Here is a 57,671-nt window from a genome sequence, read left to right as displayed (position 1 = left end):
AAGTTTACGCTACCTGCAAACGATTCACCAAGACATTCATATTCTTGAAGGCGGCGAGCTGGACTATGAGATGACGGTGAAAGGGCATGATGAATTAGCGATGATTGCCAAAAGTATTGAGGAACTTCGTAAAGCTTTTCTGGACAAGCTCCAAGCCATTGACGAGCTACAAGAAGAGAGTCACAGCTTGGTTACTGAAATGTCACACGATATGAGAACACCGCTGACATCGCTAATGATGAATTTAGAGTTTGCGAAAAAAGAGGCGGATGGGGCGGATACACGTAAAGATCAATATATAGCAAGTGCTTATGAAAAAGCACTGCAATTGAAAAATCTGTCCGATAATCTGTTTGCCTATTTTCTACTTGATAAAGAACATGAACCTGAGCTTGAGACCGTTGCAGTCAAAGAGGTCATTTACGATCTCCTATCAGATCAGGTGGCGATCTTGCAGCAAGAGACATTCAAGGTTCATCTTTTAGGAGAGCTACCTGACAGCTATATCAACGTGAATGTCGAGGAGCTAGGCAGAGTGTTTGATAATCTGATGTCGAACATACTGAAATACGCCGATCCGAAAAAAGACATCAATCTCACGTTTCTATCCGATCAAGAAATCTTTGAGATCCATGTGAGCAATGCGATAAAAGAGACAAATGACACGCAGGAAAGCACTGGACTTGGTGAACGAAGCATTAAACGAATGATGTCCCGCATGCACGGGCAGTTTGAAAAGATGGAAAAAAGTGGTGTTCACTACATCGTGCTGCGATTCTGGCACTTCAAAATATAGATGACAAATGAATAACATGGAATGGAGAGACAATCTAATGAAACGATTCAACAACTTCCAAAAGGTACCCGATCTCTTGCAAGGTCTTCTGAATATCTGTCTATTCTTTCTAGCCCTTGCTTTAAGCGTCCTCTTAATTAGTGAAACTTGGTATATTGTCCAATTTGTCTACAAGAATGTGGTCAACAAAGGAGAAAGCTATTATGAAATGCTTGGTGAGCTGCTGATCTTCTTTATGTACTTTGAGTTTATTGCCTTAATTATTAAGTACTTTAAATCAAACTTTCATTTTCCGCTTCGCTATTTTATTTATATTGGCATCACAGCCGTCATCCGTTTGATTATCATCGATCATAAAGAGGCTGTATCGACCTTCTGGTGGGCGCTGACCATTCTAGCCATGACCGTTGCACTCTTTATTGCCAGTAAACGACATGCTGTTCAGGAGCATGAAGAAGTGAAGTGAGGGAAGAAGACGAACGGTTGCCGTTCGTCTTTTTTTTGTTTGATCAAGGTGGCTCACTCATCGTATTGCACACCTCTATAAACATCACGCTAACGCTTGCTTACAGGATTTTTTGAGAGCTCTGAAAAAGTGCTTAGCATGAAAGAAAATTTAAATCTAATCTTGAAATAATACTCAATGTTGAGTATTGTGTAAATAGATATTGAATAGGAGGAATCTGATGACGGACTTATATATATTAGGATTAATATCAATGAAACCGATGTCAGGGTATGATGTTGAGCAGAATTTAAAAAATACAATGGTCGATAGATGGGGAGGAATTCTAGTTGGCTCAATCTATTATGCGCTAAATAAATTAGAAAAAGGAAACTATATAAAAGTTTGTGAAACTAGGACGGTAGGGAAAAAGAGTACTAAAATTTACAAAATTACAGAACTTGGAAAAGAACACAAGAAAGAATGTGTGATGAAATGTCTTGTAGAATCTCAAAATACTTATCCAACTCAACTTTTTGCTGGACTAATGTTTGCTGACGAAATTGAAAAACAAGAAGCTGTTAAATCATTAAATATTCAAATTGAAGCGCAAAAAAGACATTTAGCAGAAATAGAAAAGGGTGAAGAAGAAAAAGAGAAACAAATGAATCTACCTCCATTAACAAGACTAACGTTTGATTACATTTATGAAATGGAAGAAATGAAAATGAAGTATCTTTATGAAGCTATTCATTTAATTAAGACGAGGGAGTTAACCGATGAATAAAATCGATCATATTGTTATCAATGTTGATGAGAAATATCAAAAAGACAAAAAAATGATAGATATGATACAACAAAATGGTTTTCCGTATGCACCTAAAAAAGGTAAAAGAACAAAAGGCTTTAAAATAAGCAATCTTTGGATTGGAAAGGAGTATCTTGAATTAGTGAATATAACACAGAAGGATGGCGGTGGCTGGAAAAAAGATTGGACAGAGTTGTATAATCGAGGCACAAGAGGAGCAATATGCTTAATGATTGATGTATCAGATATTGATTATTTACATCAATCGCTTTTAGACAAAGCATTTGATGTACAAACGCCAGAAAGAATCGAATATAAATTATTTGGACTACTTAAAATTTCATCACGATGGAGAAACATGTACTTACCTTATTTTGAAAAAGAGGCCTTTCAAATTGGATTTCAGCAATTAGATAACGAAGATATTTCTGAAAAATTTCAAAAGAAAATGATCCCCAATAGTATCAGTCATAAGATAATGGGGATGACCAAAATGATCATCAATGGCAAGTGGACTGAATTAGACTACAATATGATTGAGAATACCTTTCGTAATACTCAAAAAGAAGGCAATGCATTAAAAATAAAACTTAATAATGGAAGCGATATAATTTTTGTTAAAAACAATGATTTTTCCCTTTACGTAGAAATGGATAATCACAGTTTGCAATCTAAGTCTATAACAAAAATAGAAAATGTATATTTAGTAAACAATTAGATTCAATACATATAGATAATCATAAAAAAATGATTGTTTTTCTGAAATTCATCAGCATATGGCTTATTGTTGTGACCGCCGGGTGAAATGAACATCATTAACTGGAAAAAAGCATGTCATCATAACTAGAAAAAAAGTATCTCATTCCGCTCAGCGGTCACAATAATATGTATAAAGAGAATGGTGATATTTTTCTTTATTGAAATGCTAAAAAGCCATAGTGGGTAATAATAAATTCATTACTTGTTACTTAAAAGTTGGTATACAATAGGACAATAAATAAGAACGATATCAATGGATTTGTTCATGAAGAATTATCGTTAAATGCGGACTTAGAAATTGATGCTGAAAATTAAAAAAGCTTTATAGAAATATTGTCATTGCACTGCCCAAAAAAGCATGAAAAGCTATGAAATAAATTACGTCTTTCCTATACCCGAAGCATAAAAAGCGTTAAAACAAATTGTTGCCATTACTCAAAGCAAGACCTTTCCTTTGCGGGATATTACTTAATAGAATGTAGTCATGAGAATGGCCAGTATCGCTTGCCATTCTCGTTTCTGTTTGAAGGAGCGAAAAAATTGACAGACACGAAGACAGAACCATTTTCATTTACAAGTATGCAGCAGGCAGCTCCTGTTCATATTCCAGAAAGACAATTCATGCCATCACACGACGGCACAAGCCTTGCGTATTATCCGTTTTTAGCAGAAAAAAAGAACGTGGCAAATGTCATCTTGATCCATGGTGGAGGCGCTCACAGCCTAGCTGGTTACGAGCATATCGCCTATACGCTGCAAAATGATTTTCATGTGAATACGTTTTTAATCGATTTAAGAGGTCACGGCTATTCTGATGGAAAAAAGGGTGATACACCTAGTGTCACAGATGTGTGGCACGATATTTCGCAGTTTGTGAATATGGTCAAACAGCAGCATAAAGGAGCTGTTTATCTAAGCGGGCATTCATCTGGAGCGGGATTACTGCTAAACTACCTATCTTGGCCGAAAAAAAGAGAAGTAGACGGTTACTTTTTTATTGCCCCTGAATTTGGCTATAAATCAGGCACTGCGAGCCCTAATCAAATCCCATTTGCAACCGTTCAAGTATGGAAATTCGTTCTGTCTGCCATGACAAAAGGATTGCTGATGAGTCATTCTGAAGCCGTTCGTTTTCACTATCCAATATGGGCAGTCGAGCAGGATCCGCTTTTGTTGACAGCCATCACCGTCAATCTAGCACTTGCCTTAACCCCATCTGCACCTAAAAAACAATTTGCGATGATGGATCGGCCATATGCGATGTTAGTAGGAAGTGAGGATGAGCTGTATGATATAGAAAAATTTCCTGCCTATCATGAGCTGCCCGATGAAACGATCAGAAAACAATCAGTCTATGAAGTGATGGATGGACATACCCATTTGTCGGTGTTACTAGAAGCGGGAAAACAGATTGGAAGGACCATCCAAATGTGGAATCGTTCTATTTAGTATGAACAACTAGTCAACACTCTCCCTTTTTCTTAAAAATTTACATTGACACCATCCTTTTCTATGATAAAATCATAGTGTGATAATGAGAATCGTTATCAAACGATATGACTACATATAGAATGGATAGGTGAGGTACATGTTCAAAAAATCTTTTTGGTCGCTATTAGTTGTGCTCTCCATCGTTTTACTTGCAGCTTGCGGCAGCAATAGCAGTGAAGGCAAGTCAAACAGTAAAGAAAAAGCAAGAACTGTTGAAAGCGCTATCGGTTCAACTGAAATTAAAGGATCGCCTAAACGTGTGGTGACGCTGTACCAAGGAGCAACAGATGCAGCAGTCGCGATGGGCATTAAACCAGTGGGTGTTGTAGAATCTTGGCTTGAAGCACCTACGTATAAATATTTAAGAGATGATTTAAAGGGTGTCAAAATTGTTGGACAGGAAATACAGCCAAACTTAGAGGAAATTGAAAAGCTTAACCCAGATTTGATCATTGCATCAAAAGTCCGCCATGAGCAAATTTTTGATCAGCTGAAAGAAATCGCTCCAACTGTTGCAACAGAAACAGTGTTCACATTTAAAGATACAGTAAAATTAATGGGTGAAGCGTTAAACCAGCAAGACAAGTCAAAAGAATTGCTAACGAAGTGGGATGACCGCGTCGCTGACTTCAAAGAAAAAGCGAAAAAAGACATCAAAAACTGGCCAATGAGTGTGTCTGTAGTGAACTTCCGTGCAGATCATGCTAGAATCTATCAAACTGGATTCGCAGGGTCAATTTTAACAGAGCTAGGCTTTGAAGGACCTAAGAATGTCAAAGATAAAAAGCAAGACATCATTACACTGACAGACAAAGAGAGCATTCCGCAAATGGATGCAGATGTGATCTATTACTTCATGGATGATCAGGATAAAGCCGTTGAAAAAGCATATAAAGAGTGGACGAGTCATCCTTTATGGAAGCAGCTTGACGCAGTGAAAGCGAAACAAGTGCATAAAGTGGATGAAATCACTTGGAACATGGGCGGCGGTATTATCGCTGCAAACATGATGCTTGATGATATTGATGATCGTCTCGGAATTGATAAATAAGGATAACAGAGGAGAAAATGTGAAAAACCATTTTCTCCTTTTTCCATAACAGATTGAAAGCGGGAATCAGATGAGAAGTTTATTAAAAAAGGATTCGAGCAAGGCGCTGCTGTTTGCTGGATTCGTCGTATTGATGGTGGTCTTTTTTATACTCAGCATTTCTCTTGGGCAAACCTCGATTTCCCTCAAAGCCACCATCCATGCGTTTCTTCATTTTGATGAATCGGATCCAAACAGTGTCATTGTCATGACATCCAGATTATCAAGAGCTTTAATTGCAACAGTTGTTGGATCAAGTCTAGCGATTTCAGGTGCACTGATGCAGGCATTAACAAGAAATCCGCTTGCAGCGCCAGATTTGTTAGGAATTAATGCAGGTGGACTATTTTTTATCGTCATTTCAATTGTTTTCTTTTCAACAGAGTCATTAACAGGCTATATGTGGACAGCCTTTCTAGGTGCGGCAATTGCAGGGATGCTCGTTTTTCTCTTGGGCTCTATTGGAAGAGATGGATTGACACCGGTCAAAATTGTCCTTGCAGGTGCGGCGATATCTGCACTGTTTGCGTCCTTTACACAAGGTCTTTTAATCGTGAATGAACAGTCGATTCAAAGCATCCTGTTTTGGATGGCGGGTTCAGTTTCTGGAAGAAGCATTGATATGCTGCTGCCTGTTTTGCCTTATATTTTAGGTGCGACAGTTGTGGCGCTGCTTCTTGGACGTTCCATCAATGTCCTTTTGTCAGGAGATGATATTGCGAAGGGACTTGGTCAACGTACGCTGGCGCTGAAAATCACGATGGGAGTTCTCGTCGTCTTTTTAGCGGGTGGTTCCGTCGCTGTCGCAGGATCGATTGGATTTGTTGGTTTTCTAGTGCCGCATATTGTGAAAAAGCTTGTCGGACCTGACCACCGCTGGGTACTGCCGTATTGTGCCGTAGTGGGGGCGTCGCTTTTACTTGTCGCAGACCTTGCGGCTCGTTTTCTGATCATGCCGCAGGAAGTACCGATTGGTGTCATGACGGCGGTAGCAGGAGCGCCTCTATTTGTTTATCTCGTGCGCAAGGGGTTGAAGACAGGTGGCTAAAACATATACAGTGCGTTCAAAGGGCGGGCGCATTTCATTTCAATTTTCAAAGCGGACGTTTTTGATTTTACTTTTATTGACGGCCATTGCTTTTGGGTTGTTTATTCTCAGTCTCTGTATGGGCAGCCGATTTATTTCGCCTGTGGATGTGCTTCTTCATATAATCGGTCAGGGAGAGGGAAATACCTTTGTGCTCAATACACTGAGGATTCCAAGAACATTGCTGGCTGTCTTAGTGGGAGCCGCACTTGCGGTATCAGGGCTTATTTTGCAAGGGTTAATTCGCAATCCGCTTGCATCGCCTGACATCATCGGGATTACGAGTGGTGCTTCGTTCGGTGCGATTATGTTTATTGTTTTTTGGATGGGCACTGTGCCTATTGCGTATCAATCGTTATGGGCGATTGCAGGTGCGTTTGCTGTCTCGTGTCTGATTTATTTGCTTTCATGGAAAAAAGGGGTCAAGCCGATCACACTTGTCCTAATGGGCATTGGGATTTCTGCCATTATGAAGGCGTGTGTGACGTTTACTCTTGTTCTTAGTGATACGATGACAACGACAAAATCATATATCTGGCTGACAGGCAGTTTATATGGTTCTACGATGAAGGACGTCACGTCGATGCTTCCTTGGATCATGATCATTTTACCGATTGTCATGGTGTTAGCAAGAACGATGAATGTGAAGGAGCTTGGAGATGATCTTGCAACAGGTCTCGGGGTAAAAGTGCAGGCAAAACGGTTATTCTTTCTGCTGATGAGTGTGACATTGGCAGGGATTGCTGTTGCCTTTGCTGGCGGTATTGAATTTGTTGGACTGATGGCGCCGCATGTTGCACGGATGATCATCGGCCGTTCCTTCATTGCGCTGGTCCCGGCATCTGCGCTTGTTGGAAGTATTCTCGTGATGCTCGCAGATTTAGTCGCTAGAACGGCTTTTCTACCGTTAGATGTACCAGCAGGTGTATTCACAGCTGCAATTGGGGCACCGTTCTTTATTTATTTGTTATACCAGCAGAGAAATCGATAAACGAAAGATGGAGGTTTTGATATGAGGCCAGAGTGGGTTGAGAGAGAATTACTTGATTTCGGGGTACACATCACAAATGGACCAATGACATCTGATCGCACACTTGCTGCGCTTTTTTCAGAAGCATCTGTCCTGCGTTTATTAGAGGCTGAAAAGGAAGCTATGCATGCACCGAATGTGGCGGTAGCAGCGTCGATGTTTTCAAAGCGTTATGCCTACTTATCGGTCAGTTCCTCTTTGTACATGCTGACGCTGTATGACGGTGTTTATCAGTTTCCACCAGAGGCATCTGTCTTTAGAGAGGATCGGAAAATCGAAATTGATGAGTCATTGTGTTCGTTTGTTCCATTAGAAGGAGATCGGAATGAATGGAGAGAGCAGGTTGTGCATGCGCTGTTTACGGAGTGTGTCACACCTCTTTTAGATGTACTGAAGCGTACGTCAAGACTTCCGTATACCATTTTGTGGGAAAATATAGCAGTTCGCATCAATTCTCTTTATCGCAGCATGATGCGAGAGGCTGAAGACCCTGCGGTGAAGCAGCGCGTGCGAGAGGATTATCTGTATCTGAAGCAAGCAGCTGGTGATGTATTTGGAGCAAAACAAAATCCATTTCATCACAGCTTAAACTTAGATGACAGTTTACTAGAAACATCCAACCGAAAGACTTGCTGTATGTATTATAAGCTCGAGAAAAAATCTGAGAGTCTCGATTATTGTCTTGTCTGTCCGCTAAAATAAAAAAACACCTTATACTGAAGGTGTTTTTTTATTGGTTTAAATAGTTAGGTGTAAAATTAAATAAAGTTTTTTTGTTATTTCATCATCTCATATTTTTATGGAAGGAACTCATATGAAAAAAATTATAATATGTATCATTTTTATGATGACAATCATCGTGGGCTTGTTTTTTATTCAACCACTTAAAAACCAAATTTCTTTTCTTACAGTAAAAAATACAAATCTGACTGAATTAAAGGTAGGACATTTGAAGTTGGGATTGAAAAAGGAAAAAAGCAGTGAAAATGAATGGATGAAAACTTCAAATTCAAATTATTTTAAAGTGAATAGAAGAAAAGAAATAGTGGCAATTTCTTTAGAAAATAATCAAAGTAATATAAACAACACAATAAATATTCATTCAACTAAGAAAGATATATATGATTATTTTGGTGAAAATACATACGGTAGAGACGATGACCAAGGATATAACATAATAGGTTATAAGGATTCGGAGCATGATATCAAAATAGAATTTTTCTACTTAGATAAAAATTTAGAGAGAATAATCATTAGTGAATTTAAGGAATAACGGAATATCCAGAATGTGTATGAGCGGTGAAGTCATTTTATTTTAAAAGGCACTGCTTGTTCGTAGCAGTGCCTTTCTTTTTTATTCCCAAATCGCACTTGCCCATTCTGGGTGATCGATAAAGGGATTGCGGTTGTTCTGATACGTTTCATAAATGATCTCGTTGCGGTTTCGTTCGATTTGATCGACAGGATCTTGTTTGTGCCACTTGAGAAGTACGGACATTTTGCCGTGAAGAGGGGCGCTACCATTATTCACTTTGTCGTTTAATTCTAAATCTGGAAAGCGGTCATCGCCCTCGTACCGCACCGCCATATAAAAGAGCATTCTTGCCACATCCCCTTTCACCCGGCTGTGAGGTTCGAATGAGTCGCTATCGTAAAAATTGCCCGGCGCTCCCTTGTATTCATTTCCGCCCAGATCAAAATCTAAATTTCCACGAGTACTATTCGTTTGCACGTCTGTTGCTCGCAGATGATGGAGATCTGTACCAGGGCCCTGGCTTGTCCCAAAATTGCCGTGTGACTTAGCCCACACATGCTCCCGGTTCCACTGGCCAACATTTCCGCCATTCGATTGCTTTGAGCGGGAGACACCGCTATAGAGCAAGAGCACGTTGTTTGGATTTTTTGGATCTTCATCTGTTTTCTTTAAGGCATCCCAAACTTGGCTGTAGGATAGCTGCTTATGATCATCAATAATATCGTGTAAAGCTTTTTTTAAAGCGGTTCCTGATTTGCCATTAGCAGATTGATAATAGGAATCGATTTGACTTGTAGCGGTTGTTTTCGCTTGTTGTGTAGATGTTTCGTTTTGAAGCTGTAACGGGGAAAATGTGATGGTTTGACTCGGTTCATTCAAAGTAAAGCTTTGAGCATTCGCAGTTTGCGGCAGCGGGGCGGCTAACGTACCGAATATCATGATTCCGGCAGCCACAGTTCCAAATAAGGTTCTCTTCATTCGATTTCCTCCTCGATAGGGAATGTATTCTCTTTATTTCTATCATAATGTCAGAAAGAAATAAATGGATTTCTCGTAAATTTTATGTAATGAGTTCATAGGAAAAGAGATTGCTATTTTATCAGCATTACTGTATAAGTGGGCATATAGGATGACAGCAAGGGAAAGGATGGATAACGTGAAAGAACTGCAAATACCTTCAAGAACGATTATGACACCAGGACCTGTTGAAGTAGATCCCAGGGTGCTCCGTGTAATGAGTACGCCAATTCTCGGTCAATTTGATCCAGCATTTACACATATCATGAATGAGACGATGACCTTATTGCGGTCCCTTTTCCAAACAGAAAATGAATGGGCTTTTCCAATTGACGGCACGTCTCGTTCAGGGCTTGAAGCTGTGCTTGCCAGTGTCATTGAGCCGGGAGATTCGATGCTTGTGCCTGTCTTTGGCCGGTTCGGTCATCTTCTCATTGAAATAGGACAGCGCTATGGTGCTGAGGTACATACAATGGAATGTGAATGGGGAACCGTTTTTGACCCAAGTGATATCATTCAGAAAATGAAGCAGGTCAAGCCTAAAATCGTTGCGATGGTCCATGGTGAAACATCCACCGGGCGGTTGCAGCCACTTGAGCAAATTGGTGAAGCGTGCCGGGCACTGGATGCATTGTTCATTGTAGACGCTGTAGCAACCATTGGCGGGGTTCAGGTGAAAGTGGATGAATGGAAGATTGATGCGGCGATTGGCGGTACGCAGAAGTGCTTGTCTGTTCCATCAGGCATGTCCCCTATCACGTATAATGACCGGGTGGCAGCTGTCGTTGAATCGAGAAAGAAAGTGGAAAAGGGAATTGCGACACAGGATGAATTGCAGGAGCAAATGGATATTTCTCCAATTAAAAGCAATTACTTTGATCTCAGCCAGCTTCAGGATTATTGGAGCCCTAGGCGATTAAATCATCATACAGAAGCGACAACGATGCTCTATGCACTTCGAGAAGGGGTTCGTGTTGTGCTGGAAGAAGGTCTGTCTGAGCGTTTCCAAAGGCACGCATATCACGAGAAGGCCTTGATGAAAGGACTTGAAGCGATGGGACTTGAATTGTTCGGTGATCCACATTGTAAAATGCCGGTTGTGACATGTATTGAGATTCCAAGTGGTATGGATGGAGAAGCGGTACGTGCCGATCTGCTTAAGCATTTTGGTATCGAAATTGCCAGCTCCTTTGGACCGCTAGCCGGACGTATATGGAGAATTGGCACAATGGGCTATAGCTGCCGAAAAGAAAATGTGCTGTTTGTGTTAGCAGGGCTGGAAGCAATTTTAATCAAGCATGGTGCATCTATCCATTGCGGCGCAGGGCTTCAGGCGGCTCTTTCTATCTATGAACAAGGTGAATAAAGTCATACGGATACTCGCTATTTGCGGGTATTTTTTATTTGGAAAAGAAAACTAAATTTTGAAAAACTAGACTTATAGACAGTGATATCGCTATACTGAAGAAGTTCTGATCATTTTTGTCATCATTTTCATTTATTTTGCAGAAAGAGGTTTTTTGATATGAAGAAAATGGGCAGATTATACATTTTGATGCTCAATATTTTTATTGCCATGCTTGGCTTTGGCCTCATTGTCCCTGTCATGCCAAGTTACATTGAAGCCTTTGGAGCAACAGGAAAAACACTCGGTTTTCTTGTCGCTGCAACAGGTCTTACACAGTTTGCTTTATCGCCGGTTGCAGGCGCACTGACCGATCGATTTGGACGTAGAAAATTGATCATTGCGGGGATTGCCGGCTTTACGATTGCCCAGTTTATTTTTGCATTTGCTGATCAGCTTTGGATGCTGTTTGTGTCTCGGTTTTTAGGTGGTGCTGCCGGGGCTTTACTCATGCCAGCCATGTTTGCATACATCGCTGATATCACAAGTGAGAAGGATCGAGGGAAAGGAATGGGGCTATTTAGTGCTGCAATGACGTTAGGCTTTGTCATTGGACCAGGCGTAGGCGGCTATTTGGTCGAGTACGGAATCGCTTTTCCTTTTCTCATCGCAGGTTCCTTTGCAGCTCTTTCTACCCTATTGTCCATACTGTTTTTACCTGAAACATTAACAAAGGAAAAGCAGGAAGAAGCGAGGTTAAACAAAGACATTCATTTCAACCCGTTTGTACAAATGCTGCAAGCTTTAAAGACATCCTACGGTTTTTTGTTTATATTGGCGTTTGTCCTCAATTTTGGCATCATTCATTTTGAATCGATTTTCGGCTTATATGTAGACCAAAAACATGGATTTACACCGAAGGATATTGCGTTTGTGATTACGGTTGCGGGTCTTGCAGGCGTGCTTGTCCAAGGTGCGTTGGTGAATGCCTCTGTGAAACGATTTGGTGAAATGCGCGTCGTGCGTTATGCACTGCTAGGAGCGGCTTTGATGCTCATCGTCTGCCGTGTTGCGCCGTCCTTTTGGCTAATCTTTGCAGGCTCTATTTTATTTTTGTCGGCTACATCATTTGTTCGTCCAGCCCTCAATACATTGCTGTCCAAAATGGCAGGTAATCAGCAAGGAGTAGCGGGCGGCCTCAATACATCCTTTATGAGCCTTGCCAATATTGTCGGACCGAGCCTTGCGGGCATTTTATTTGATGTGAATATTGAGTTTCCTTTTATGCTCGGAACACTGGTGCTTTGCATAAGCTTCATTGCATCCATCGTGTGGGGGAAAAAAGTGCAGCATCCTTCGACAGTTTCTTAAAATTTGTTTATAAAAAACCGATCAGTACGGCTTGATCGGTTTTTTGATGCGCATCATCTCTTATATTTCACGACAGGTGATTTTTCTTTATGAAGCGCACGAATCATGGCATCATCTACATGCAAATGCTCTTTCACTAATTGAGGAGGTGTTAAGGCCATCCACTGATTCAACGAAATATCTGCAAAGCGATCACTTTTAAACATTTCTAAAAACCAAAGGCTCGTTTGGCCGATATTTTGGATGTAATGTCCCATACCAAAAGGAACATATCCGACATCACCTGCTCTGTAATTAAAGGTGCGGGCAGTGCCCCCGGCTCCAAAGACCGTCATTTTGGCTGTACCGGTTAAATAGTATTGCCACTCATCGTTATTAGGGTGCCAGTGCATTTCTCTCATGCCGCCAGGCTTTACTTCAACAAGCGCAGCTGCAATGGTTTTTGAAACAGGGAAGTTTCGTGAATCGACGATGCGGACAGTTCCACCAGAGGTCGTCAGCGGTTTTTGGCGAAGCAGCTGGTACGTAAATGGCGGCTCGATGCTTCCGTATGGATCAGATACCGTTTGGCTTTCTATTGATGCTGGCGGAGAGCCTTGAAACATGTAGCGCTGCTTATTCGGAATATGGTCAAACAGCTTCTTAGGAACGCCAAAATTGTCGGAGAGAATGTTTTTCGGTGTATGGGCAAACCAGTCTGTGATGGTGAACGTATCAAATTCAGAAAAAGCGCCATCATCAAAGACTAAAAGAAATTCACACCCGTCCTCAAGTCCTTGAATGGAGTGCGGAATACCTGGGGGGAAATACCATAAATCTCCTTCTGCTACATCAGCGATCATATTTCGCCCTTCTGCATCTACAGAGGTGATGCGGGCTTTTCCTAAAATCATATACGCCCATTCAGCCTGCTTATGCCAATGGAGCTCTCGCACTCCGCCTCGAGTCAGCCGCATGTTGACACCCGCAATCGTTGTGGAAACAGGCAGCTCTCGCTTCGTAATTTCTCTCGACCAGCCGCCATGATTTAAATGCATATGTGTATCGGAATATGAAAATTTTAAATTAGGAATGATTCCGGCATCGGTTTTAGGTGGAACAAGCATATCTGGGTTCTCGATATCTCGAAGGACGTCCCGCGGGCCTAGATCGGTGGCACCAGCACCATCCTCTCGAATTGGCTGCGGGATGTGACGCAGCTCATCATCCATTTATCATCCCTCCTCTTGTATCATTTTTCTCCTCCAAACTATATGAAACTTCGGAAGAAAACATTCACTCAGGATGGGGTGAAAGAAGCATGTGAATACGTAATGCTAAGCGCAGCCTTAGTGTGGTTTCAGGGTCTTTTAAGCTGATCCGCAGCAGCTCCTCACACTTCTCCAATCGATAAATGACCGTGTTGCGATGAATAGACAAACGTTTCGCTGTTTCTGAAATGTGGCAATGCGTTTCTAAATAGACAGATAAGGTGTGGAGGAGATTTTGACCGGCTTCATATAACGGGTGAAGGTGCATCTGGTGAAACGTGACTAAATCCTTTCTTGGAATAAGCTTTAATAAATCTGGCACATCCTTTGCCTGATAGAAGTGTATATATTCCGACTGCGCCGAGAGATGTCCGGCTTGAAGCGCTTCTAATGCTTCTCTGTACCCCTCAGACAGGTAATTGATGCGACAACTAGTCAAGCTCGCGCCAAAGGAAATGGTGTGATTCACTTGAATGCTAACGAGCATCTGCAGCTGTTTCAAAAAAGAAAGGAGTCTTTCACTCATCTCTGACCAACTGCCCGTCTCTTCCATTAATACAATGCCCATATCACCTTTGACAAATAAAAAGGAAGGGAAAGGAGAGCTTGGAAGTGCGCTGTCGAGCAGATCAACGACTTGTTCTAACATCAGTTGCTGCTTCAAAAAATGAGTGGTCTCATGACACTGATCAAGCTGACAGATCATACATAGATAGCTGCTATCTACATTTAATCCAAACGCCTTCGCAATGTTTGCAGCGTCTTGCTGAGAATACGATGAACCCTCTATCCATCTGCGAAATCCTTCATTTCTGGCATGCTTGGCCGTTTGCTGGGCAGAATATTGTCTCATTCGCGCAATCGAGATTTCGTGTACTGCTTGTTCAATGATGACTTGCAGTGTTTCATCCAGCGGAAGGATGAAGGAAGGAATGACCACATACTCACATGTTTGTTCGATTAGATCAATCGGAAAGACAGAAAAGGTTTGCTTCGTATCTATTATTGAAAAATAATGGGGTGTCCGGCTTTTGAAAAAGGGGAGAATGCGAATCCAATCTGGGCTCGTGATGATGATGTGCGAGTTGCAGAGAAGGCGCCCATGCTGGTTACACAAATAGACAGGCTTGTGAATCCTTTCGGCGATTTTTTGCAATGCTTCAAACTGGTTATCGTCTAAGTTCATATCCACTAAGTCTCCTTTATTAAGAACTTTAGTTCTTGGTGAAGATGAATAAATAAATGGACAATCACTGTTCACTTTTCTGATATGCATTTTATGTTATCAGCTCAAATCATTTAAGATAGAAAGTTGTCAACTAATATCACAAACAAACAGAGTTCTTGATAAAATCACGCACCATCAGTCATCTTCATTCAGAATTACGGGCAAATATGATATGTTGTAGACAGAAGAATTTCTTTCAGAAATATGGGTATGACAAGAGAAAAAGGCTTTCATGTGAGGAAGCCGTCTATACATGAGAGTGGCAAGAGGTGAGAAACATGATTTATATCGGATTAACTGGCTGGGGTGACCATGACAGTCTTTATCCGCCGAAAATCGGCAGCGCGCAAAAGCTGTTTCACTATTCGTCTACGTTTCCCATTGTGGAGCTGGATGCCAGCTTTTATGCAGTTCAGCCTGAACGTAATCATGAAAAGTGGATCAAGGATACGCCAGATACCTTTCAATTTGTCGTGAAAGCATATCAAGGAATGACCGGTCATCAGAGAGGCGAAATTCCGTTTGCTTCGAAGGAAGAGATGTTTGACGCATTTATTCTTTCATTGACTCCGCTTATTCGTGAAGGGAAACTAGCCATGGTTCTATTTCAATTTCCACCATGGTTTGATTGCAAAAAAGAGCACGTCCTTTATTTAAGATGGTGTAAAGAGAAGATGGGGGACATTCCGTGTGCCCTCGAATTCCGTAACCGCACATGGTTCTCAGATGAATTTTATGAGCAGACCTTGTCCTTTATGGAAAAAGAAGGCTGGATTCATTCTGTTTGTGATGAGCCGCAAGTTGGAGAAGGCTCCATTCCGCCAGTCATACAAGCTACGCACCGTGATAAAACATTGGTCCGTTTTCACGGAAGAAATAAACAGGGCTGGCTTCACCCAGCAGACCATGAGAATTGGCGTGAAGTGCGATACTTATATTTATATAATGAAGCTGAATTAAAAGAGTGGAAAAAGAATCTCGACATCCTGCATCAGCAATCAAAAGATGTGTATGTCGTGTTTAATAATAACTCCGGCGGAGATGCAGCGGCGAATGGTCAGCAGATGATTGATTTGCTGGATATTACGTATTCAAGCCTTTCTCCGAAGCAGTTAGATTTATTTAGTTAAATGAGAGCTGCGGCTTTCAACCTGAATGAGACGGTTCAGTGACAACTTGAGGGAGAGATCAACATGCTGCAGAAGCTATGGTTATATCATACAAACGATTTGCACAGCCACTTTGAGAACTGGCCAAAAATCGCAGCTTATATTGAAGAAAAGCGTCAAGTTCACGATCAGATGCTCTTGTTTGATATTGGCGACCATATGGACCGAGTGAACCTCGTGTCAGAAGCTGATTATGGAAAGGTAAACGTCAAGCTCCTCAATCAGCTTGGCTATGACGGGGTCACAATTGGAAATAATGAAGGCATTACGCTGCCTCATGATCAGCTGGATCAATTGTACGAGCATGCACAATTTCCAGTGGTCCTGTCTAATTTATTTGAGAAAGGCAAAAGGCCAGCGTGGGCAAAGCCCTATCATATGATCCAAATGGAAAACGGACTGAAAATATGTCTCTTAGGCGTGACCATTGCGTATACACCTGTCTATGAAAAGCTGGGCTGGGAAATAACAGATCCGTTTGACAGCATACGGGACATGCTGCAGGAAGTGAAGGGACAAGCGGATATCATTGTGCTCTTATCCCATCTTGGTATCATCCATGATCGGGAGGTCGCCCGTGATTTTCCTGACATCGACATCATCCTAGGCTCACACACGCATCATTTGTTAGAACAGGGTGAAATGGACAATGGGGTACTGCTTGCATGCGCTGAAAAGTATGGGCATTATATTGGCTGTGTCGAGCTGACCATTGACACAGCGAGCAAAGAGTTAATCGAGAAAAAAGCAACGGTGCAGTCAGTGGAGCAGCTGATCAGTGAATCAGATGAAGCGATCACTACCTTACAGCAAGCAGAGAGAAGAGCGAAAGCCCTCATGCAGGAAAAAGTAACCGTGATTGAGTCAAGGCTAGAAACGAAGTGGTTTGATGAATCCCCGCTTCCGCAGCTCTTAACAGATGCCATTAAAGATTGGTGCGGGGCAGCTATCGGCATGATGAATGCAGGTATGGTGCTTGATTCATTAGAGGCAGGAATCGTGACTAGAGAAGAAGTCCACCGAATCTGCCCGCACCCAATTAACCCAATTAGGGTGACGCTTTCCGGTCAACAGCTCATCGAAACCGTTCGGCGTGCCTGTGAAGAAAAAATGGAACAGCTACGCATTAAGGGCTTCGGCTTTAGAGGTGACCTGATGGGGAAAATGCTGTATAGCGGCCTCACCTATACAGTAGAAGAAGGTGAAACCAAACGAGTAAAGGATGTTTTTGTGCATGATCAATTGATCAGAAAAGACGCCTTATATACGGTTGGCACAGTCGATATGTATACATTAGGCTCTCTATTTCCTCATATCCGTGACCATGAACACATTGAATATTTCATGCCGGAATTTTTACGTGATGTGCTTACTTGGCGCCTGAAGGAAGCCACATGAAATCCGCTTTAGCCTAACAACACTCGCCCTCTTGTCACATAGATTGTGATGAGAGGAGTGAAGGGATTTGGTGAATTTAACACCTATTAATATTGATGGACATTCCTTTACAGCCGTCACCGTCAAACTGCCGAAGACGAATTTTATGGCAGTGACAAATGAACATGGGTATATTATGTGCGGTGCACTGGATGTCGGGCTCTTAAATGAAAAGCTTGCAGATAGAGGCATTATCGCAGGGAGAGCAGTTGGTGTGAGAACGATAGAGCAATTGCTTGATGCCCCTTTAGAATCTGTGACATACGCTGCAGAAGCATTAGGCATTACAGTTGGAACCATTGGAAGAGACGCCTTATTAAAAATGGTGAAATAAAATGAAGAGATGATTCCTATCCCCCCGCCTGTCTGCATACACTTGTAATGGAGAAGGGGGGATTTTTTATTGAGAATGAACCGCCGCTATCGCCCCTATAAAAAGGGCCCTTTGCCATTCCGATACGTCATGCTGCTTGCGATCTTATTCTTTGTACTCTCAACCGTCATAAGCCTATTTTTTATTAACCGCTCCATTAAACCAACCCTTATACACATTGCTGAACTAGAAACAGAGCGTATCGCCAATCATCTGATTCAATATTCCGTCCAAGATTTTGCAGAAGATCAGGAGAATATGAAGGATATGGTGGTCATGAATACAAGTGAGAACGGAAAAGTAACGACCATCGATTTTAATGCGCAAGCAACATCGAAAGCAATGGCTGACCTGTCACGTCATCTTCAAAAAAATTTAGAGGACATTGAAAAGGGGAATTTTCAAAAAGAGGCAAAAGAAGCATTAAAGGATCAAACAGATGGACATGACGGCATTATATATAACATTCCGCTTGGGCAAGCGTCCGGAAATGCACTCATCGCCAACCTAGGACCAAAAGTGCCTGTACGGTTTAGTGTCATTGGCGATCCGCATACGGACGTTGAAAAAAACATTAAGCCTTATGGCATCAACAATGCCTTGATTGATATTAGTGTTCTAATCGAGGTCAAGGTGAGAGTCATCATCCCGTTTGCATCTGAAACAATCGTGGTCAAAAACTCAGTACCCGTCTCCATCCAAGCTGTTCAAGGAGACGTACCAGATTATTACAATGGCAGCGGAACGAACTCAGGCGCCCCATCGATTGTTCTCCCAGAGAAAAAGGAGAAGAAAGAATAACAGCCCAAGGAATGATTGGGCTGTTTTTTGATGTGCAGTCATTGGAAATAAAAACCTCATTCACTACTTGATTCCATATAGATGAATGTGTCATGATCAATTTTAATTGTTATTAGGGGGAGCTTTATGAAGAAACTTTATGTAAGTGGTATTTGCTTTTTGGTTTTTGCTATAGTATTTAGTGCTAAATATATCACAGCATCCATTTTACTGGTCAGAAATGAAAGCTTAAGTATCGATATTTTTAGAGGTATGTTTGACATGATTCCATTGGAAGTAACCGTTGTGTATTTCATTTTTCTCATCATGGGAATTCTATTTTTAATTTTAGGTTTGAAGGAGAAAAATGAGCAGTAACTTGCTTAGACATGAAAAAGGAGAAGGGTGCGAAAACGCTAAACTTCTCCTTTTCTTTAATGTCGTTTTCGCTCAGCTCTTTCCCATGCCCTTAAATGAGGGTATGGATCAAAAGACCATTCAGTTCTGCCATTGTCTTTATACATGCCATAGTGAAGATGCGGCGGAAATTTTCCTGCTGTTCCTGGAGGGCCATAACCGGAGCTTCCGACAGATCCAATGACCTGTCCAGGTTCAACAATTTGACCTGTTTTGAGTCCTTTTGCAAAGCCATTTAAATGAGCGAAGTAATGATAATGGTTATGAATATCTCGAATCCCAATCCGCCAGCCGCCAAAGCGGTTCCAGCCTTTCATTTCAATCACGCCATACGATGTCGCACGAACGGGAAGTCCATAATGGGCAAATAAATCCGTACCCTCATGAATTCTTCTGCCTCCAAATCCTCTTGCATCTCCCCATGTACTCCGGTAGCTGTAGTCAGCTCCGACTGGAAGAGGGAAAGCGTGCTTTCCGAGGTCAAGATGGCCATAGTGCTGATATAGCTTCATAAAAGATGAAATGATTCCAACGGTTTGATCTCGTCCATAATAGTCCCATAAAGCAATTTTTAATTGATCAATGCTGTTGCCGTAATGAAGCAAGTATTGAGCAAACGTGAATAATACATCCTCATCGTCATCGCTGTTCGCTTTTCCATCCCCGTTGCCATCAAGTCCAATTCCATCAAACACTTTAATGCTTAAAGGAGAGGTATCCTGCTTATTCGGGTTTTCAGGGCCGATCCACATTTCCCGGGGAATGTAGATGCCAATGACGCCTTTTTGTTTCGGTAAATCTCTTCTGCTTTTTCGAATATTGTGCTCATACTGATCAACCGCAGCAAGTACATACCATGGAACCTGTGTCGTGATGGCGACTTTTTCGTATAGTGCCATTCGCTGCTTCAGTACATCTGGCTGCTTGCCTTCCCCCTGCGTATGAACAGGTAAAGGAAGCATTGAAAGAGCGATCATGATGGCTAAAACCACTTTCACAAACGTCCATCTCCTTTCATCAAGCATCGTCTTCTACCGTTTAGTGTGGTTAGATCACCCTATTTCATAAGAAGAAAATGTTAGTAATTTTCTTGTGATTTTTTTAGGAGGCTTTTGGGTATTTTGCAGCTCATTCCCTTGTTGTTCAATCTGTACTATGTTAAAGTGTCTAAAGAAAAGGCTTTAGGCCGAAGATTCAATTTTTTGCAGCTTCTTAGCTGCATCCATCGTATATAGCAGGAAGATTTTTGTAGATGCACCTTTAACGAATTCATATGGAGATGATGGAATTGGCAAAGAAGGAAGAGCACGTAAGAAAACCGGACTGGCTTAAAATTAAGCTGAATACGAATGAAAACTATACCGGTTTGAAAAAAATGATGCGGGAAAACAACCTGAATACCGTTTGTGAGGAAGCAAAATGTCCGAATATTCATGAATGCTGGGCAGTGAGAAGAACCGCTACATTTATGATCCTTGGATCTGTTTGTACGCGCGCATGCCGTTTCTGTGCGGTGAAAACTGGACTTCCAACTGAGCTAGACCTGCAAGAGCCAGAACGCGTGGCAGATTCAGTGGCTTTGATGAACTTAAAGCATGCTGTCATAACAGCGGTTGCAAGGGATGACCAAAAGGATGGCGGAGCAGGTGTGTTTGCTGAAACCGTTCGTGCCATTAGAAGAAAAAGCCCATTTACGACAATTGAAGTTCTCCCTTCAGATATGGGCGGCAATTACGATAATTTGAAGACGTTAATGGACACACGTCCTGACATTTTAAATCACAATATTGAAACAGTTCGCAGATTAACGCCAAGGGTTCGTGCGCGTGCTACATATGATCGTTCATTAGAATTCTTGCGCCGTGCAAAAGAAATGCAGCCCGACATTCCAACGAAATCAAGCATTATGATTGGACTCGGTGAAACGAAGGAAGAAATCATTGAAGTCATGGATGATCTTCTTGCTAACAACGTCGATATTATGGCGATTGGTCAGTATTTACAGCCTTCGAAAAAACATCTAAAAGTTCAAAAATACTATCATCCGGATGAGTTTGCAGAGCTGAAAGAAATTGCGATGTCAAAAGGCTTCAGCCATTGTGAAGCTGGACCGCTTGTGCGCTCTTCCTACCATGCAGATGAACAAGTAAATGAAGCGTCTAAAAAGCGTCAGGCGCAAGCATAACAAGAAAACGCCAGAGCTCTCTGGCGTTTTTTCTCGTATTAATTTTGGCCGTAAGGGGCATTTCTTCTCATGGTACGGTCGGAATTCGTCATACCATTTGCATCTTCTTTCGTAGAAATATCTCCACCTTGAGGGGAATATTTCATTTGTTGAATTGTTTTGGTTAAGATTTGATCAAAATCACGTGAATTGGTTTGAAGACGTGAAAAATTGGCAATGGATTGAAAGTGCTCTGGATTATCAGAGACGTATACATGATAATAACGAGGGAGAACAGAAACCGCCGTTTTCTTTACTTGATCGGCAGATTCATCCCGGTTTTTGTTTCCTGTTCGATACACAATTAGTGCATCCTCATCTGTCACAAGTGTGGCTGCATCTTTGATGTTTGGCAGCTGCACAGTTAAACTTGTAATGACGTGGGCAAGATGCTCGCGATTTAAAGCAGGTGTTCTTTCTTTCTGATCCGTTACTTGCTGGTGCTGATAACGAACATACCCTGCTCTGTTTGTGTCTGCTTCTGGCATGTTGGAATTATTTCCTTCATGACGATCCGACAGACGGATGGTTTTACTTGAAGAATCTTCATCCACTTGCCGGTTCATACCTGATTGAAAGCCGCACCCGCCTAAAAGCATGCTGAGAAGAATCGCGGCTGTCAGTTGTTTCTTCATAAAAGTGACCTCCTTTTTTCTTTAGCTTCGGCTAAATCGGAAAAAACATGCTTTAGCAATTGATGGAGTTCTTCCAATGAATTATCATTAAAGATGGATCGTTTAAAAAGAGGTGAGAAGATGATCGTCATTCAGAATGCTACTTTTGATCTTGTAAGAGATATTAAAGATGGTTTTGATGAAGAAGCGTTTAAAGCAAGGTACTCAGATATTTTAAATAAGTACGATTATATTGTGGGGGACTGGGGCTACAATCAGCTGAGATTGAAGGGGTTCTTTGATGACCAAAACCAAAAGGCCACATTTGATACAAAAATCAGCACACTCGATGAATACATTTATGAATACTGTAATTTTGGCTGTGCCTATTTTGTCTTAAAACGAATCAGAAAATAACGCAAAGGGGAGCGTCATGATGTATTTCGTAGACAGAAAAAAAATTGAAGAGACATTACGTTTTTTCGAGGAGCAATATGAGTTGATGCGCAGTCATCAAACATGGACAAGTCCACTAGAGAAAAAAGCGCTGGAACGAATTGTCCATTTGCTCGTCGAATGTATTCTTGATACGGGAAATGACATGATTGATGGCTTTATTATGCGTGATCCAGGAAGCTATGATGACATCATGGATATTCTTGTTGATGAAAAGGTTGTACCAGAAGAGGAAGGCAGTCAGCTGAAAAAGCTTGTCTCGTGCCGCAAAACACTTGTACAGCAATACCAAGAAGTGGTTCATCACGACTTGCTGCAAGTGATCAGCGAGGTTGAGCATGCGCTACAGGTTTTCCCAAACCGCATCCGTACCTACTTAGAGCAGGAGCTAGGCCCAGTATCAGCGTTTAAATAATCCATTGGAGTTGTGAACATCATGAAATACAAAGGCTATTTAATTGATTTAGACGGAACCATGTATAAAGGAACAGAAAAGATCGAAGAAGCAGGTCAATTTGTTCAAAAGTTAAATGAGCTAAACATTCCCTACTTGTTTGTCACGAATAACTCGTCACGCACGCCAAAGCAGGTAGCAGAAAAACTCGTTTCATTCGATATCCCAGCAACTGAAGAACAAGTCTTTACAACAAGTATGGCAACAGCCAATTATATTGCCGAACAAAAGAAAGACGCGTCTGTTTACGTCATCGGTGAAGAAGGAATCAAGCAGGCCATTGAAGAAAAAGGGCTGACGTTTGGTCAGGAAAACGCTGATTTCGTTGTTGTTGGAATTGATCGCAGCATTACATATGAAAAATTCGCAGTCGGTGCGATTGCCATTCGTCAAGGCGCACAATTTGTCTCAACAAATGGAGACATTGCCATTCCAACTGAAAGAGGGCTTTTGCCAGGCAACGGCTCGTTAACATCTGTATTAACCGTCACCACTACAGTCCAGCCAACATTTATCGGAAAACCAGAATCCATCATCATGGAACAAGCCATGCGAGTGCTCGGGACGGATGTGTCTGAGACGCTCATGGTAGGCGATAACTATGATACGGATATTATGGCAGGGATGAATGCAGGAATGGACACATTGCTCGTTCATACAGGCGTGACAACAAAAGAGCTGCTTCACAAATATGACAAACAGCCAACCTATGTCATTGATTCATTATCTGAGTGGATTGAACGATTATCATAAAAAAAGAGGACAAGCGTTATGCGCGCGTCCTCTTTTTTGCTTTATTCCACATTTCTCGCACTATGTGCCAGCCTGCTTGATGCTGCAGCAGCAATGGCGCCGACAATGTCATCTAAAAAGGTGTGGCACTCCCCTGTGGATTTATCGTTGAGTATCCCGAGAATTCCTGGTTTTTCTTTATCGATATATCCGTAATTCGTAAAGCCGATCGAACCATAAATATTGACGATAGCAAACGATAAAATTTCATCAACACCATACAGGCTTTCGTCTGTTTCTAGAATAGACTGAAGCGGCTCGGTCAGTTTTTTTTGCTCGGCGAGTACGTCTAGTTCGACGCCAGTTAATATCGCATTTTGGACTTCTCGTTTTGCGATGACACGCTCCACATTGTGGATGCATTCTGTCATGTCTAAGCCAGGATGATATTTTTCCTGTAAAAAGTAGACAAGGTCTGCTATATCTTGAATGGATACGCCTCGTTCTTGTAAACGGCGTCTTGCTGTTTTTTCTACTTCGTTCATCTCATGATGATGCGGCATATATTCCTCACCCAATCCTCGTAATTTGTCCACAACGTGTAAAAAGCTTCGGATAGTAAATAGTATTCATAAATCCCTCAACCTGCGACTACGATATGATAAGAGATCGATCATATGAACGCAGGTGAAAACATGAAAGAAACCATTTATCACACATTTGGTATTGATGTGCGTCAACTTATGCCATATGGCAGTTATCAGAGCTTTCAAACGTCGGAGGCTCTCTTTATCATTGTTCCTGTGTCTCACTTGCGAGAAGAAGAACTCACAGAGCTGTTTCATATCAGTCAGTATTTACTGAATGCCGGAGACCCATACGTCGCTGTGTTTGAATTAACAAATGAAGAGAAGCCCACCTTTACTCATGGAAAGGAGCTGTATGCTTTATTAAAGGCAGCACCGCCGATCTCGAGCCGCTCGTTTCAACAGGCGTCAGAGCTGGCGGCCTTTCATGTCAGGGGAAGAGGATTTCCATATGAGGTGTCTGAAACAAAACGTGTGGGAGCCTGGAAGGAATTATGGGCAAAACGGTTAGATCAGCTTGAAGGCTTTTGGATGCAGCAAATGCACCAAAAACCACTGGAACGGTTTGAAAAAAAATTCATCGAATCCTTTCCGTATTATCTTGGATTAACGGAAAACGCCATTCAATATTTAGTGGATACTGAGCTGGATGATGAACCGAAAGAATGTGACTCAGGCACTGTCTGCCACCAGCGTTTTTCGCGAAGGACATGGCCGCATGAGCAGCCGCTTCGTTTACCTGTAGATTGGGTCTTTGATCATCCAACCCGGGATATTGCCGAATACTTAAGAGAAACCTTTGTCCAGCATAAGGAAGATTTAATTGAGGAGGGCTTCTCTTTTCTACAGCAATATGAGCAGGTGACACCACTTTCTTCCTTTTCTAAGCGTTTGTTATACAGCCGCCTGTTGTTCCCGCTTCATTACTTTGAAATTGTAGAAGGCTACTACATGTCGGGAGAAAATGAAAAATCATATTATGAAGAACGGCTAGATTACGTCTTAAATGATGCCAATCGCTATGAATACTTTCTAAAGGTCTTTCAAGAAATGAGTGCCATGCGAAGCGGCGGGAGCCTCATTCCACCTGTTGGCTGGATCACAGGTCCACTGATTTGAAGTTTCAGTGAACAGATGAAACGTCTCTTTTCTCTTGAGGCGTTTTTCGTTATGCTTAAAGAAATCAATAAAAGGAGTGTTCTTCTTGCCGAAACCTTATGTCTATATCACAAGAAAGCTGGATGAAGCATCACTTACACCACTAAAAGAAGTCGCTCATATCGAGATGTGGCCAAGCGAAGATGAGCCATGTCCACGAGAAGAATTAGAAAAACAAGCAGCGAAAGCGGATGCGCTTCTCACCATGCTGTCAGATCAAGTAGATGAAGCCCTTTTATCAAAGGCTCCACATGTTAAGGTGATCGCAAACCTTGCTGTGGGTTATGACAATATTGATCTTGAAGCCGCTAATAAGCGCAACATCACCATTTGTCATACGCCTGATGTATTAACGGAATCCACGGCTGATTTAGCCTTTGCCCTTCTGATGGCGTCAGCTAGACGGATTGTCGAGGCGAGTGATTGGATTAAGGAAGGAAATTGGACAGGCTGGGGACCGCTTCTTCTTGCAGGAGCTGATGTTCATCACAAAACCCTTGGAATTGTCGGCATGGGCAGTATCGGAACAGCGCTTGCCAAGCGGGCAGCAGGCTTTGACATGAAGGTGCTGTACCATAACCGGTCAAGAAAGCCAGAGGCAGAAGCGCAGCTCGGCGTGACCTATGCGGCTTTTGAGGACTTGCTCACGCAGTCTGATTTCATCGTCTGCCTGACGCCGTTAACCCCAGAAACGAAAGACATGTTTAATGAAAAGGCATTTGATCTGATGAAGAACTCTGCTTATTTTATTAACGTATCAAGAGGACAGACTGTGGATGAGGATGCTTTATATGAGGCAGTCACGACAGGAAAAATTGCCGGCGCTGGTCTGGATGTATTTAGACAGGAGCCTGTCAGCCCATCTCATCCGTTAACAACATTACGTAACGTCACGGTTCTCCCTCATATTGGAAGTGCAAGTGTCGAAACGAGAAAAACGATGATGCGTTTATGTGCTGAGAATATTGCGCTTGTCCTACAAGGTCAGCAAGCCAAAACGCCGGTTCGTTCATCATTTCAGGCTCCCTGAGTTTCGGGAGCTTTTCTGACAAAAATATTTTGAAAATATAGAATCTTGATATAAATAGCTGTTAAGCGGTTTCATTCTAACAATCTCATATTTTATTACCTTGTCAAAATGAGGATACCCCTTTATAATGTGTGTACATTGAATGTCTGTGTTAGGTTAACAAATGTCTTTTTAGAGAGGACATTGACGGAGAAAGGTGGAATTTCAGGTGAAGGCAATTCGAGTTGGACTATTAGGATTAGGAACAGTGGGAAGCGGTGTCGTCAAGATTATCCAAGATCATCAGGATAAATTAATGCACCAGATCGGCTGTCCGGTATTAATACAAAAAGTGCTTGTGAGCAATCCCGATAAAAAGAGAGATGTGGATGTGGCAAGAGAAGTCTTCACAACTGAAGTATACGATGTGATTAGAGATCCAGAGGTCGACGTCATTATTGAAGTGATGGGCGGCATTGAAGAGACAAAACAATATTTAATAGATGCGTTAAATGAAAAGAAGCATGTCATTACCGCTAATAAAGATTTAATGGCACTTTACGGAACAGAGCTTTTACATGTGGCGAAAGAAAATGGCTGTGATCTTTATTATGAAGCAAGTGTCGCCGGAGGAATTCCGATTCTGCGTACGCTGGAGGAAGGATTGGCATCTGACCGAATTACGAAAATGATGGGAATTGTGAACGGCACAACCAATTTTATATTAACGAAAATGAACGTCGATAAAAGCGCATATGAGGATGTCTTAAAAGAAGCGCAGGATCTTGGCTTTGCAGAAGCAGACCCAACAGCTGATGTAGAAGGACTGGATGCAGCAAGGAAAATGGCGATTCTTGCAAGACTCGGTTTTTCCATGAATGTGGAATTAGACGATGTGAAGGTGAGAGGCATCTCTGACGTTTCTGATGAAGACATTAATTTCAGTAAACGATTTGGCTACACAATGAAGCTGATCGGAATAGCCCAGCGGGACGGAGAGAAAGTGGAAGTCAGTGTCCAGCCAACCTTACTCCCTGATCACCATCCGTTATCATCAGTCAACAATGAATTCAATGCGGTGTATGTCTATGGGAGTGCTGTAGGGGAAACGATGTTTTACGGACCTGGAGCTGGAAGTCTGCCAACGGCAACCGCTGTGGTATCAGACTTAGTCGCAGTCATGAAAAACATGCGCCTTGGCGTGAACGGAAGCGGATTTATCGCACCGGAGTTTGAGAAAAAGATCAAATCACCGTCGGAAGTATTTGCTCAGCAATTTTTAAGAATTCATGTTAGAGATCAAGTCGGGGCATTTTCCCGCATTACATCTATTTTTTCTGAAAGAGGCATCAGCTTTGAAAAGATCCTTCAGCTTCCTGTGAAAGGGCATGATGAGCTGGCTGAAATTGTGATTATTACACACCGGACCTCAGAAGAAGATTTCTCAAATATCCTGCAAAAATTAAACGATCTCGACGTGGTGGTTCAAGTGAAGAGCACGTACCGAGTAGAAGGGAACGGTTTAAGCTGATGAAGTGGAATGGACTTATTGAAGAATTCCAAGAATTCTTACCAGTAAACGAATCAACACCAAAACTAACATTAAATGAAGGGAATACACCGCTGATCCACCTTGCCAAGCTTTCGGAAAAGCTAGGGATTGAGCTTCATGTGAAAACAGAAGGCGTCAATCCAACAGGCTCTTTCAAGGACCGCGGGATGGTCATGGCTGTTGCAAAGGCAAAAGAAGAAGGCAATGATACGGTCATGTGTGCTTCGACAGGGAATACTTCTGCAGCGGCAGCGGCTTATGCTGCCCGTGCTGATATGAAATGTATCGTCATCATTCCAGACGGAAAAATTGCCTTTGGCAAGCTTGCACAGGCTGTGATGTACGGAGCAGAGATCATTGCAATTGACGGTAACTTTGATGATGCACTGAAAATCGTCCGCAGCATCTGTGAAAAATCGCCGATTGCCCTTGTTAACTCTGTCAATCCGTACCGAATTGAAGGACAAAAAACGGCGGCATTTGAAATCTGTGAGCAGCTAGGCTCGGCCCCGGACGTACTGGCGATTCCTGTTGGAAATGCGGGGAATATTACCGCCTACTGGAAAGGCTTCAAGGAATACCATGAGAAAAAAGGAACTGGACTGCCTGTTATGCGCGGCTTTGAAGCAGAAGGCGCAGCAGCGATCGTGCGAAATGAAGTGATTGAACAGCCAGAAACAGTGGCAACTGCCATCCGTATCGGAAATCCTGCAAGCTGGAAACAAGCTGTGGCAGCGGCAGATGAATCAAACGGAAAGATTGATGAAGTGACAGACGAAGAAATTCTCCATGCATATCAATTGATTGCTCGTGAAGAAGGTGTGTTTGCAGAGCCAGGCTCATGTGCGTCTATCGCAGGTGTGCTAAAGCAGGTGAAATCCGGAGAAATCAAGCCAGGCAGTAAAGTTGTTGCGGTATTAACAGGCAACGGATTGAAAGATCCGAATACGGCCATTGATATTTCACAAATTAAGCCGGTCACACTTGATGCAGATGAAGATCAAATTCTTGAACACTTAGAAAAGGCCGCGCGCGTATGAGTAAAGCCTCCATGCTTTTTTCAATCACAGTACCGGGAAGCACTGCCAATTTAGGACCAGGCTTTGATTCAGTTGGAATGGCGCTCAGCCGCTATTTAAAGCTATCGGTCTATGACCATGATAGCTGGCTGTTTGAAGCAGAATCAGATGTCGTGTCTGGAATTCCATCAGGCACCGACAACCTCATTTATCAAACAGCCAAAAAGGTCGCAGATCACTTTGGAAAAACACTCCCGCCTGTTTATGTCAAAGTGTGGAGTGATATTCCATTGGCACGGGGGCTGGGCAGCAGTGCTGCTGCAATTGTGGCAGCCATTGAGCTAGCCAATCAGCTTCTCGAATTAAATATGCCGGATGATCAAAAGCTCTTTTTTGCAAGTGAGGTAGAAGGTCATCCAGATAATGCGGGTGCTTCTTTATTCGGAGGTTTACTGATTGGTCTTCATGAAGAAGACAAGACACATGCAGTCAAAGTGAAGCATGTGGATATAGATGTTGTTGTCGTGATTCCTTTTTATGAAGTACTGACAAAGGATGCCCGTGATGTCCTGCCAGAGGATTTTTCCTATAAACATGCTGTCAGTGCGAGTGCTGTGAGCAACGTGCTTGTTGCCGCCTTAATGACGCAAAACTGGCCGCTTGTTGGAGAAATGATGAATAAGGATTTATTTCATCAGCCTTACCGCACAATGCTCGTCCCAGAGCTGTCGAAGGTAGAGCATGTCGCTTCGCTAAAAGGAGCGTATGGAACGGCATTAAGCGGTGCTGGTCCGACAATCTTAACCTTAGTTGAAAAAGGGAAGGGAGAAGCGCTGAAAAAGCAGCTTGCCCAAAACTTCCCGCATTGCGAAGTAGATTTGCTGACAGTACCAGTAGAAGGTGTTGTCGTGGAGCATGATCCAGTCAATCAAGTAAAGAACGTGCTGTAAAAATGCAATTTCCAGCGTGTAGGCAAACCGTCAGTCCTGCGTGCTGGTGCTCACGAATATTAATTCGCTCCGCTCCAGTACTCGTCCTTCCTAGACTGCAAAGGTTTTCTATCACGCTGAAAAGAAGAAAAAGAGCTAAAATAAAGATCATTTTAGCCCTTTTTCAATAACCTGAGAACGTGCTGTAAATATGCACGTTCTTTTTTTATTCTTGTTTTTATAAAATGAAGCAGGGATTATTATTTAGAGGATCGAACTATTTTTTATGCATAAAAGGAGGAGATACATTCATGAAGAAATTGATGACAGCAGAAGATTTAACGAAGATTGTTTCTGTTTCTCATCCGGTTTATTCACCAGATGGAAAAAAGGCGGTTTTTACAAAGGTCACGGTGAATGACAAAAAGGACGATTACAACATCCATTTATGGGTTCGAGATGAAGAGACAGAGGAGCTGTCACAATGGACATTTGAGGATGGAAAGCATCATCAGCCAGTGTGGTCAAAAGACAGCAGGCAGCTTGCGTTTATTTTGCAAAAGCCAAAGGAAGCTCCCCAGCTTGCACTGATTCAGAGCGAGGGAGGCGGTGTGCGTACCTTAACGTCGATTCCATACGGAGTATCTCATCCTGTCTTTTCACTAGATGGAGCTTTCATTTATGCGGCTGTGTCACTGAAACCATCAGAATCTGTTCATGATGAAAAGAAGGAAGAGCGAGATGAGTTCGCTCCTGCGGTATATGATGATTTGACCTATAAAGCAGATGGCAGAGGTTTTTTAGATGGGCGTTTTACGCAGATCATTCAAGTGGATGTTCATTCAGGAGAGATCAAGGCAGTTACGAGCGGAGAGCATCATCATGTGAATCACACGCTCTCTCCGTGCGGGAAATGGCTTGCCTATATTCAATCAAATCCTCAGAAACCTTACATAAGTGATGTATGCCTCCAATCATTAGAGGACGGTACGACAAAGAAAATTACACAATCTGCTGGCGCTTATTCCGCCGTGTCTTTTGCTCCTAATGGAGAGAGCCTCGTGTATATTGGACATGAGCGTGAATTTCAAAATGCAACCTTCCCAGCATTATGGCTGTATGATCTGAAGGAGCAAAAAGTCATTCAGTTGTCAGAAATGCTCGATATGTATGTGGGCAACTGTATGGCAGGGGATAGTGTTATGGGCGAAGCCAATCAGCTTCCGCAGTGGACAAAGGATAGCCAAGGGTTTTATGCGCTTGTTTCTGATCAAGGCAGTACAGGGATTTATTATTTCTCTGTTGAAGGCTTAGCCTATCCTGTTCGATTAGAGGCAGAGCATATCACAAACTTCAGCCTTCATCCGAATGAATCCAAAATGCTGCTGAGCCGGCTGTCACCCGTTTCTCCAAGTGAGCTGTATGAGCTGACATTAGGGGAGGCGGATCTAAAGCGAATCACGTTCGAGCATGATGAATTCCTCAAGGAGCATGTCCTATCGGTACCAGAGCCATTTTCGTTTCAGTCAAAAGAAGGCGACGAGGTGCATGGCTGGTTTATGAAGCCATCCCAATTGGAAGAGGGGAAGACTTATCCGCTTATTTTAGAAATTCATGGCGGACCGCATGCCATGTATGGTTATACGTATTTTCATGAATTTCAAATGCTCGCCGCGGAAGGCTATGCCATCGTATATATCAATCCTCATGGCAGTCATGGATACGGACAAATGTTTACCGACCGTGTGAGAGGGAGTTATGGTGACGTTGATTATGAGGATGTCATGCAGGCTGTTGATCATGTGCTGAAAGCCTATGATTTCCTTGATGAAACAAGACTTGGAGTGACAGGCGGCAGCTATGGCGGTTTTATGACCAACTGGATTGTCGGACAGACCGACCGTTTTCGCGCAGCCGTCACACAGCGGTCCATTTCAAACTGGATTAGCTTTTATGGCATCAGTGATATCGGTTATTATTTCACAAGGTGGCAGATGGATGGGGATATTTATGATTCAGCCGATAAGCTATGGGATCGTTCGCCGCTAAAGTATGTGAAGCAGGTAAATACGCCGCTTCTCATCCTACACAGCGACGAAGACTATCGCTGCCCAGTCGATCAAGCAGAACAGCTTTTTGTAGCACTGAAGGAGCTTGGGAAAGACACAAGGCTCGTCAAATTCCCGAAAGCATCTCATGATTTATCCAGAAGCGGTCATCCGGGGCAGCGTATTCAAAGACTAACCTTTATAAAGGATTGGTTTAGAGAGAAGCTAAGCTAATAATAAAAAAACGACCCAAATCGGGTCGTTTCAGCGTGATGACAAACCCTCGCATTCCGTGTCAGTCCTGCGTGCTGGTGCTCACGAATATCAATTCGCTCCGCGCCAGTACTCGTCCTTCCTAGAATTCAAGGGTTTTCATATCACGCTGAAAAAGGCTAATACTGAAAAAAACGACCCGAATTTGGGTCGTTTTCATGTCATATATGAATTAGAAAACCTGTTCAACTTCTACAACGCCAGGCACTTCTTCTAATAATGCGCGCTCAATACCGGCTTTCAATGTAATGGTTGAACTTGGGCAGCTGCCGCATGCACCAAGAAGACGCAATTTGACAATGCCATCTTCAATGTCTACAAGCTCACAGTCTCCACCATCACGTAATAGAAATGGACGAAGTTTGTCTAGTACTTCCTGTACTTGGTCTTTCATTTCGACTTCAGTCATTAGATACAATCGCTCCTTTCACAACATATCACCATTATATTCATCTGGACGATAAAAATCTATTGATTGGTTTCAAAGTTTCCTTCTCATTATAGCACAATCTCATCTTGAAACAAAAAGTGATTTTGACTTTTTTCATACAGAAAATTCAGCTAAAATAAAGAAAGAATAGGGGGCTTGTCAAATGAATCAAACCGTCGATCTTTATGTATATGGAAGAGATGTACTTTGCGCTAGCTGCGTGAATCTGCCTTCATCAAAAGACACATTTGAGTGGTTAGATGCAGCGTTAAAACGAAAATATCCAAATCAGCCGTTTCGCATCACATATATTGATATTGAGCACCCACCAGAAAACGAACACCAAAAGGAATTGTCCGAACGAATTCTTGATGATGAATTCTTTTATCCGCTTGTCTTAGTGGAGGATCAAATTGTCGGAGAGGGCAATCCAAAATTAAAAGACATTTATCAAGAAATGGAGAAATACGGTTACACGGAGAGCAGTGAATAAACTGTTCTTTTTTTGAGAAAATAAACGAACAAATGTTCCTTTTTAGGTTGAAAAAGAACGTTTGTTCGATTATAATGAAAGGAAAGGAGCGTGAGCATCATGAATTATTTACTGAAACAATCTCTTCAACAGCAAATATCAATTGAGATGATTTATATGAAGAAAAACGGAGAGTGCACGAAGCGTAAAATCATTGTCCACCGTCAAACAGACCAGCTCATCCAAGCGTATTGTTTATCGAAAAAGACGATGAGAACGTTTCGTAAAGACTGCATCCTTGCCCTTGCTCCGATCAAATGGACCCGTTCATCGGCACATGCCGTTTCATAGAAAAAAGCTCCCTCGACGAGAAGGAGCTTTGAGATAAAATTCACATGATGTTAGCCATTGTGATGCTTATACATCCAAAGGAGTCCGGATTTTAGAAGTCTTGGTACACGGCCAATAAGTGGACGATCTGCTACTAAGCCAAAGCCGGCTTTTTTCCCTAAAGAGCCTAAGACACCTTTTAGCTTAAACTGAGGATAAGCCTCAGGAAGCGGCTCGTTTTTCCAGCGTTTTTGCAGAGATTGGACAATTTGTTCTGCCTGCGCCTCGGCAAGCTGTGCACTTGGGGCATGCGGAAGACTTGCGCAATCACCCACGACATAGACGTGCTCATTTTCAGGGAGATTGTGATGAGGTGTTAATACGACGCGGCCTTGTACGTCCTTTTCAACATCCATCTCCCGTACCACTTTGCTTGGCTGAATGCCTGCTGTCCATACGATGACCTCTGCTTCAATGGCGTCATCATGGTTGTAAACAACACCTTCTTCAACCTTCGTAATATTGGCACAGTTAATGATCTTTACGTCATTTTCTTCAAACCACTTTTGCACATATAAACTTAATCTTTTTGGGAAGCTTGATAGAATCAGCTCTCCGCGGTCAAAAAGAATAATGTTTAAATCAGCACGGCTTTCTCTTAATTCACTGGCTAGCTCTACCCCGCTAAGTCCAGCACCGACGATACCAACCGTTGCACCTGCACCCAAATTGTTTAATTTGTTATACGTATGTCTTGACTGATCAATGGTTTGAATGCTGTATGTATGTTCTTTCGCACCAGGGACATTATGATACTTGTCCTCACAGCCGAGTCCAATCACCGTGTCGTCATAAGGAATGGGTTCACGGTCGCTGAATAAGATCTGTTTGTTTTCAATATCAATTTTTTCTACTTCCCCATATTGAATATCCAGCTTCGGATGCTCTGGAAAAGATACTCGAATGTGATGATCAGAGATCGTTCCAGCAGCGAGTGCATAATATTCTGTTTTTAAACAGTGGTAAGGATTTCGATCAATTAATGTGATAGTAACATCATCAGGTAATTGATTTGGCAATAAGCGGTGGAGAACCCGCATATTCCCGTAACCTCCGCCGATCAAGACTAAATTTTTCATGACGATTCTCCTTTTCCCCGTAGACATTGAAAAACACTTATACTAAAAAACTTTAAGTTAAAATACCAAATAAAATTATATCGAATTTACTGTGAAACCACAATAATTGTTTCAAAATAACCTACATATTCATTAGTTAGTCCTAAATAGTAAAACATTTTACGAGGAATAGGCGTAACGATACAGGTGAAGCTCATGTTTTGACTAATAGAAGGAATTTCGGTAGGATGGTAAAGCAATGTGAGGTGAAGCAAAGTGTTCCCACTGATCGAATTTTGTGTAAGTAATCTTGCACAAGGGTCTCAAGAAGCAAAAGAGAAGCTTGATAAAGACCCAAACCTAGACGTTATGGAATACGGCTGTTTAAGCTACTGCGGCAAATGTATGGACTCCCCATTTGCACTCGTGAATGGAGAATTTGTTTCCGGAGAAAATGCAGAGCAGCTAGTTGAGCGTATTTATGCTTTTATAGAGGAAAATGAGATGTTTTAAATGCACCACATGGGTCATGAGGTGCATTTTTTTCATATTTTAAGTTTCCATTTTTAAGGAGAATGAATAGAAAGCGCATCCAATATGTTATGCTAATAAAATATCATTAAAATGAAGCATCACACGAGAGAAAATGAGGCATATGCATAATAAAAGCCCCTTGCCATGGCAGCAAAGAGCTTTTATGTATGAAAAACGGGGGATGATAAGATTGTCTCCTGAATCGACTCCTTTTATACTATAAAGAAACAACATTTTTGGAGGAAGCTCATGACATCATTTCAATTCACGAAAATGCACGGATTAGGAAATAATTATATATACGTCAATCAGATGAAGGAACAGCTTCCAGAAGAGCAGCTATCAGAGATAGCGATCCAGGTTTCTTCTGTTTATACAGGAATCGGTTCAGACGGAATGATCCTTATTTGTCCATCAGATGTTGCACCTGTGAAAATGCGCATTTTCAACAATGATGGATCAGAGGGAAAAAACTGCGGCAACGGTCTGCGCTGCGTCGCAAAATATGTGTATGAGCATCAAATCGTCACAGACACAACGTTCCAGATTGAGACATTGTCAGGACTCGTTGAAGCGACCGTTCATGTACAGGATGGTCACGTACATTTAGTGACAGTAGATATGGGAAAGCCTCGTTTTGAAAAAGAAGCGATGCCGATGCTAGGTGAACCAGCAAGCACAACGATTAATGAACCGCTTGATTTTGGCACGACGACCTTAAATGGAACGGCCGTTTCAATGGGAAATCCGCACATCGTGTTTTATTTAGAGGACATTGAAAAGGCACCGCTTGATACAACTGGGCCAATCATCGAAAAACACGACATGTTCCCAGAAGGCGTCAATGTAGAATTTGTAGAAGTGGTTAGTGAAACAGAACTGCATTTTCGTGTGTGGGAAAGAGGATCTGGCATTACTCAAGCCTGCGGAACGGGAGCTTGCGCGGCTGCCGTATCCACGATTGTGAATGGACAGGCGAAAAAAGAAACGGACATGACGGTTCACTTAGCAGGCGGAGATCTCATCATTCGCTGGAAAGACAACGACCATGTGCTCATGACAGGGCCTGCTGAAACGATTTGTGACGGCACATTTTATCTGTAAACCATTTATTTGAGAAAAGCCACCATCACGTTTATAATTGAAAAGAAACATCCAGTCAAAAGGAGGGATGATCATGAGTACACCAGTAACCATTACAGAAGCTGCTGCACTGCAGATTAAAGATATGATGAAAGAACATGAAGAAGAAAATGCGTTCCTACGAGTTGGCGTAAAAGGCGGCGGCTGTAGCGGTCTTTCATACGGAATGGGCTTTGACCATGAAGTTTCAGAGAAAGACACGCAGTTCGAACAGCAAGGCATCCAGGTTCTTGTCGACTCCGAAAGCCTTGATATCATGAACGGCACCATCATTGATTTCAAACAATCACTAATGGGCGGCGGTTTCACTATTGATAATCCGAACGCGATTGCTTCATGCGGATGCGGTTCTTCTTTCAGAACAGCGACAAATACCGGTACGCCGGAAGAGTGTTAAGGTTAGTAACAATTAATTTTGTAAATCCATATTGAATATTTAAAACCTCCTCAAATTGGTTATGATTCGAGGAGGTTTTTTTGTATTGTATTAAAGATGTGAAAAGGGGAGATAACTTAAATCACTCAGCACCGTCTTTTTTTTGTATGGTATTTAAGTATAAAAAAGTTCGCAATTTCTTAATATTTCATCTGTACCAAGTAAGGTGGCTTCTTCTATTCCTATATTATTTTTTCTCATAAAAGATTGTACAGCTTGATAGCCTACTGCATAGCCTGCAAAGGGTGATAATCCGACAGGCTGAAAGCCTTGTTCTTTTGCAATGATATCACCAAACATATAACTGCTGACCTCAGCAAACCCTTTTGTATGTAAAGCCTCTTTTATCACTTCTTTTGAATAGTCTAATTCCTCTTTATCAAAAGAAGTGACCCAAGGTCCTAACACATGTTCACCATAAAGCTCTTTTACAAATGATTCAGCTAAACCCTCTATAATTAAATAATCTCCAACCGTGACGTTTCCGTAATCCCATTCAAAATGTGAAAAACGGATATTATGATGGAATTCATGTGCAATGAGAGCAGGAATTCTAGGGATATTATATGAATTTGGATATAGTGATACTTGAATAAATCCAGGAATTCCCCCAAAGCCACAATATCCTTTTTGCAGTTCAAGCTTTTTCGGATCAGCTATATATAGACCAAATCTCAACTCATCAGCATTTATTTGAAGGTTGTGCTTTTCTATGAAATCCATACAATGGTTTAAGGTGATATCTGCTGTTTGAAGAGCCTGAATTTCTCGTAGTCTCTTCAATGCCTGTTGTCCAGTTTGTGTATCTGTTACATCAAGATAGCCAAGCATCTTGGTTGCCATTATTACATCATATCCATTTTGCTGTTTAGCTTTTAGCGGAACGTTAATCATATTCCACATCTTTTCAAAAGGTTTCATCATGGTGTGTTGGAAAAAACGTTCTTTATTGTGTTTCGTTGAGAATAATTTTTCGTATTGATCGATTGTATTCTCAATCATAATTTTCATAGCTGTTCCCTCTTTTATGAAGAGTAGTAAAGACTTTCATCGCTTCGCTCATAAATGATGCCAAGCCCTCACCATATTGATCTATATTCTTTGTGAAACGTTCATCTTGAATATAGAGTTGGCCTAAACCGTAAAAAGCATCAAGAGAGTAATAACTAAAGTTTTTGTTTAAAAAGTCGTACCATTGTTTGATTACGATTTGCACCTCTTTGGATTTAGGGGAATGATTGCGAAGAGAGGCTAGTTTATTAAATATGCTATCCCAGCTATCAGATAATTCAATTTGTTCATCTTTAGACAAATGATTTAGTTTTGAGCTGACTTGATCAACAGTTTCATTTCCCCAACGGTGACGAGCTTCTTCTCCATATTGACTAAATTTCATATTCATATTCTCGAACCTTTCTTTATGGGTGTAGAGAGATTCTCCCATCAAATGCTGTAGCGTCTTATCAATATTTTCGATCATTTTATCAAATTTATCTCGTTTCTCTATTAACATTTTTCTTTGTAAAATAAATGCTTCTTTCTTCTCAAATGAAGGATTATGCATCATCTTTTTTATTTCCTTCAATGGAAATCCAAGTTCTCTGAAAAATAATATCTGCTGTAATGTTTCAAGGTTTTCTTCTGAATAGAGTCGATAACGATTATCTGTGACTTCTTTCGGAATCAATAAGCCAATCTGATCGTAATGATGAAGTGTCCGAATACTAATACCAAACAATTCAGCTACTTCTTTTACTTTCATTTCAATTCACCTCTCTTGATATCACTATAAAATATGACGTTACGTGAGGGTCAATAGAAAAAGGATTGATGAATGGAAAATTTGTTATTAAAATAACCTGATTAATTTTGGGGATTTCACTTAATCTAAGCCTATTAAAATAATGACATGATTGGAAATGACTAAGTGGAACAGCATGTGATGTTAAAGGTGGAGAAGAAATTTAAAAAAAGACACTCATCCAGTGTCTCTTTCTCATATTGCTTCTTCTATTTTCAACAGCTCTTTATCCAAGACATCCACCAGCTCTTGGGTGCTAAACATATAGATCACCACTTCTTTATTGCCATCTTCCACATGGACTTCAATCACAATTTTAATATTTGCTGGTTTTTCATGATACATTACTTCAAAAGTACCCACTTTTTTCGTTTCATTGTTTTTATTCATTTTTTGGACTTTAGAGAGTATCTGTTTGATTTCTTGATCACTCAAACCAGAATCTAAAACGGAAGTGGACACACGCTTTAAAAAAGGTTCTAGTTGATCAACATCAATATTCAGTCCTGCTGCGAACTGCGCATAATGTTTGTTATAGTCTTTTGCAAACAGCTCAACTGAGCCACCAATCATCAGTAACAAGATCAAACTGATCATGAAACGCTTTAACATCTTTCCACCTATCCTTCATTATGATCTTCTTCATTTCCTATATCGGTTGATCAGATAAAACCTTCATTCTCTCTTCAACAATTTATAAATCGCTCAATTTTGTTACAGCTTGCTCTCACAACTGGCTATTTCCACCCGAAAAGAGTATCATGAGAACCAAACATAAACTGTAGGTAGAAAAGAGGTTGCTGAGGTTTGAGTGAACAAATCAATTGCAGGAACTGTCATGAACTGATTCCGTATCGTTCTAAAACGTGTCCAGCTTGCGGGATTGAGAAGCCGCTTCCGAAAAAGGAACGTGTAAAAGATCGGGTGATTTTGGTTGTGGCAGGGATTGTTGTGGTGCTGCTTGCTGCAATGGTACTTGGAATGGCGAATGCCTATATTGGGATTTTTAAATAAACGAAAAAGGAGTTCCGCTAGTGGGAACTCCTTTTTTTGATTTCGCTTATTTGTTTTCAAATAAGCTTGTGGAATGAAGAGGCTGTACACGGGCTTTCGGGTCCATGTAGGCTTTCGCATTGTTGACAGCCGTTGGTGCTTCACCAAATCCGCTGGCAATCAATTTGACTTTTCCTTCATACGTACAAATGTCTCCTGCCGCATAGAAGCCTTCAATGTTTGTTTCCATTGTGGATTTCACGACGATCGAGTTCTTTTCGATTTCAAGACCCCATTGCTTAATTGGTCCAAGAGAGGAAACAAAACCGAAGTTGACGATCACGTCGTCCACATCAAGCACTTGTTTTTTGTCGCCTTTGACTTCTTCTAGCACAATCTGTTCAATGCGGTCTTCACCAATGAGCTCGGTTGGGACAAATGGCGTCACGACATTGACTTTCGAATTGTGCAGGTTTTCTACACTGTGCTCATGTGCACGGAATTTATCGCGGCGGTGAATAATGGAAACCTCTTTTGCGATAGGTTCAAGCATCAGTGCCCAGTCCACCGCAGAGTCTCCGCCGCCAAGAACAGCGACACGTCTGCCAGCAAATTGATTCAAATCATTAATGAAGTAATGCAGGTTGCTTCCTTCAAATGATTCTGCTGCATCTAGTTCAAGCTTTCTCGGTTGGAATGCACCGTTACCAGCTGTGATGATGATCGTTTTAGAATAATGAACCTCTTGATTTGTCACAAGTTTAAAGATACCATCTGCCTGTTTTTCAACTGTTTCAACTGCTTGCTCTAAGCAAATGGTTTGATCAAATTTATCCATTTGTTCCTTTAAGTTATCAATTAATTCTTGTGCGCGGATTTTTGGAAAACCAGCCACATCATAAATGTATTTTTCAGGGTAAAGAGCGGATAATTGACCGCCGAGCTGAGGAAGGCTCTCAATGATTTTCACACTTGCCTGTCTCATGCCACCGTAAAACGCAGTAAACAATCCTACTGGGCCGCCCCCGATAACGGTAATGTCATATACCTTAGAATCTTCTTGCATTCCTTTAATCCTCCCAAATGAAAATTGTTATCACTATATCATATCATACCACACATCGTCGTTTGACTTGTTTTGAAAAACTTGTCGTTTTTTGATGCCGAAGCTTTGAAAAAGAGGAAAAAGTGAGAAAGACCGTTTATCATAAGGATTTTCAGTTTAAAGCCTTGAAAATTGGATCAGAACTCGCTATTATTGTTAAGGGAACTAAATATTAATTTTTTATGAATTTTTGTCGGATACGGTCAAATGCTTTCGTTTTATGTAGGTGAAAGTTCAGATTTTCACATACTTATTTTTTTGTTTAAATTTCATAAAATGCCGCAAAGCGGTTGAGAATAACGATATGTAATTCTTTATCCGTTTTACAGCAAATTTAAAAAAGGTGGATGTGATTCCAGTGAATAAACCGAAAATCGTTGTATTAGGTGCAGGTTATGGCGGATTAATGACTGTAACAAGATTAACAAAACAGCTTGGCACAAATGATGCGGACATTACTCTTGTGAACAAGCATAATTATCATTACGAAACAACATGGTTACATGAAGCAAGTGCAGGTACACTTCATCATGACCGCTGTCGTTATCAAATCAAAGATGTGATTAACAGTTCCCGTGTCAACTTTGTACAAGCAACAGTTGAAAGCATTAATAAGGAAGAGAAGAAAGTCGTGACATCAGATGGCGAACTTTCTTACGACTACCTTGTTGTTGCGCTTGGTGCTGTTCCTGAAACATTTGGTATTGCAGGACTGAAAGAATATGCATTCTCAATCTCTAACATCAACTCTGCTCGTCAGCTTCGTGAGCATATTGAGCTTCAATTTGCGACGTATAATACGGAAGCTGAAAAACGTCCAGAGCGCTTGACAATCGTTGTCGGCGGTGCGGGCTTCACAGGTATTGAGTTCCTTGGTGAGCTTGGAAACCGTGTGCCTGAGCTTTGCAAAGAGTATGATATTGATCAAAAAGATGTGCGCATCATCTGTGTAGAAGCTGCACCAACAGCTCTTCCAGGATTCGATCCTGCATTGATCGACTATGCAATGAACTACCTTCAAGGTAAAGGCGTTGAGTTCAAAATTGGTACAGCGATCAAAGAATGTACGCCAGAAGGCATCATTGTTGGAAAAGACGATGATACTGAAGAAATCAAAGCTGAAACTGTTGTTTGGGCTGCTGGTGTACGCGGTAACCCAATCGTTGAAGAAGCTGGATTTGAAAACATGCGCGGACGCGTAAAAGTATCTCCAGATCTTCGTGTACCAGAAAATGATGATGTATTCATCATCGGTGACTGTTCATTGATCATCAATGAAGAAATCAACCGTCCATACCCACCAACTGCACAAATCGCTATGCAGCAAGGTGAAACAGTAGCGAAAAACCTTGCAGCACTAGTGAAAGGTGGTTCTCTTGAAAGCTTTAAGCCAGACATCAAAGGAACAGTTGCTTCACTTGGTGAACACGACGCTGTAGGTGTTGCGTTTGGTAAAAAACTTCAAGGAACAAAAGCTTCAGCAATGAAGAAAATCATCGACAACCGTTCTTTATTCATGGTTGGCGGACCAGGACTTGTTCTGAAAAAAGGAAAATTCAAGTTCTTCTAAACCGATATAGACAAAAACGTGTATCTCCGTGATACACGTTTTTTTTGACATATTTTCTTACTTGGTTATCGGCAGTAAAGTATGGTATGATAAATTATCAGAAAATTTAGATTAAGGGAGTGAGCAATATGAATGCACATACAAAAGAAAAGAAGTCCACCTGTCAATATTGTTCGGGGAAAGGATATTTTCAGCTATTGCTCGGCGGATCTGAAACATGTGAGGAATGTAAAGGGACAGGAAAGAAGCTTTAATCCATCTGCTTTTTCCATTGATTGACTTCATCTCTATTTCCAAGTTAAACTAATGATGGGATATTTGGGGGTGGAGATGAAGTGATCAGTTTACCAGTCGTTATTATTTCCGTTATTTTATTTTTCGTGTTATTCTTCGGCATTGGCTTTTTGCTCAATATGCTGCTGAGAATGTCATGGATTATGGCTATTTTATATCCAATTGTATGCCTTTTCATTATCAACAATCAAAAGATGATTGCTTATGTCAGAGAACCGGGCATCGCTTTTTCAGGAATAGGGGACCGCATTGTCTCTCTCGCAGCGGCTGATATCATTATTTTGTTAAGCGGTCTGATTGGTGCAATTGCATCAGGTTTTGTCATTAATGCACTTCGAAAAAGAGGGTATCAAATGTTTTAACTCACTTGTAGATAGGCAAGTGGGTTTTTTTGTTTCTCCTTTGCATAGTTTCCATTTTGTTTGGAAACAAATAGATGGGTAGAGGAGTGACAAATAAAGATGAAAACATGGATGAAACGATTGTTCATGACAGCCCTTTTTATGCTTGCTCTTTTGACAAGCTTTACGGGCATATCTGGAGTTGAACCAAGTGATGTAGCTGCCTGGGTGAAAGAGACTGATCCTGGCAAGCAAGTATCTTCTTTTTTCCAACAGCAAAAAAGAGAAACGATGGCACTCAAAAGTGATGACTTGCGGGCTATATCTCTCGAAGAAGCGTTCAATTGGAACGATTACCCGAAGCAAAAGGTTGTCGCCACAGGCTATACAGCAGGTGTGGAATCAACAGGTAAAACGAAGGAACACCATGCATATGGCATTACATATTCAGGCGTCAAAGTGAAACGTGATCTATATTCAACTGTGGCTGCGGACCCATCAGTCTTTCCGATTGGAACGGTGCTCTTTATCCCAAACTATGGCTACGGAGTGGTCGCAGATACGGGAAAAGCCATTAAAGGTCATAAGCTTGATTTATACTATGAAACAGTAGATGATGTGTATAGAGAATGGGGTAAAAAAGTGCTCGATGTGTATATCATCAAAAAGGGCGAAGGAACGTTAACGGAAAAAGACTTAAACCAGCTGAATGAAGCAAAATCAATGCAAGTATTCCGTCAGCAGTTTCAAGCCAATAAAGAATAAAAAAGCTTTGGACAAGTTTGAGGTCCAAAGCTTTTTTCGCTTCTACATGAAGTAATAATCTAAGATAAGTGTCAGCAAGATCCCTGTTAAGCCGCCAAAGAAGACTTCAATCGGCTTATGACCAAGAAGCTCTTTCAATTTCTTTTGCTTTTCTTTTTCTTCCGCACTCGGGAAATTCTTTGCTTCAGAAACAAATCGGTTAAAATCTGTTACCAGCTTGTTCAGTACAGTTGCCTGTTCTCCTGCCTGTCTGCGCACACCTGTCGCATCGAACATGGTAATAATCGCAAAGATGGCGGAAATCGCAAAGATTGATGTATTTAGCCCGTGCTCTAAAGCCACTGCTGTTGAGAGTGCTGTTACGGCTGCGGAGTGTGAACTTGGCATTCCGCCTGTGCTTGTAATGAGCGACCAATCTAGTCGTCTAGAAATGATAAATTGAATCGGTACTTTTACAAATTGAGCAAAAAAGATGGCTGCAAGGCTGGCAAGCAGCGGAAAATTCGTCAGTACGCTCATGAACAAGAAACATCCTCTCTGTAAGAAAAAATATCGTGCAAAATGGTGGACTGTGTACCCTAGTATGATGAAAAAATGATAGCAGATTCAAATGCTGCCAAGTCCATGTTCAATTATAACATTAAAGAAAGTAGATGTGGAACGAGGAGACGCGGACGGGCTGTACAAGTTTTCATCGCTTTTTCATGATGCCCTTCCGCGTGTGAAAATATAAATGTTCATCAAGTAAAGACAGACTGGCAATGATCGTATAGACCCGCAAATTTTGATATAATAGAAGTTCCAATGTGAAAAATGGAGTTCATTGAAGGAGCGTGTGATAAATATGTTTTTCTCGACAAATGAATGGCAACATAAAGATACACTGGCGATCGGACTTTTTCAAAAGAGCCAATTATCAGGAAAAGCAAAAGAAATGGATGAATTACTTGAAGGACGAATCACTGAATTATTAAAAGAAGGCGATATTTCATCTAAACGAAATCAGCTTTCGAAGTTTTTCCCATCCCCTGAAACAGGCATCAAACGCATTTATTTTGTCGGACTTGGGAAGGAATCAGATTACACGTTTGAAGAGGCAAAAGAAGGGTTTGCCCATTTATTTAAAAAGCTTCATCAAGATAAAAAGCAAGCGGTTTCGGTCTTACTGGATACGTTTATTGGAAAGGATCTGCCTGCCCAAGATGCAGCCCATGCCCTTTCTGAAAGCTGCCTTTTAGCTACATATGAATTACAAGATTTTAAACATAAAACAAATGAGCCGGATCGCTTCATCGAATTTGTTTATGCAATGACGGATCATGATACGACTGAAATTCAGGCAAGTCTGAAAGTGGGCGAGGTCTACGGACAGTCCGTCAATTCGGCTCGTACCCTTGTGAATATGCCGCCGAATATGCTCACATCCTCTGATCTGGCTTCGTACGCGGCAGAGCTTGCGTATAAATACGAATTTGAGATTGAAATTTTAGATAAAGAACAAATGGAAGAGCTCGGGATGGGCGGGATTCTAGCTGTCAATAGAGGCTCAACAGAACCACCAAAGCTCATCGTTCTGAAATATCAAGGCAAGGAAGAATGGACGGACGTGATTGGGCTTGTCGGTAAAGGCATCACATATGATACTGGTGGCTATTCGTTAAAGCCAAGAGCCAGTATGGTTGGGATGAAAACTGATATGGGCGGCTCAGCCTCTGTTTTAGGCGCTATGGAAATCATCGGTGAACTGCGCCCAGAGCAAAATGTCATTGCTGTTATTGCTTCGACAGACAATATGATCTCGGCTGACGCGATGAAACCGGATGACGTCATTGTGTCGCTTAGCGGTAAAACAATCGAAGTGCTGAATACGGATGCAGAAGGCCGTCTTGTTTTAGCAGATGGGGTGACATATGCGAAGCAGCACGGTGCCTCTGTTCTTGTAGACGTGGCGACATTAACAGGCGGAGTCATTGTGGCACTTGGAAATGAGACAACAGGCGTCATGACGAATAACGATGAACTGTATGCCCAGTTTAAAGAGGCATCAGAAGAATGCGGTGAAATGATTTGGCAGCTGCCAATCACTGAAAAAGATAAAAAGCGCGTACGAAACAGCAAAATGGCTGATCTCAATAACTCACCAGGCCGCGATGGTCATGCGATCATGGCAGGAGCTTTCATCGGTGAGTTTGCTGAGGATACGCCTTGGGTTCACTTGGATATTGCAGGAACAGCCACAACAGAAAAGCCTTCATGCTTTGGACCAACGGGGGCGACAGGTGTGATGGTACGGTCATTGGCCACATTTGTGGAACGATTTGAAGGAAAGAAATAAAGGATGAGGCTCTGCCAAATGGCAGGGCCTTTTTTATGTAGGTCAAACGCCATTTGACGTAGTATTTTTTCTATGGTAACATACGTTGGTACTTTAATTATCTACTACATTAGTAAACTAAAGGATTTCGGGGGTTTCACCATGAATGCAGTTGTTTTAGCGGTTGTTTTAATGTTGATATTAAGCTTGCTGCGGGTCAATGTGGTCATTGCCCTCGCACTTGGTGCTTTAGCTGGCGGACTTGCAGGTGGATTAGGCCTGGGAGGAACAGTGGAAGCCTTTACTGACGGGCTCGGAGGAAATGCGACAGTGGCAATTAGTTATGCGCTTTTAGGGGCATTTGCTGCGGCGCTGACAAAAACGGGTCTTCCAGATGCCATGGTTGAAGGAGCAGTGAAGCTTTTAGGAAAAGAAGGCGACTCAAGAAGAAAAACATTATCAAAAGTACTGATCATTCTTGTGATTTTGATCGTATCTTGTTTTTCACAAAACGTCGTTCCTGTTCACATTGCCTTTATTCCGGTCTTAATTCCGCCATTATTAAAAGTGTTTAACGAGCTTCAAATTGACCGTAGACTGCTAGCGTGTGTCATGACCTTCGGACTCACTGCACCATATATTTTACTTCCAGTCGGTTTTGGACAGATTTTCCACGGAATGCTCCGTGACAATATGAAGGATGCAGGTCTAGCTGTGAATTTAGCAGATATTCCATATGCCATGCTGATCCCTGTTGGGGGGATGGTGCTAGGATTGATTGTCTCTCTTTTCATGTATCGTAAGCCAAAAGTATATGAGGATCGCGATATTACAGATGTAGAGAAATCAGCGTATACGACAAAAAGTCTATTCTTTGCCGGTCTTGCCATTCTCGTGTCATTGATTGTCCAGCTTTATCTGTCTCAAAGCCTTGGCGTGGAAGGAATGATCTTCGGTGCACTCGCAGGACTGCTTGTCTTGTTTGTGACCGGAATGATGAAACGCGATGAAGCAGATCAACTGATTACATCAGGAATGAACATGATGGCATTTATCGGTTTTGTCATGCTTGTTGCGGCTGGATTTGCCAACGTTTTAACCAAAACAGGAGACATTGAAACGCTTGTTAAAGCATCTTCACAATTTATCGGCAACAGCCAAAGTCTCGCGGCCATTTTAATGCTGCTTGTGGGTCTGCTTGTGACAATGGGGATCGGATCATCATTTGCCACGATTCCAATTATTACGACCATCTTTGTTCCACTTTGTTTACACCTTGGATTTAGTCCAATGGCGACCATTGCCATTATTGGTTCAGCTGCGGCTGTTGGTGATGCAGGTTCACCTGCAAGTGACAGTACGCTTGGACCGACATCTGGATTGAACATGGATGGACAGCATCACCACATTTGGGGTACATGTGTCCCGACTTTTATCTATTATAATATCCCGCTTGTTCTATTCGGCTGGCTTGCAGCGATTATCCTGTAAGATGAAAAGCTTGTAGAGAAAACGATGATGTTTTTTCTATAAGCTTTTTTGTTGTTCACAAGCGAAAAAATAATTAGGACTAAAGTATGAATTAAATGAATCTTTCTTCCTCTATCTTACGTATATATGCTGATAAAAACGAAAAGGGGAAGATGAGAGATGTCATTTTTTAAAAAGCTAGCGGCAAGTGCAGGGATTGGTGCGGCAAAGGTAGATACCATTTTGGAGAAAAACACTTATTATCCTGGACAAGAGGTAAGGGGAACTGTCCATGCAAAAGGCGGGAAAATCTCTCAGGACATCCGCTATATCAATGTCAAGATTCAAACACAGTATGTGATTGTGAAAGATGATGAAGAGCATAGAAAATATGTGAATATCTTTACTTTACGGGTGACGGATTCTTTTATCATCCAGCCTGGAGAAAAGCATGAATTTCCGTTTTCATTTATTCTTCCTATCGATACCCCGATGACGATCGGAAAAGTAGAAATTGCAGTAATGACAGACCTTGATATCCAAGGAGGAATCGATAAATCTGACTATGACCGCATTTTCGTTGAAGCACATCCTTGGGTGAGAAATGTACTGGAGGCCACTAGAAATCTTGGCTTCCACCTGAACGAAGCGGACTGTGAACAAGCACCTTACTTCCAGCGTCGTCTGCCATTTGTTCAAGAATTCGAGTTTATTCCGACATCAGATGACTATCGTTATATGCTTGATGAATTAGAGCTGATTTTTCTGATAGATGAAGGCGGATTAGACATTGTTTTCGAAGTCGACCGCAGAGCAAGAGGACTCAGAGGGTGGCTTGAGGAGATGTATCATGATGGAGAACAGCTTGTGCGCTACCGCTTCAGTCCATCAGACCTTGAAGATGTAGAAGTGCTTGAAGGGATGCTAGAAGGAATCATTGACCAATACGCTGAATAATGATGAAAAAAGAGCCTGAATGAAGACAGGCTCTTTTCTATGCGACTTGTAGATGGTGTCTGCACTTATGATGCGGCTTGTTGTTTTCGAAAGGACGTAGCTTTTGAAACAGAGCGATAAATTTTAGGTGCCAGCATCGCAAGTAATATCGTCAATGCGTAATCTTTCACCATAAACCAGATCATAAAGAACCACGTGGTTTGATAAGAAATCGGGGCATTCAGCCACACATTTAATGCGAGGTACGTATAAGTCGTTCCGATCACATACATGACGGTCGTACCTGCAATAGCTGCAAGTAAAAAGCGGCCAAATCCAGGATTTTTTCTTTTTTCTAAAATGAATCCAGCTAGCCAGGCAGCAGGAATATACGATAAGACAAAACCACCGCTTTTGCCTAAAATCACCCCAAAGCCTGCTGAAAACTGTGCGAATACAGGTGCGCCAGCAATTCCGACCAAGGCATATACAATCATCGCTAAAGCACCAAGCCGTCTGCCGAGCAAAAGACCAGCAAGTACACAAAAAAATGGCTGCATCGTAAGTGGAATTCCGCCGACCTGTAAAAACGGCACAATGGATGTGATATTCGCTCCAATCGCCATGAGTGCAGCAAACATTCCGACTAGCACAAAATCAGCGGTTCTTGTTTTCTGTTGCATGATGTTTCCCCCTGTCTTATCTGTACAAATAGATTAAGGGGATGAAGGTTATTTGTCAACCTGTTTTTAATATTGGTTAACAATAAAACCCGCCCATCAAAAGGGCGGGTCTGTATTAAGCTTCTGTCATAGAGGACGCATCGATCGCTTGATGAACAGGTACATAATCATAGCCGAGATCACGAGCGACGGCTTCATATGTGATATGTCCGTTCATGACATTGACACCTTCTGCGATGGCTTTGTTTTCTTGAATGGCTTTTGCAGCGCCTTTATTAGCAATTTGCAGTGCGTAGGGAACGGTGACATTCGTTAAAGCAACAGTCGATGTCCGTGGTACTGCTCCAGGCATATTGGCGACAGCATAATGTAAAATACCGTGTTTTTCATAAGTAGGTTGATCATGTGTTGTGATATGATCTATGGTTTCGACAATGCCGCCTTGGTCAATGGCTACGTCTACGATGACGGAACCGGGCTTCATTTGCTTCACCATTTCTTCCGTCACAAGCGTTGGTGCTTTGGCACCTGGAATCAGCACCGCACAAATGAGAAGGTCCGCCTCACTGACTGAATCGGCGATATTGACAGGGTTAGACATTAACGTTTTCATTTGATGCCCAAATTGATCGTCCAGCTGACGTAATCGTTCTGCGTTTACGTCAATAAGAGTGACATCTGCGCCAAGTCCAATCGCCATTTTCGCTGCGTTTGTTCCAACAACACCGCCGCCTATAATTGTGACCTTCCCTCTTGATACCCCTGGTACGCCTGCGAGCAAGATGCCTTTACCGCCTTTTGGCTTTTCTAAAAATTGTGCACCGATTTGGGCGGCCATTCTGCCTGCCACTTCAGACATAGGTGTTAAGAGAGGGAGTGATTTTCCGTCCGTTACTGTTTCATAAGCAATAGCTGTGACGCCTTTTTGTTTTAAAGCTTCAGCCAAGGAGGGCTCTGCAGCAAGATGCAGGTACGTAAATAAGATGAGTCCTTCTCTGAAAAATGAATATTCCTCAGGTAATGGTTCTTTTACCTTCATGATCATATCAGAAGAAGCCCACACATCTTTCGCTTGATCAAGAATTTCTGCACCAACAGATACATAATCGTCATCAGTGAATCCGCTTCCAAAACCAGCGTTTGTTTCAATCAAAATCTGATGTCCAGCTGAAAGTAATTGAGAAGCTGCTCCTGGTGTTAATGCCACTCGGTTTTCATTGTTCTTAATCTCTTTCGGAATGCCGATGATCATGTTTATTCCTCCCATGCTTATCTATTCATATTGTATGTCTAGTGTATCCTGAATGTTTAAAAAATGCTTCGGTTGAAATAAAAAATAAAAAAACGCCTCTTTGTGAAATTTCACAAATGGACGTTTTTTAGCTTCATATCAAGGTATATGGTCATTTTCTCATTCATGTTTTTTAAATCGATTTCTGCAATGTCCGTAATGCGTTTTAATCTGTAATTCAATGTATTGATGTGGATGTTTAGTTGCTTTGCGGCAATATTGGCATTGCTGTCACAGTCAATAAACCGTTCAAGGGTTTCGACTAGGTTGGAATGATGCCTCAGGTCGTAATCTTCCAGCTTTGATAAAGAGTAACTGGAGTAAGATGAGCCCCTTCGTTTTTCAGCGAGGACATCTAAATATTGATAAATACCAAGCTCAGAAAAACTGTGTAAACGTTCGGTTTCAACAGGGAAGCGCTCTTTTGTTTTTAATACAGCCAGTGCTTCTTTATAGGATGGCTGAATATGAGAGATGTTATCGTAAATTCCACCAATCGCTGCTTGAACGTGATGGATATGATAACGATCAGACAGCTGCTGCAGCATGCCGCTTGTGAATTGTTTAATATCCTGCAGTGGGTGCTCTGTTTTTGGTGAGACAAGAATAATGAATTCGTGAAAATCAACAGTCGTTAACAGCACTTGGACTTGCTGTGTTGTTTCAAGCAGATAAGATAGCTTTTTTTCTGTGTCCTCTGTGAGTTCGTCACGAAGTCGGAAGATGATGATGGCATACGTGTCTGGACATCTGATGCCGAGTCTTAAAAATAGGTCGAGCATCTCATCCTTTTCATGAATATGACCTGTGAGCATCTTCCAAAAAAGCTCCTGATTGCGTTCTTCTGTTTTCGTTTTGCGAATTTGTAAGTTAAGTAATTTGTTTTTAACAGCATGTGCTGCCATCTTCAGAAGGTCCATTTCTTCTTCTGAAAAAGGCTGTGTGGATTCAATCGCCCAGATAAATCCGAGTACTTCTTTGTCCTTCCAGATTGAAATGGCAACCCTGCTAGATAAACCCACCTCTGCAATTTGAGGGACACGAAGCGGTTCGTCTGTTTTAAGGAGTGTAGGAATGATGCCGTCTTTCCAAAGCCGATTAATGACTTTTTCCGGTACACGGCGGGAGATAATGGTTGAAGTTCTGGCGGGATCAGTAAAATCATTATGTGTGCTATAAGCCAGCAATCGATGATGCGTATCTTCTATAGTAATAGGGCAATTGAGCACATCACTAATTTGGTCTGCCACATCCTCTAAACGATCAAGACTATACTTAAATGGATCTGTCTTTTTTGTCATAAAAACCCCTGCTTTTTCGAATATTTCACGTACTTACATTATGAAGAGAAAGCGGTCCGTAAATCAATAACAAAATGCCATAAATTAAAAAAAGAGATCGCTATGAGAAGCGAGCGTATCATGCTGAAAGAAGGCGAAAAAGAAATAGTACAATAATAACGTAGTAATAAATCAATAGGCGGAAAGATTCAGTGAGGTGTGTCTACACTTATTAAGAATATATGACCAAAAAAATGTTAAATACTAGATAAAAAGCGAAAATACAGTAATTCTATAGACTCATTTTGTAAAATAAAAACAGATTTGTTTGACTGTGTATCATTTCTGTTTTTATAATAATAACGTCAAAAAATAAGTGGATTAGCCCATTATATGGCGGCTATGCACGGGAGGTAATGAGGAATATGTCAGGAATTATTCGCGTAACCCCAGAAGAACTAAGAGCGACCGCTAAGCAATATGGTGTTGAAAGTCAAGAAGTGTTAAACCAAGTTGATCGTCTAAATAGAATGATCTCAGATTTAAAAGGAATGTGGGAAGGTGCTTCTAGTGAAGCATTTGCTGATCAATACGAGCAGTTAAAGCCTTCATTCATCAAAATGTCTGATCTATTAACAGATGTCAGCAATCAGCTTGATCAAACGGCAAATACACTTGAAAGCACTGACCAAGACATCGCTAGCCAAATCCGCGGCTAATCAAAGGGATTTCCTTTCTAAGTGTGAAAAGCAGAAAAAGCGCCGAGTCTGTCAATGGATGCCGGCGCTCTTTCTATTTTGTGAGGTGGAAATTTGTGTATATCGATATTACCATCGACTTAAAAAATTATGATGGCAGTGTGTTTGATTTGAGACTATCAAATTATTTACATATTAAACAAGTCATCCATATCGCCTGGCAGGCAAAACAAATCTCACTTCCTAAGCGAGAAGGCGGCTGGGTGCGAGTAGTCAATAAGAAAGCTGTGTTTTCAGGCGAATATAAGCTGTCAGACTGTGGAATCACCACAGGAGACAGGCTGGAAATACTATGAAAGGACTTTTGTAAATGGCAGATAAAAAGAGTTCCTATTTAGAAGAACAATTAGAAGCAGTGATGAAAAAAGAGGGCGGAACCTACAGCTTCATTTTTCAAAGAGAGACCATTAAACTCTTAGACGGTTTAGAAGCGGCACCGATCAAAGACATCAACCCTTCATTCAAAAAAGAGATTCAATTAACTGAAGATGAGGTCATTATTTCGATTCAACCGCCTCCTGCCTATCAGGAATTTCGTTTCATCCATGCGAAGGATGAAAAAAGCAAATGGATTTTTTCATACCAGCTTGTCGATGCAGTGTGCAAACACGACGTGAAGCGGCTGCATCCTATTGTTTCTCCTGAAAACATTGTTTTTCATCAAGGCTTAGCTACTGCATTTTTGCATTACGGCGTCAAAGAAAGCATCCCGCCATATGAAACGGATGAGCATCGTCTGTTAAAAGAGGTCAAAGCCGTCATTCTTCGAGTGGTGGACCATGAATATCAGTTTCAAGAATATGTGGCTTACAGCGAGACACTGAAATTATCTGAACTGGCAAAAGAGATCAGCGAAACGCAGTCTCTGGAAGAATTGTCTGCCCTGATTCAGCAAAAGATCGAAGCGATTGAAACGAAAGAGAAAACGCTATTGACCATTCCGAAAAAGAAATGGAAGGTCGAACGATATATCGGACTAGGTCTGCTTGTCCTATTAATCCCAGCATTGGTGTACACCATTTACACCTTCTTTTTTGCGATGCCGAAACAAGAAGCGTATGTCGAGGCAAACAAATATTATCTCAACAAACAGTACAGCCAAGTGGTGGATACGTTAAAAAAATATTCAGCCAATCAAATGCCGGTCTCTCTTCAATATGAACTGGCCATTTCGTATGTACAAACAAATCAAGGCAACCTGTTACTCGATCAGCATAAAAAAGAAATCACAGATACATACACATTACAGACTGATTCGCAATATTTCCTTTTCTGGATTCATATTGGACAAGGCAATAGCAAGGAAGCACTTGATATTGCACGGGTACTTGGAGACGACCGGTACATATTTACGGCACTCGTCGCCTACCGCAACGACATTCAAAACGATGACAGTCTTTCTGCGGAAGAAAAACAAAAACAGCTAGATCCGATCATTAAGGAAATGGCGAAATATGAAGAAAAAGAAACAACGGAGACAAGCACCAATGACTCCTCAGGCGCAAGTCAAACAGATGAAACAGCTGAACAAAAAGAGCAGTCAAAAGCCGATCAAGAGAAAAAAGAGAAAGAATCTGAAGCGAAAAAGAAAACCTCTCAGACGAAAAAAGATGAGAAAAAATAATTCTTTCGATACAACTGACAGTTGGTGCTGTCCCATGAGGAGGTGGAGCGTTTGAGTCTTCTTTGGGTTTTTTATGAGGAGGATTATCAAACCGTCCGTTTAGACGAGCAGTTCAATCGAGAAGCTGTGATTGGACCTGAAATAGAGCATACGGTGACAATCCCTTCACTTTCGTTTGATGAAGGGGTCATCCGTTTAACTCCTGATGAACCGAATGATGGCTTTTCCATTTATCAGGGTGAAGAGAAGAAAGGCACATTACTTCCACATGAACCATATAAGCTTGGTACACTGACACTTGTTTTAATGGAAGCACATCATGATCAACACATTTATTACCTAGGAAATAGAGTCGAGCTGTCTTTTTCACGTGAGAACAAAGGTGATATTGATGTGTGGAAAGAACAAGCGCATTCCATGTTTCAAGATGCGAGCCAATTTACTTTGGAGAAAATCGAAGGAACTTGGTATGTCATGCCTCAGGACGAAACGATTTATGTGAACGGGCAAAAAATTCACGGTCCAGAGACAATTGATGCTGGAGATGAGCTGTTCTGGAACTTCCTAACGGTGACATTGAAAGAGGATGATTTATTGCAGGTGACTGCATATGAACCATTTCAAACACGTTTGGAAAAAACAAGAGCACCAAGCACAGAAACAAAACAAAAATATCCTTTATATAGACGAACACCGCGTTTAATTTATGATCTGCCAGATGACCGGGTTTCCTTTAGCTTTCCTTCGCAGGAGAGTGAAAATAGCAGCAGAGGGCTTTGGCTTGTTGTCCTCCCGCCGCTTGTGATGCTTCTTGTGATGGGAATTGTCGCTCTTGTCCAGCCGCGCGGGATCTTTATTGTCGTGTCGATGGCGATGTTTATCATGACGTTAATCACATCGTCTGTTCAATACTTTAAAGAGAAATCACAACGCAAAAGAAGGGAAGAGAAACGGCAGCGAGTCTATTCTCTTTACTTAGAAAATAAACGAAAAGAGCTGCAAGAGCTCTACGACCGCCAGCAATATATTTTGACGTATCATTATCCATCATTTGAACAAATGAAGTATTTAACGTCAGAAATTAGCGGCCGAATTTGGGAAAAAACACTGATGAGTGATGATTTCTTGCAGCTGCGTCTTGGGACGGGCGCAGTCCCGTCAAGCTATGAACTATCGATGAGCGGCGGCGATATGGCCAATCGTGATATCGATGAATTAATGGAACAAACGCAGCACATGCAACAGGTCTATCGTGAAGTAAAGGATGTACCCATCACATTCGGTCTTGCCGATGGCCCAACTGGATTGATTGGAAAGCCCGCCATTGTGAAAAAGGAGCTTCATCAGCTTGTCGGACAGCTTGCTTTCTCGCATAGCTATCACGATTTGAGATTTGTTTTTATCTTTCATGAGCAGGAGTATGAGAAGTGGGAATGGATGAAATGGCTTCCGCATTTCCAGCTGCCTCATACATACGGCAAAGGGTTCATTTACAACGAACAAACACGTGATCAGCTGTTGTCCTCGATTTATGAAATTTTACGTGAGCGTGATCTAGAAGAAGAAAAAGAGAAAAAAATCTTTACGCCTCACTTTGTGTTTATCGTGACAAATCATGAGCTCATTGCGGAACATGTGATTTTAGAATATTTAGAAGGCAGCCGAACGGACCTTGGCATCTCCATTATTTTTGCTGCTGAAACAAAAGAAAGCTTAGCTGAAAATATCTCGACGCTTGTCCGTTATATTAACGAGGAAGAAGGAGATATTCTCATTCAGCACAAGAAAGCCGTCCGAATTCCATTTCAGCTTGATACACATGAGCGCGGGGACAATGAGCTGTTTGCCAGAACGCTGAGAACATTAGATCATCAAGTTGGCATGACCAATTCGATTCCTGAAACGGTCTCCTTCCTTGATCTTTTTCATGCCAAACAGGTAGACGAGATTGGCATTCGTGAAAAGTGGCTCACATCAGAAACGGCCAAATCACTCTCTGTGCCAATCGGTTATAAAGGGAAAAATGACATTGTGGATCTGAACCTACACGAAAAAGCACACGGTCCGCACGGCCTGTTGGCGGGAACAACAGGATCAGGGAAAAGTGAATTTTTACAGACGTACATTTTATCGCTCGCTGTACACTTTCATCCGCATGAAGTCGCTTTCCTATTGATTGACTATAAAGGAGGCGGAATGGCGCAGCCGTTCCGGAATATTCCTCATTTACTTGGCACGATCACCAATATTGAAGGCAGTAAGAACTTTAGTGAAAGAGCGCTTGCCTCAATTAAAAGTGAATTGAAGAAAAGACAACGCTTGTTTGATCAATATCATGTGAATCACATCAATGATTATACGAAGCTCTATAAGGAGAAAAAGGCTGAACAGGCAATGCCTCATTTATTTTTAATCTCTGATGAGTTTGCAGAATTAAAAAGTGAAGAGCCGGACTTTATTAGAGAGCTTGTCAGTGCTGCGCGTATCGGCCGAAGCCTCGGGGTTCATCTCATTTTGGCTACCCAGAAGCCAGGCGGAGTCATCGATGATCAGATTTGGAGTAACTCCCGCTTTAAGGTCGCACTAAAAGTACAAGATGCGTCAGACAGTAAGGAAATATTGAAAAATAGTGATGCGGCGTCCATTACCGTTACAGGCCGCGGCTACCTACAAGTGGGGAACAATGAAATATATGAATTGTTCCAATCAGCTTGGAGCGGTGCGCCTTATATGGAGGATGGCTACGGATCAGAAGATGACATTGCCATTGTGACTGATACTGGACTTATTCCGTTATCAGGGGTGAGCACAGAGCCGGCTGTGAAAAAAGAGACAGTGTCGGAGATTTCTGCTGTTGTGGATGAAATAGAACGTATGCAGCAGGAGCTTGGGATTGAGAAGCTCCCAAGTCCATGGCTTCCACCGCTCGAAGAACGGATTCCAAAATCACGTTACGCGTCAAGTGAAGAGCATGTCTTCCATTTTGCGCTTGTCGATGAGCCAGATCAGCAAAGCCAGCATCCACTTTCTTATCAAATGATGGAGGATGGAAACATTGGGATCTTTGGTTCCTCCGGCTACGGAAAATCGCTTGCTGCAACAACACTGCTCATGAGCTTTGCGGAGAGATATTCACCGGAAGAATGGCATGCGTATATTTATGACTTTGGAAACGGAACATTGCTTCCGTTAGCCAAACTGCCGCACACGGCGGATTATTTCTTAATGGATCAAATGAGAAAGATTCAAAAGTCGATGACGCGTCTGCGGGAAGAGGTTGAATACCGCAAGCGTTTATTCAGGCAGCAAGAAATGAGTCATATCAAAATGTACAACGCCTTAAATGAGAAAAAGCTTCCATTCATTTTCATCGTGATCGACAACTTTGACATTGTCAAAGACGAAATGCATGAACTTGAATCTGAATTTATCCAGCTGAGCCGTGATGGTCAATCATTAGGAATTTACTTCTTGATTACAGCGACTCGGGTAAACGCAGTCCGTCAATCTCTTATGAACAACTTGAAAACAAAGGTCGTCCATTACTTAATGGATCAAGGAGAGGCGTACTCGATTATTGGCAGACCGAAATTTAGCTTAGAGCCGATTCCAGGACGAGTCATTATCAACAAAGAAGAGCTTTACTTTGCACAAATGTTCCTGCCAGTTGAAGGAGAGAACGACCTCGAGCTGTTTGAGCATTTGAAACAAGAGATCCAGCTTCTTCATGATCGCTTTGCATCAGCTGAAAAACCAAAACCTGTACCAATGCTTCCTGAT

At 41.7% G+C, this 57,671-nt stretch carries 59 protein-coding genes and 1 pseudogene (2 of these 60 cut by a window edge); 44 read left to right on the top strand and 16 right to left on the bottom strand.

From position 1 onward, the window contains the following. From QRN39_RS11800 to QRN39_RS11755, 10 genes are all read left to right on the top strand, one after another. On the top strand, positions 1-796 hold the 3' portion of the coding sequence (locus tag QRN39_RS11800; protein ID WP_284907317.1) for a HAMP domain-containing sensor histidine kinase. Its footprint begins 512 nt before the window's first position; only the last 796 of its 1,308 coding nucleotides appear in the window; its start codon lies beyond the left edge, outside the window; it ends in the stop codon at positions 794-796. A 37-nt stretch (positions 797-833) separates the two neighbouring features. Next, positions 834-1,262: a phosphate-starvation-inducible protein PsiE gene (gene psiE / locus QRN39_RS11795; RefSeq protein ID WP_003212694.1), complete on the top strand. Its 429-nt coding sequence runs from the start codon at positions 834-836 to the stop codon at positions 1,260-1,262. Between the two features lie 220 nt (positions 1,263-1,482). Beyond that, entirely contained in the window at positions 1,483-2,028 is a 546-nt protein-coding gene (locus QRN39_RS11790; protein ID WP_284907316.1) for a PadR family transcriptional regulator, read from the top strand. Continuing rightward, a complete protein-coding gene (locus QRN39_RS11785) occupies positions 2,021-2,767 on the top strand; it encodes a transporter (RefSeq protein WP_284907315.1) in 747 nt (248 codons plus the stop codon). Before QRN39_RS11790 ends, QRN39_RS11785 begins: the two co-directional genes overlap by 8 nt. 581 nt (positions 2,768-3,348) lie before the next feature. After that, a complete protein-coding gene (locus tag QRN39_RS11780) occupies positions 3,349-4,257 on the top strand; it encodes an alpha/beta fold hydrolase (RefSeq protein ID WP_284907314.1) in 909 nt (302 codons plus the stop codon). Positions 4,258-4,396: 139 nt separating this feature from the next. Continuing rightward, the gene (locus QRN39_RS11775) at positions 4,397-5,350 is read left to right on the top strand and encodes an ABC transporter substrate-binding protein (RefSeq protein WP_253622261.1); all 954 of its coding nucleotides are present in this window, start codon (positions 4,397-4,399) and stop codon (positions 5,348-5,350) included. A 70-nt stretch (positions 5,351-5,420) separates the two neighbouring features. Next, positions 5,421-6,437 (top strand): FecCD family ABC transporter permease, encoded by a 1,017-nt coding sequence (locus tag QRN39_RS11770; protein WP_003213394.1) that lies wholly within the window; start codon positions 5,421-5,423, stop codon positions 6,435-6,437. Then, a complete protein-coding gene (locus QRN39_RS11765) occupies positions 6,430-7,467 on the top strand; it encodes a FecCD family ABC transporter permease (protein ID WP_003212627.1) in 1,038 nt (345 codons plus the stop codon). The genes QRN39_RS11770 and QRN39_RS11765 overlap by 8 nt, the downstream gene beginning before the upstream one ends. Positions 7,468-7,488: 21 nt before the next feature. Further along, positions 7,489-8,208, top strand: coding sequence for an IucA/IucC family C-terminal-domain containing protein (locus QRN39_RS11760; RefSeq protein WP_284907313.1), 720 nt, complete (start codon positions 7,489-7,491; stop codon positions 8,206-8,208). A gap of 112 nt (positions 8,209-8,320) precedes the next feature. Continuing rightward, complete coding sequence (locus tag QRN39_RS11755) at positions 8,321-8,779, top strand: hypothetical protein (protein WP_003212829.1); 459 nt, start codon at positions 8,321-8,323, stop codon at positions 8,777-8,779. 81 nt (positions 8,780-8,860) lie between these two features. On the opposite strand, the gene QRN39_RS11750 is transcribed toward QRN39_RS11755, so the two are convergent. Further along, entirely contained in the window at positions 8,861-9,739 is an 879-nt protein-coding gene (locus QRN39_RS11750) for an endonuclease I family protein (RefSeq protein ID WP_284907312.1), read from the bottom strand. A 169-nt stretch (positions 9,740-9,908) separates the two neighbouring features. On the opposite strand from QRN39_RS11750, the gene QRN39_RS11745 reads away from it, so the two are divergent. Further along, positions 9,909-11,144 carry a pyridoxal-phosphate-dependent aminotransferase family protein gene (locus tag QRN39_RS11745; protein WP_050944684.1) on the top strand — a complete coding sequence of 412 codons (1,236 nt, stop codon included), beginning with the start codon at positions 9,909-9,911 and terminating at the stop codon, positions 11,142-11,144. A gap of 159 nt (positions 11,145-11,303) precedes the next feature. Then, a complete protein-coding gene (locus QRN39_RS11740; RefSeq protein ID WP_003213581.1) occupies positions 11,304-12,494 on the top strand; it encodes a tetracycline resistance MFS efflux pump in 1,191 nt (396 codons plus the stop codon). 53 nt (positions 12,495-12,547) lie between these two features. Here QRN39_RS11740 and QRN39_RS11735 read toward each other — a convergent pair whose 3' ends face one another. Together QRN39_RS11735 and QRN39_RS11730 are read right to left on the bottom strand one after the other, a co-directional pair. After that, positions 12,548-13,705, bottom strand: coding sequence for an oxalate decarboxylase family bicupin (locus tag QRN39_RS11735; protein ID WP_226803990.1), 1,158 nt, complete (start codon positions 13,703-13,705; stop codon positions 12,548-12,550). A 64-nt stretch (positions 13,706-13,769) separates the two neighbouring features. After that, positions 13,770-14,930: a PucR family transcriptional regulator gene (locus QRN39_RS11730; protein WP_284907311.1), complete on the bottom strand. Its 1,161-nt coding sequence runs from the start codon at positions 14,928-14,930 to the stop codon at positions 13,770-13,772. Between the two features lie 320 nt (positions 14,931-15,250). On the opposite strand from QRN39_RS11730, the gene QRN39_RS11725 reads away from it, so the two are divergent. The 5 genes from QRN39_RS11725 (at position 15,251) to QRN39_RS11705 (ending at position 19,109) form a co-directional block, all read left to right on the top strand. After that, positions 15,251-16,102 carry a DUF72 domain-containing protein gene (locus QRN39_RS11725; protein WP_003212748.1) on the top strand — a complete coding sequence of 284 codons (852 nt, stop codon included), beginning with the start codon at positions 15,251-15,253 and terminating at the stop codon, positions 16,100-16,102. A gap of 63 nt (positions 16,103-16,165) precedes the next feature. After that, the gene (locus QRN39_RS11720; RefSeq protein ID WP_284907310.1) at positions 16,166-17,539 is read left to right on the top strand and encodes a bifunctional metallophosphatase/5'-nucleotidase; all 1,374 of its coding nucleotides are present in this window, start codon (positions 16,166-16,168) and stop codon (positions 17,537-17,539) included. Between the two features lie 67 nt (positions 17,540-17,606). Then, positions 17,607-17,912: a YunC family protein gene (locus QRN39_RS11715; RefSeq protein ID WP_050944071.1), complete on the top strand. Its 306-nt coding sequence runs from the start codon at positions 17,607-17,609 to the stop codon at positions 17,910-17,912. Positions 17,913-17,987: 75 nt separating this feature from the next. Beyond that, positions 17,988-18,752: a sporulation protein YunB gene (yunB, locus tag QRN39_RS11710; protein WP_044140941.1), complete on the top strand. Its 765-nt coding sequence runs from the start codon at positions 17,988-17,990 to the stop codon at positions 18,750-18,752. A gap of 126 nt (positions 18,753-18,878) precedes the next feature. Next, positions 18,879-19,109: a hypothetical protein gene (locus QRN39_RS11705; RefSeq protein WP_003212760.1), complete on the top strand. Its 231-nt coding sequence runs from the start codon at positions 18,879-18,881 to the stop codon at positions 19,107-19,109. Between the two features lie 56 nt (positions 19,110-19,165). Here QRN39_RS11705 and QRN39_RS11700 read toward each other — a convergent pair whose 3' ends face one another. Then, on the bottom strand, positions 19,166-20,110 hold the full coding sequence (locus tag QRN39_RS11700) for a M23 family metallopeptidase (protein WP_249118194.1): 945 nt from the start codon (positions 20,108-20,110) through the stop codon (positions 19,166-19,168). A 326-nt stretch (positions 20,111-20,436) separates the two neighbouring features. Here QRN39_RS11700 and lipA point away from each other — a divergent pair, with 326 nt between their 5' ends. Beyond that, positions 20,437-21,333, top strand: coding sequence for a lipoyl synthase (lipA, locus tag QRN39_RS11695; protein ID WP_034317455.1), 897 nt, complete (start codon positions 20,437-20,439; stop codon positions 21,331-21,333). Between the two features lie 38 nt (positions 21,334-21,371). Here the strand turns inward: lipA and QRN39_RS11690 are convergent, their stop codons facing one another. After that, positions 21,372-22,007, bottom strand: coding sequence for a YhcN/YlaJ family sporulation lipoprotein (locus QRN39_RS11690; RefSeq protein ID WP_050944070.1), 636 nt, complete (start codon positions 22,005-22,007; stop codon positions 21,372-21,374). A 120-nt stretch (positions 22,008-22,127) separates the two neighbouring features. Between QRN39_RS11690 and QRN39_RS11685 the strand changes: the two genes are divergently transcribed. Genes QRN39_RS11685 through QRN39_RS11675 form a run of 3 tightly spaced genes read left to right on the top strand, consistent with a single transcriptional unit; the run spans position 22,128 to position 23,649 of the window. Further along, positions 22,128-22,403 carry a YutD family protein gene (locus QRN39_RS11685; RefSeq protein ID WP_003213192.1) on the top strand — a complete coding sequence of 92 codons (276 nt, stop codon included), beginning with the start codon at positions 22,128-22,130 and terminating at the stop codon, positions 22,401-22,403. Positions 22,404-22,422: 19 nt separating this feature from the next. Then, a complete protein-coding gene (locus QRN39_RS11680) occupies positions 22,423-22,857 on the top strand; it encodes a DUF86 domain-containing protein (protein ID WP_050944069.1) in 435 nt (144 codons plus the stop codon). Between the two features lie 18 nt (positions 22,858-22,875). Further along, a complete protein-coding gene (locus QRN39_RS11675; RefSeq protein WP_226805372.1) occupies positions 22,876-23,649 on the top strand; it encodes a TIGR01457 family HAD-type hydrolase in 774 nt (257 codons plus the stop codon). Between the two features lie 41 nt (positions 23,650-23,690). On the opposite strand, the gene QRN39_RS11670 is transcribed toward QRN39_RS11675, so the two are convergent. Beyond that, entirely contained in the window at positions 23,691-24,191 is a 501-nt protein-coding gene (locus QRN39_RS11670) for a phosphatidylglycerophosphatase A family protein (protein ID WP_003213652.1), read from the bottom strand. 132 nt (positions 24,192-24,323) lie between these two features. On the opposite strand from QRN39_RS11670, the gene yutH reads away from it, so the two are divergent. The 6 genes from yutH to QRN39_RS11640 all read left to right on the top strand — a co-directional run bounded on the left by yutH (position 24,324) and on the right by QRN39_RS11640 (position 32,164). Beyond that, complete coding sequence (gene yutH / locus QRN39_RS11665; protein ID WP_034620180.1) at positions 24,324-25,334, top strand: spore coat putative kinase YutH; 1,011 nt, start codon at positions 24,324-24,326, stop codon at positions 25,332-25,334. Positions 25,335-25,419: 85 nt separating this feature from the next. Next, entirely contained in the window at positions 25,420-26,403 is a 984-nt protein-coding gene (locus tag QRN39_RS11660; RefSeq protein ID WP_050944067.1) for a 2-hydroxyacid dehydrogenase, read from the top strand. A 208-nt stretch (positions 26,404-26,611) separates the two neighbouring features. Continuing rightward, on the top strand, positions 26,612-27,913 hold the full coding sequence (locus QRN39_RS11655) for a homoserine dehydrogenase (RefSeq protein ID WP_003213524.1): 1,302 nt from the start codon (positions 26,612-26,614) through the stop codon (positions 27,911-27,913). Beyond that, a complete protein-coding gene (gene thrC, locus QRN39_RS11650; RefSeq protein ID WP_044140848.1) occupies positions 27,913-28,974 on the top strand; it encodes a threonine synthase in 1,062 nt (353 codons plus the stop codon). The genes QRN39_RS11655 and thrC overlap by 1 nt, the downstream gene beginning before the upstream one ends. Next, positions 28,971-29,903, top strand: a complete 933-nt coding sequence (gene thrB / locus QRN39_RS11645; protein WP_034620114.1) for a homoserine kinase — start codon at positions 28,971-28,973, stop codon at positions 29,901-29,903. Before thrC ends, thrB begins: the two co-directional genes overlap by 4 nt. 290 nt (positions 29,904-30,193) lie before the next feature. Beyond that, a complete protein-coding gene (locus QRN39_RS11640; protein WP_284907309.1) occupies positions 30,194-32,164 on the top strand; it encodes an alpha/beta hydrolase family protein in 1,971 nt (656 codons plus the stop codon). Positions 32,165-32,375: 211 nt separating this feature from the next. On the opposite strand, the pseudogene QRN39_RS11635 reads toward QRN39_RS11640, so the two are convergent. After that, positions 32,376-32,675 (bottom strand): annotated as a pseudogene (locus QRN39_RS11635) (NifU family protein). A 121-nt stretch (positions 32,676-32,796) separates the two neighbouring features. On the opposite strand from QRN39_RS11635, the gene QRN39_RS11630 reads away from it, so the two are divergent. Both QRN39_RS11630 and QRN39_RS11625 read left to right on the top strand, forming a co-directional pair. Further along, positions 32,797-33,126 carry a YuzD family protein gene (locus QRN39_RS11630; protein WP_003212989.1) on the top strand — a complete coding sequence of 110 codons (330 nt, stop codon included), beginning with the start codon at positions 32,797-32,799 and terminating at the stop codon, positions 33,124-33,126. A 99-nt stretch (positions 33,127-33,225) separates the two neighbouring features. Continuing rightward, on the top strand, positions 33,226-33,456 hold the full coding sequence (locus QRN39_RS11625; protein ID WP_284907308.1) for a hypothetical protein: 231 nt from the start codon (positions 33,226-33,228) through the stop codon (positions 33,454-33,456). Positions 33,457-33,506: 50 nt separating this feature from the next. Here the strand turns inward: QRN39_RS11625 and QRN39_RS11620 are convergent, their stop codons facing one another. Further along, entirely contained in the window at positions 33,507-34,574 is a 1,068-nt protein-coding gene (locus tag QRN39_RS11620; RefSeq protein ID WP_050944064.1) for an NAD(P)/FAD-dependent oxidoreductase, read from the bottom strand. A gap of 255 nt (positions 34,575-34,829) precedes the next feature. Here QRN39_RS11620 and QRN39_RS11615 point away from each other — a divergent pair, with 255 nt between their 5' ends. The 3 genes from QRN39_RS11615 to erpA all read left to right on the top strand — a co-directional run bounded on the left by QRN39_RS11615 (position 34,830) and on the right by erpA (position 36,627). Next, complete coding sequence (locus tag QRN39_RS11615; RefSeq protein ID WP_003213414.1) at positions 34,830-35,066, top strand: YuzB family protein; 237 nt, start codon at positions 34,830-34,832, stop codon at positions 35,064-35,066. A 270-nt stretch (positions 35,067-35,336) separates the two neighbouring features. Then, entirely contained in the window at positions 35,337-36,191 is an 855-nt protein-coding gene (gene dapF, locus QRN39_RS11610; protein ID WP_251191386.1) for a diaminopimelate epimerase, read from the top strand. Between the two features lie 73 nt (positions 36,192-36,264). After that, on the top strand, positions 36,265-36,627 hold the full coding sequence (gene erpA, locus QRN39_RS11605; RefSeq protein ID WP_012011138.1) for an iron-sulfur cluster insertion protein ErpA: 363 nt from the start codon (positions 36,265-36,267) through the stop codon (positions 36,625-36,627). A 153-nt stretch (positions 36,628-36,780) separates the two neighbouring features. Here the strand turns inward: erpA and QRN39_RS11600 are convergent, their stop codons facing one another. From QRN39_RS11600 to QRN39_RS11590, 3 genes are all read right to left on the bottom strand, one after another. Beyond that, the gene (locus tag QRN39_RS11600; RefSeq protein ID WP_050944062.1) at positions 36,781-37,677 is read right to left on the bottom strand and encodes a DUF2268 domain-containing putative Zn-dependent protease; all 897 of its coding nucleotides are present in this window, start codon (positions 37,675-37,677) and stop codon (positions 36,781-36,783) included. Then, complete coding sequence (locus tag QRN39_RS11595; protein WP_199852783.1) at positions 37,661-38,428, bottom strand: MerR family transcriptional regulator; 768 nt, start codon at positions 38,426-38,428, stop codon at positions 37,661-37,663. Before QRN39_RS11595 ends, QRN39_RS11600 begins: the two co-directional genes overlap by 17 nt. 234 nt (positions 38,429-38,662) lie before the next feature. After that, entirely contained in the window at positions 38,663-39,079 is a 417-nt protein-coding gene (locus QRN39_RS11590; protein WP_284907307.1) for a hypothetical protein, read from the bottom strand. 195 nt (positions 39,080-39,274) lie between these two features. On the opposite strand from QRN39_RS11590, the gene QRN39_RS11585 reads away from it, so the two are divergent. Continuing rightward, a complete protein-coding gene (locus QRN39_RS11585; RefSeq protein WP_044140840.1) occupies positions 39,275-39,481 on the top strand; it encodes a hypothetical protein in 207 nt (68 codons plus the stop codon). 46 nt (positions 39,482-39,527) lie between these two features. Here QRN39_RS11585 and yumC read toward each other — a convergent pair whose 3' ends face one another. Further along, positions 39,528-40,526 (bottom strand): ferredoxin--NADP reductase 2, encoded by a 999-nt coding sequence (gene yumC, locus QRN39_RS11580; RefSeq protein WP_003212844.1) that lies wholly within the window; start codon positions 40,524-40,526, stop codon positions 39,528-39,530. Positions 40,527-40,917: 391 nt separating this feature from the next. Here yumC and QRN39_RS11575 point away from each other — a divergent pair, with 391 nt between their 5' ends. The 4 genes from QRN39_RS11575 (at position 40,918) to QRN39_RS11560 (ending at position 43,535) form a co-directional block, all read left to right on the top strand. Next, complete coding sequence (locus QRN39_RS11575) at positions 40,918-42,135, top strand: NAD(P)/FAD-dependent oxidoreductase (RefSeq protein WP_161792789.1); 1,218 nt, start codon at positions 40,918-40,920, stop codon at positions 42,133-42,135. Between the two features lie 128 nt (positions 42,136-42,263). Beyond that, positions 42,264-42,389, top strand: coding sequence for a YuiA family protein (locus QRN39_RS11570; RefSeq protein ID WP_157957789.1), 126 nt, complete (start codon positions 42,264-42,266; stop codon positions 42,387-42,389). Between the two features lie 81 nt (positions 42,390-42,470). Further along, complete coding sequence (locus tag QRN39_RS11565) at positions 42,471-42,791, top strand: YuiB family protein (RefSeq protein ID WP_003212933.1); 321 nt, start codon at positions 42,471-42,473, stop codon at positions 42,789-42,791. Positions 42,792-42,890: 99 nt separating this feature from the next. Continuing rightward, entirely contained in the window at positions 42,891-43,535 is a 645-nt protein-coding gene (locus QRN39_RS11560) for a 3D domain-containing protein (protein ID WP_003212854.1), read from the top strand. A 42-nt stretch (positions 43,536-43,577) separates the two neighbouring features. Here the strand turns inward: QRN39_RS11560 and QRN39_RS11555 are convergent, their stop codons facing one another. Then, on the bottom strand, positions 43,578-44,054 hold the full coding sequence (locus QRN39_RS11555; protein WP_003212726.1) for a divergent PAP2 family protein: 477 nt from the start codon (positions 44,052-44,054) through the stop codon (positions 43,578-43,580). Positions 44,055-44,379: 325 nt separating this feature from the next. Here QRN39_RS11555 and QRN39_RS11550 point away from each other — a divergent pair, with 325 nt between their 5' ends. From QRN39_RS11550 to QRN39_RS11540, 3 genes are all read left to right on the top strand, one after another. Beyond that, the gene (locus QRN39_RS11550) at positions 44,380-45,870 is read left to right on the top strand and encodes a leucyl aminopeptidase (RefSeq protein ID WP_050944058.1); all 1,491 of its coding nucleotides are present in this window, start codon (positions 44,380-44,382) and stop codon (positions 45,868-45,870) included. 141 nt (positions 45,871-46,011) lie between these two features. After that, positions 46,012-47,340, top strand: coding sequence for a Na+/H+ antiporter family protein (locus QRN39_RS11545; RefSeq protein WP_003212911.1), 1,329 nt, complete (start codon positions 46,012-46,014; stop codon positions 47,338-47,340). 159 nt (positions 47,341-47,499) lie between these two features. Beyond that, a complete protein-coding gene (locus QRN39_RS11540) occupies positions 47,500-48,276 on the top strand; it encodes a sporulation protein (protein ID WP_137054456.1) in 777 nt (258 codons plus the stop codon). A gap of 65 nt (positions 48,277-48,341) precedes the next feature. Here QRN39_RS11540 and QRN39_RS11535 read toward each other — a convergent pair whose 3' ends face one another. The 3 genes from QRN39_RS11535 to QRN39_RS11525 all read right to left on the bottom strand — a co-directional run bounded on the left by QRN39_RS11535 (position 48,342) and on the right by QRN39_RS11525 (position 51,530). Then, positions 48,342-48,938: a biotin transporter BioY gene (locus QRN39_RS11535; protein ID WP_003212636.1), complete on the bottom strand. Its 597-nt coding sequence runs from the start codon at positions 48,936-48,938 to the stop codon at positions 48,342-48,344. Positions 48,939-49,053: 115 nt separating this feature from the next. After that, positions 49,054-50,190: an alanine dehydrogenase gene (ald, locus tag QRN39_RS11530; protein ID WP_061409499.1), complete on the bottom strand. Its 1,137-nt coding sequence runs from the start codon at positions 50,188-50,190 to the stop codon at positions 49,054-49,056. A gap of 110 nt (positions 50,191-50,300) precedes the next feature. Then, positions 50,301-51,530: a PucR family transcriptional regulator gene (locus QRN39_RS11525; protein WP_212045499.1), complete on the bottom strand. Its 1,230-nt coding sequence runs from the start codon at positions 51,528-51,530 to the stop codon at positions 50,301-50,303. A 404-nt stretch (positions 51,531-51,934) separates the two neighbouring features. On the opposite strand from QRN39_RS11525, the gene QRN39_RS11520 reads away from it, so the two are divergent. The 4 genes from QRN39_RS11520 to essC form a co-directional block, all read left to right on the top strand. Continuing rightward, positions 51,935-52,228, top strand: a complete 294-nt coding sequence (locus tag QRN39_RS11520) for a WXG100 family type VII secretion target (protein ID WP_003213769.1) — start codon at positions 51,935-51,937, stop codon at positions 52,226-52,228. A 95-nt stretch (positions 52,229-52,323) separates the two neighbouring features. Beyond that, positions 52,324-52,563, top strand: coding sequence for an ESX secretion system protein YukD (yukD, locus tag QRN39_RS11515; RefSeq protein ID WP_003213579.1), 240 nt, complete (start codon positions 52,324-52,326; stop codon positions 52,561-52,563). 14 nt (positions 52,564-52,577) lie between these two features. Continuing rightward, positions 52,578-53,891, top strand: a complete 1,314-nt coding sequence (gene essB, locus QRN39_RS11510; RefSeq protein WP_284907305.1) for a type VII secretion protein EssB — start codon at positions 52,578-52,580, stop codon at positions 53,889-53,891. A 51-nt stretch (positions 53,892-53,942) separates the two neighbouring features. Beyond that, positions 53,943-57,671, top strand: partial view of a type VII secretion protein EssC gene (essC, locus tag QRN39_RS11505; protein ID WP_284907304.1) — the 5' portion only. It continues 747 nt past the right edge of the window; the window shows 3,729 of its 4,476 coding nt (coding positions 1-3,729); the start codon lies at positions 53,943-53,945; its stop codon lies beyond the right edge, outside the window.

Origin of the sequence: Bacillus sp. lyk4-R2A-2 (genome assembly GCF_030209735.1) — a bacterium.
GTDB lineage: Bacteria > Bacillota > Bacilli > Bacillales > Bacillaceae > Bacillus > Bacillus pumilus.
This window is presented reverse-complemented; position numbering and strand designations above follow the sequence as displayed.

Excerpts from the sequence above, each read along its gene's own strand:
- psiE (WP_003212694.1), top strand. The coding sequence starts at position 834 with ATGAAACGATTCAACAACTTCCAAAAGGTACCCGATCTCTTGCAAGGT.
- QRN39_RS11790 (WP_284907316.1), top strand. The coding sequence starts at position 1,483 with ATGACGGACTTATATATATTAGGATTAATATCAATGAAACCGATGTCA.
- QRN39_RS11785 (WP_284907315.1), top strand. The coding sequence starts at position 2,021 with ATGAATAAAATCGATCATATTGTTATCAATGTTGATGAGAAATATCAA.
- QRN39_RS11775 (WP_253622261.1), top strand. The coding sequence starts at position 4,397 with ATGTTCAAAAAATCTTTTTGGTCGCTATTAGTTGTGCTCTCCATCGTT.
- QRN39_RS11770 (WP_003213394.1), top strand. The coding sequence starts at position 5,421 with ATGAGAAGTTTATTAAAAAAGGATTCGAGCAAGGCGCTGCTGTTTGCT.
- QRN39_RS11760 (WP_284907313.1), top strand. The coding sequence starts at position 7,489 with ATGAGGCCAGAGTGGGTTGAGAGAGAATTACTTGATTTCGGGGTACAC.
- QRN39_RS11755 (WP_003212829.1), top strand. The coding sequence starts at position 8,321 with ATGAAAAAAATTATAATATGTATCATTTTTATGATGACAATCATCGTG.
- QRN39_RS11750 (WP_284907312.1), bottom strand. The coding sequence starts at position 9,739 with ATGAAGAGAACCTTATTTGGAACTGTGGCTGCCGGAATCATGATATTC.
- QRN39_RS11745 (WP_050944684.1), top strand. The coding sequence starts at position 9,909 with ATGGATAACGTGAAAGAACTGCAAATACCTTCAAGAACGATTATGACA.
- QRN39_RS11740 (WP_003213581.1), top strand. The coding sequence starts at position 11,304 with ATGAAGAAAATGGGCAGATTATACATTTTGATGCTCAATATTTTTATT.
- QRN39_RS11735 (WP_226803990.1), bottom strand. The coding sequence starts at position 13,705 with ATGGATGATGAGCTGCGTCACATCCCGCAGCCAATTCGAGAGGATGGT.
- QRN39_RS11730 (WP_284907311.1), bottom strand. The coding sequence starts at position 14,930 with ATGAACTTAGACGATAACCAGTTTGAAGCATTGCAAAAAATCGCCGAA.
- QRN39_RS11725 (WP_003212748.1), top strand. The coding sequence starts at position 15,251 with ATGATTTATATCGGATTAACTGGCTGGGGTGACCATGACAGTCTTTAT.
- QRN39_RS11720 (WP_284907310.1), top strand. The coding sequence starts at position 16,166 with ATGCTGCAGAAGCTATGGTTATATCATACAAACGATTTGCACAGCCAC.
- yunB (WP_044140941.1), top strand. The coding sequence starts at position 17,988 with ATGAACCGCCGCTATCGCCCCTATAAAAAGGGCCCTTTGCCATTCCGA.
- QRN39_RS11705 (WP_003212760.1), top strand. The coding sequence starts at position 18,879 with ATGAAGAAACTTTATGTAAGTGGTATTTGCTTTTTGGTTTTTGCTATA.
- QRN39_RS11700 (WP_249118194.1), bottom strand. The coding sequence starts at position 20,110 with ATGCTTCCTTTACCTGTTCATACGCAGGGGGAAGGCAAGCAGCCAGAT.
- QRN39_RS11690 (WP_050944070.1), bottom strand. The coding sequence starts at position 22,007 with ATGAAGAAACAACTGACAGCCGCGATTCTTCTCAGCATGCTTTTAGGC.
- QRN39_RS11685 (WP_003213192.1), top strand. The coding sequence starts at position 22,128 with ATGATCGTCATTCAGAATGCTACTTTTGATCTTGTAAGAGATATTAAA.
- QRN39_RS11680 (WP_050944069.1), top strand. The coding sequence starts at position 22,423 with ATGTATTTCGTAGACAGAAAAAAAATTGAAGAGACATTACGTTTTTTC.
- QRN39_RS11670 (WP_003213652.1), bottom strand. The coding sequence starts at position 24,191 with ATGCCGCATCATCATGAGATGAACGAAGTAGAAAAAACAGCAAGACGC.
- yutH (WP_034620180.1), top strand. The coding sequence starts at position 24,324 with ATGAAAGAAACCATTTATCACACATTTGGTATTGATGTGCGTCAACTT.
- thrC (WP_044140848.1), top strand. The coding sequence starts at position 27,913 with ATGAAGTGGAATGGACTTATTGAAGAATTCCAAGAATTCTTACCAGTA.
- thrB (WP_034620114.1), top strand. The coding sequence starts at position 28,971 with ATGAGTAAAGCCTCCATGCTTTTTTCAATCACAGTACCGGGAAGCACT.
- QRN39_RS11640 (WP_284907309.1), top strand. The coding sequence starts at position 30,194 with ATGAAGAAATTGATGACAGCAGAAGATTTAACGAAGATTGTTTCTGTT.
- QRN39_RS11630 (WP_003212989.1), top strand. The coding sequence starts at position 32,797 with ATGAATCAAACCGTCGATCTTTATGTATATGGAAGAGATGTACTTTGC.
- QRN39_RS11625 (WP_284907308.1), top strand. The coding sequence starts at position 33,226 with ATGAATTATTTACTGAAACAATCTCTTCAACAGCAAATATCAATTGAG.
- QRN39_RS11620 (WP_050944064.1), bottom strand. The coding sequence starts at position 34,574 with ATGAAAAATTTAGTCTTGATCGGCGGAGGTTACGGGAATATGCGGGTT.
- dapF (WP_251191386.1), top strand. The coding sequence starts at position 35,337 with ATGACATCATTTCAATTCACGAAAATGCACGGATTAGGAAATAATTAT.
- erpA (WP_012011138.1), top strand. The coding sequence starts at position 36,265 with ATGAGTACACCAGTAACCATTACAGAAGCTGCTGCACTGCAGATTAAA.
- QRN39_RS11600 (WP_050944062.1), bottom strand. The coding sequence starts at position 37,677 with ATGAAAATTATGATTGAGAATACAATCGATCAATACGAAAAATTATTC.
- QRN39_RS11595 (WP_199852783.1), bottom strand. The coding sequence starts at position 38,428 with ATGAAAGTAAAAGAAGTAGCTGAATTGTTTGGTATTAGTATTCGGACA.
- QRN39_RS11590 (WP_284907307.1), bottom strand. The coding sequence starts at position 39,079 with ATGTTAAAGCGTTTCATGATCAGTTTGATCTTGTTACTGATGATTGGT.
- yumC (WP_003212844.1), bottom strand. The coding sequence starts at position 40,526 with ATGCAAGAAGATTCTAAGGTATATGACATTACCGTTATCGGGGGCGGC.
- QRN39_RS11570 (WP_157957789.1), top strand. The coding sequence starts at position 42,264 with ATGAATGCACATACAAAAGAAAAGAAGTCCACCTGTCAATATTGTTCG.
- QRN39_RS11560 (WP_003212854.1), top strand. The coding sequence starts at position 42,891 with ATGAAAACATGGATGAAACGATTGTTCATGACAGCCCTTTTTATGCTT.
- QRN39_RS11555 (WP_003212726.1), bottom strand. The coding sequence starts at position 44,054 with ATGAGCGTACTGACGAATTTTCCGCTGCTTGCCAGCCTTGCAGCCATC.
- QRN39_RS11550 (WP_050944058.1), top strand. The coding sequence starts at position 44,380 with ATGTTTTTCTCGACAAATGAATGGCAACATAAAGATACACTGGCGATC.
- QRN39_RS11545 (WP_003212911.1), top strand. The coding sequence starts at position 46,012 with ATGAATGCAGTTGTTTTAGCGGTTGTTTTAATGTTGATATTAAGCTTG.
- QRN39_RS11540 (WP_137054456.1), top strand. The coding sequence starts at position 47,500 with ATGTCATTTTTTAAAAAGCTAGCGGCAAGTGCAGGGATTGGTGCGGCA.
- QRN39_RS11535 (WP_003212636.1), bottom strand. The coding sequence starts at position 48,938 with ATGCAACAGAAAACAAGAACCGCTGATTTTGTGCTAGTCGGAATGTTT.
- ald (WP_061409499.1), bottom strand. The coding sequence starts at position 50,190 with ATGATCATCGGCATTCCGAAAGAGATTAAGAACAATGAAAACCGAGTG.
- QRN39_RS11525 (WP_212045499.1), bottom strand. The coding sequence starts at position 51,530 with ATGACAAAAAAGACAGATCCATTTAAGTATAGTCTTGATCGTTTAGAG.
- QRN39_RS11520 (WP_003213769.1), top strand. The coding sequence starts at position 51,935 with ATGTCAGGAATTATTCGCGTAACCCCAGAAGAACTAAGAGCGACCGCT.
- essB (WP_284907305.1), top strand. The coding sequence starts at position 52,578 with ATGGCAGATAAAAAGAGTTCCTATTTAGAAGAACAATTAGAAGCAGTG.